The sequence below is a fragment of the Stenotrophomonas maltophilia genome (assembly GCF_039555535.1).
Classification (GTDB): Bacteria; Pseudomonadota; Gammaproteobacteria; order Xanthomonadales; family Xanthomonadaceae; genus Stenotrophomonas; species Stenotrophomonas maltophilia_Q.
On record NZ_CP154630.1, the window covers coordinates 1396412 to 1454082 of the forward strand.

Sequence of the window (57671 nt, forward strand, 5' to 3'; positions counted from 1 at the left end):
TGCTGATGAAGCCGGCGCAGCGGCTGGCCAGGTTGACGAACTTGCCGACCAGGTCGGCGTTGACGCGGGCGATGAAGTCACCCAGGTTCAGGTCGAGATCGTCGACGCCACCGCCGGACTTGGCGGCGTAGTAGTAACGCAGCGCTTCCGGTTCCAGCCCGGCGTCGAGGAAGGTGCGCGCCATCACGAAGGTGCCGCGCGACTTGCTCATCTTGGCGCCGTCCACGGTCAGGTAGCCGTTGACGTGCAGGCGGGTCGGCGCGCGGTGGCCGGTGCCGTGCAGCACCGCCGGCCAGAACAGGCCGTGGAAGTTGACGATGTCCTTGCCGATGAAGTGGTGCAGCTCGGTGCTGGTACCGGCGCGCAGGTGCGCTTCGAAGTCCTCGCCGAGCCTGCCGCACAGGGTCTGGAAGCTGGACAGGTAGCCGATCGGCGCGTCCAGCCAGACATAGAAGTACTTGCCCGGCTGGCCGGGAATCTGGAAGCCGAAGTACGGCGCATCGCGCGAGATGTCCCACGCGCGCAGGCCACCTTCGGCATTGAGCCATTCTCCGAGCTTGGCCTTCACGCCCGGCAGGGCGACGTCGCCGGCCAGCCATTCGCGCAGGAACGCGTCGAAGTGGCCCACCTCGAAGAAGAAGTGCTCCGAATCGCGCATTTCCGGCGTGGCACCGGAGATCACCGAACGCGGCTCCTTCAGGTCGGTCGGCGCATAGGTGGCGCCGCACACTTCGCAGTTGTCGCCGTACTGGTCGGGGCTGCCGCAGTTCGGGCAGATGCCCTTGACGTAGCGGTCGGGCAGGAACATGCCCTTGGCCGGGTCGTAGAACTGCGCCACCGAACGACGGCTGATGTGGCCGGCCGCTTCCAGCTTCAGGTAGAACTGCTCGGTCAGCGCCTTGTTGGCCGCCGAATTGGTCGAGTCGTAATGGTCGAAGGCGACGCCGAACGCGGCGAAGTCACGTTCGTGGCTGGCCTGGATGTTGGCGATGAAGGTTTCCGGGGTGACCCCGGCCTTTTCCGCAGCCAGCATGATCGGCGTGCCGTGGGTGTCGTCGGCGCAGACGAACCAGGCCTTGCCGCCGCTCATTCGCCGCGCACGCACCCAGATGTCGGCCTGGATGTAGCCGACCAGATGGCCCAGGTGCAGCGGGCCGTTGGCGTAGGGCAGGGCGGTGGTGACGAGCGCGGTACGGGTCATGGTCGCGGGGTGAAGCCGAGGGGAACCGCAGAGTATCGCATGCCCGCAACGAGGTGACCCGGCCGGGGCCGGGTCACGGGGATGAAGCGGGGGCCGGGGCGCTTATTCGCGCTGCCAGGTCTGCGCGCGGCAGATGAAGGCGATGCAGCCGGACACGTCAAGCCTGGTGCCGCCGGGCTGCAATTCCATCTTCGACTTGTAGGTCTTGCCATTGGCCGGATCGAGGATGGTGCCGCCGGACCACTTGTTGGCGCCGTCGGCCTTCAAGTTCCAGAGGATGGTCATGCCCTTCACCGGCTTGTTCTTGTTGGCGCCTTCACAGCCGTCACAGACCGGGTTCGGGCCCTTGTCCGAGTGCAGGATGTCGACCACCTTGCCGGTCAGGGTGCCGTTGGCGGCCTGGGTGATCTCGACGATCGACTTCACCTTGCCGGTCTTGTCGTCGATGGTCTTCCAGCGGCCGGCGGCGCCATCGGCGGCCTGCGCCGAGAGCGCGGCCAGGCACAGCGGCAATGCCAGCAGCAGGGTCTTGAAGGTCTTGCGCATGGTCCCCTCCCAGGGTTCATTCCGGCACGATGCCGGTACGGGTCGACTGTATACCCATTCGGCGGGGTATGGGGAAGGGGGGGGCTTTGCAGGGCTGCGCCCTGCACCCGCAGAGGCAACGGCAACAGCCGAAGCAACAGCAAAAGCGGACTTGCTGGGGGATGGCGGGGCACTGTGGGTTTGCGGGGCCGCCGTAAACCCGTCCCTGGGGGCTTGGTCGCCGCATCCATGCGGCTCACACCCCGCAAACCCACAGTGCCCCGCCTTCGACAGGTCTCCGCAATCTGTCGGAATGGCTCGGCCTGCTCTTGGTGGGTGTCGACCTTGGTCGACACGTAGATCCACGCCATGCGTGGATGGCGTTTCCGGTGGCGGCGGCGGGGTCAGATCCCTTTTCCGTCGGAAAAGGGTTCTGACCCCCGGGGGCGTCAATCGACTTCGTACAGCTCCAGCGGCAGACCATCCGGATCGGCGAAGAAGGTGAAGCGGCGGCCGGTGTATTCGTCCACGCGGATCGGTTCGCAGTCCACGCCGTGGCTGGCCAGGCGTTCGATGAACGGCTCCAGCGCGGCGACCCGGAACGCGAGGTGGCGCAGGCCCTGGGCTTCGGGGCGGCTGGGCCGGGGCGGCGGCGCGGGGAAGGAGAACAACTCCAGCTGGCTGCCATCGGGCAGCGCGAGGTCCAGCTTCCAGGAGTCGCGCGCGGCGCGGTGGTTCTCGGCCAGTACGCGCAGGCCGAGGATCCGTACGTAGAAGTCCTTCGAACGCGCGTAGTCGCTGCAGATCAGTGCGGCGTGGTGGATGCCCAGCAGGGCGTCGGAAGCGGCAGTCATTGCAGGGTGTCCAGCCAGCGCTGGGCAATCTTCAGCGCCAGCGGATAGGGTTCGGGGTCGTTGCGGTTGGTCAGCACGATCACGGTCAGGTGCTTTTCCGGGTGGCGCACGATCACGTTGCGGAAGCCGATGCTCTCGCCGCTGTGCCATTGCACCGGGCCGTTCAGGCGCCAGCCGAAGCCGTAATGCGGCACGTCCGGTTCCGATGTGGTCGTGGCCGGGCTGAACATCGCGCGACGCGATGCCTTCGACAGCAGGCGGTCGTCATACAGCGCGGCATCCCAGCGGGCGAGATCGTCCAGCGAGGAATAGATGCCGCCGTCGCCGAGCACGGCGCTGGTGGTGCTCTGGTCGGTGCGCTGCCAGCGGCCGTCGATCCAGCTGTAGCCATAGGCACGTGCGGCCACCGTATCAATACCGTCCTGGTGGGCCACGGTGTGGGCCATGCCCAGCGGCGCGAAGATGCGCCGCTGCAGGAAGGCGGCGAAATCCTGGCCGGAAGCGCGCCCCACGATCAGTGCCAGCAGTGCATATCCGCTGTTGCTGTAGCGGTACTGCGTACCGGGTGCGAAGTTCAGGCGGTTCTCGCGCGACAGCAGGGCCAGCACATCGGCATCGTGTACCTGCCGTGTGTCCGCCGGGTCCATCAGGTCTTCGTAGTCGAGCAGGCCGCTGGTGTGCGACAGCAGCTGGCGCAGGGTAATGGCCGCTGCGGCCTGCGGCAGTTCCGGAAGCCAGCGCCGCGCCGGCTGGTCCAGCCCGAGCCGGCCGTCTTCCACCAGCAGCAGCACCGCCGCAGCGGTGAACTGCTTGCTGACCGAGGCCAGCCGGAAGTTGCTGGCGGCGGTCACGGCAGTACCGTCTTCCACCACCGCCAGGCCATAGCCGCGACGGAACACCGGTTGCCCGTCGTGCAGTACCAGCACTGCGGCGCCGGGTACCTGGCCATCGTAGGCCTGCATCAGGCCGTCGATACCCGCATCCGGTGGGGTCAGCACCGGTGCGGGGGAGGTGGCCAGCGGCAGCAGGCCCAGCACGACGGCGAACAGGACGACGGCAGGGCGCATGGCGGCTCCGGAAGGGTCAGGGTGAAGGGGTGGGTGCAGCGCTGGCCGGCTGCGCCATCCAGCGCTCCATCTTGCGGTCCAGCACGTCCAGCGGCATTGAGCCGTCCTTCAGCAGTTCGGCATGGAACCGGCGCAGATCGAAGGCTGCACCCTGGCGTGCCTTGGCCTTGTCGCGCAGGGCAACGATGGTGGTCAGGCCAGCGACGTTCGACAGTGCCTGGCCGGGCTGGGCCATGATCCGCTCGACTTCAGCGTTGGCATCATCGCTGCTCATGTCCACCGTCTTCTGCAGGTAGGCCACGGCCTGCTGCTTGCTCCAGCCCTGTGCATTGACGCCGGTGTCGGCGACGACGCGCGCGGCGCGCAGCAGGCGTGAGTACAGGTAGCCGATACGGTCGTAGGGATCGGTGTAGACGCCGAGGTCTTCACCCAGCGTCTCGGCGTACAGGCCCCAGCCTTCGACGAACGCAAGATCGCCACCGAGGCGACGGAAGCGTGGCAGCTTGGCCAGTTCCTGCTGCAGGCCCAGTTGCACGTGATGGCCGGGAATCGCTTCATGCAGGTACTGCACCGGCACGCTCCAGCGCTTGCGGCTGGGCAGGTCGCGGGTGTTGATGTACAGCACGCCCGGCTGCCCGGCCGGCGACGGCTGATAGGCTGCCGCGGCGGCGGTGAGCGCACGTTCCGGTTCCACCGCACGCACTTCCAGTGCGGACTTCGGCAGCGTATCGAGCACCTGAGGCAGACGCGCGTTGACCTGCTGCTGCACCTGGCGGTAGCGGCTGATCAGGGCATTGGCATCGCTGTACTGGAACTGGCGATCGTTACGCATGCTGCGCAGCAGCTTGGTCGGCGTGCCGCGCAGCTTCGCGTCCTTCATCACCGTGGCGATCTGTGCCTGCAGTTCCTGTACGCGTTGTTCGCCCAGCGCGTGCAGCTGTGCGGCGGTCTGGTCGCTGGCGGTGGTCTGCACGATCAGGTTGGCATACCAGGCCTGGCCGTCGGGCAGCGCGCCCATGCCGCTGCTGGCGCGCGTGGCCGGCAGGTACTCGGTGGCGATGAAGCCGCGCAGGGCGCGGTAGGCCGGCATGATGCGCAGCTCGATCATGCGCTTGTATTCGGCGCTGATGCGCGCCTTGTCTTCGGCTGCAATCGTGTTCGGCATCGTGCGGATCGGCGACCAGAAGATGCTCTCTTCAGCGGTCGGCGTGATCACCGCATCCAGCTGCGGCAGCACCTTTTCCATCAGGTCGCGCGGCTGCACCACGCCGGCCTTCATGCCCTGGCGCATGTTGTCGATGGCCTGGTCGAACAGTTCGGGAATGCCGAGCGAGCGGCGCGACCAGGTGTCGTAGTCCTGCACGGTGTTGAACGGCTGCGCGCCGGCGCCGGAGCCGAGGATCGCCATGATGCTGCCGATGTTGTAGTACTGGCTGATCGGCATCATCCAGCTTGGGTAACGCTCGGCAGCCAGCGAGGCGCGCGCGTCGCGTACGAAGATCTCGTAGCTGAGCAGGTCCTGGCCCTGCAGGCCGTCGCTGCCGAGTTTTTCGACCTTGCCCAGCCACTGTGTGGTGAAGTCGTGCGACTGCTGGCGCCAGGTGGCGGACAGGATGTTGGGCAGCTGGTCGTTGTAGCGCGGTTCGCCCTGGAACGTGGCCTGCAGCGGGTTCAACCGCATCGAGGCATCCCAGTACTCGTCGTACAGGCGCTCCAGCTGTACCTGCTTGGGCACGGCACGGGCCGGTGCGACCGGACGCGGCGCAGCGCGGCGCGTCGAACTGCCACGGGCCGGTGCGGTGGCACGGGTGGGCCTGGCCTTGGGCTTGGCGGCTTGGCGGGTCTGCGCAGCGGCAGGGCGGCTGGCCTTCTTCTTCGCTGCTTCGGCCGGCGGCACGGCACTGAACAGGAACAACGCAGCAATGGCAGCGGCCAGCACGCGGGGGGAATACGGCATCAAGAAGCTTCCGTGGAACACAGACCGTGGAGCTTGCACGATCCGCGCGCGTACGGCCAGCGTGAAGGCGCAGTCAGCTTGGTGGCGCTGGGGCTTCAGTCAGCCGCGGCGGCGGCCCGCAGCGCGGCCGCCCTGTCTGCGCCCAGATAGCGGGTGATCGCACGCCGCATCAGGTACAGCAGCGGAATCAAGGCAATCGCAAAACCCATCTTGTACACGTAGTTGACGCTGGCGACCGCAAGGAACAGCGAGGTCGGCCAGTGTTGCGGGCCCAGCACGAAGGCGATCCAGATCACCACGAAGCTGTCCACCACCTGCGAGATCGCGGTGGATCCGGTCGCACGCAGCCACACGTGGCGCTCGCCGGTGGCCTGGCGGATGCGGTGGAACACTGCCACGTCGATCAGCTGGCCGAGCAGGAAGGCCACCAGCGAACCGGCAATGGTCCACATGCCCTGGCCGAACACGGCGGCAAACGCGGCCTGGTAGTCCGGAACGCCGTGGCGGTCCATCGAGGTGACCCACCAGCTGGCCGGCGCCAGCGAGATCGCAGCGAAGGCGAACAGGAAGCCATAGGCGATCAGGACCACGGCCAGCCACGAGATGAAGCGCACGCCGCGCTTGCCGAAAAACTCGTTGATGGTGTCGGTCATGATGAACACCACCGGCCACAGCAGGGTGCCGGCGGTGAAGCTGAGCGAGCCGGTCTGGCCGAACAGGTTCCAGTTCAGCGGATCGATGCCGAGGGTATCTTCCAGCGCGAAGATCTTCACGCCGATCAGCTCGGCCAGCACCGCATTGCCGCAGAAGAACGCGGCCAGCACGATGAACAGCAGCACCGCGCGGTCCTGCAGCGGGCGCTCGATCGGCGCTGCGGTCATTCGGCGCGTTCGCCGGCGCGGGTGAACGGCACGCTGGACGGTGCGACGGCGCCGCCGGAAATGATGAAGCTCATCGCCTGGTCAACGGTCCAGTCGGTGGGCGTCAGCAGCTCCACCGGCACGATTTCCAGGTAGCCCGAGGTCGGGTTCGGCGTGGTCGGCACATACACCGCGGCCAGCTCACGGTCGGTGCCGTGTTCCTTGATCACGCGGGTGACCAGACCGACCGACTTCATGTCGCGGTGCGGGAAGTCGATCAGCACCACGCGCTGGGTGCTGCCCGGCTCGGTCTGCAGCATGTCCAGCAGTTTCTTGGCGCTGTCGTAGATGATGCTGGCCAGCGGGATGCGCTTGATCACCGCGCCGACCCAGCGCAGCAGGCGCTGGCCCAGCACGCGGCGGCTGGCCACGCCCACCGCCAGGATCACCAGCAGGGTGGCCAGCAGGGCGATGGTGTCCTGGATCCACTCGGCGCGGACCCAGCCCAGATAGTGCGGGAAACTGGTTGCGATCTGTTCGGACAGCGGCACCACCAGCGGGCTGGAGATGCCCGACAGCAGTACGAACACGAACTTGACCACGACCCAGGTGAGCCAGATCGGCAGCAGGGTCAGCAGGCCGGTCAGGAACAGGCGCTGCAGGGAAGGGCGGGGGACCAGGGCGGGGGCTTCGAGCGACATGTGCGCATTGTAGCGGTCACTGCCGGTCGATTACGCTGGCGGATCGACTGCGGCAACGAGCCATGGAAGGGAAGCTGTGTTGAAGATTCTGCGCGGACTGGGGTGGACCCTGGCGGGCCTGCTGGTGCTGGCCATCGTGGTGTGGTGTGCCTCACGCATGTGGCCGGTGCCGGAATCGCGATTGCAGGCGCAGCAACGGCTGGAGGCGCGGCTGCCGGCGAACGGGCGCAATGGCTATCCGCTGTTGTGGACACTGGCCTTTGACGACCTGGATGCCGGTCAGCGCGAGCAGGCGCTGGCCGAGGATGTGCGGCGCTGGGAGGCCGACCCGCGCGGTGGCAACCTCACCCCGTCTCACCTTGCGGCGAACCACGCCGAACTGCGCGCGCGGGCGTCCGCCAGCTGCGGGCCCAGCGCCCGCGACTGCCTGGCACAGGTGCGGGCCGATCCGCAGCGGTTTGCCGAGGCCCATGCCGGCCATCGCCAGCTGCACGCACGGCTGGACGCGCTGGCCGAAGCGGACCACTTCGTGTCGCCGTTCAGACCGAAGGGCGACGGCATCATGGTGCCGCTGCCGACCTACGGGTTGATGCTCGATGCCACCAGTGCACGCGCACTGGCCTATGTGCAGGGGGACATCGATGGCGCGCTGCGTGGCAGCTGCCGTGGCCTGCAGCTGGGTCGTCGGCTGGTGCCCGGTGGCAGCTATCTGGTCGAGAGCATCATCGGCGCCAGCCTGGTGCAGGCCAATGCGCAGCTGCTGGCCGACATGCTGGTGGAACTGCCTGCCGACCACCCGCTGCCGGCCGAATGCGAACGCGCCATGCAGCCGATGCGGGCCGACGAGCAGAGCCTGTGCCGTGCAATGCAGGGCGAGTACGCGATGAGCCGCGCGGCAATCGCGTCTTCGGCCCAGGAATTTGGCGGGGTCCTGGTGCTGGACCGCAGTAGTACGCTGGCGCGCGTGGCGGGCAATCTGGGCTGGGCCTGTGGGGCGGCAGCGACCGCGGCACTGGAGGCGGACCGCCCGCTGCCGGTAGCGGCGCCGCTGCAGCATGACTTCGGGTGCCTGTCGAACGTGATGGGCTGCGTGCTGACCGACATCGCTGGCCCGGTCTATCCCGCCTATTCGTCGCGCACCCAGGATGCCGCGGCGATGCTGCGCCTGCTGGGCGCGCAACGCTGGCTGCGGCAGCAGGCGGGGGACCCGGTGGAGGCGCTGCAACGGTTGCCGGCGCAGTTTGCCTCGCCGGTGCGGGCGCCACAGCTGTCCGCCAACGGGCGTTCCCTGCAGGTACCGCGTCGCTCGCCCACCCGCGGCAACGACGAAAGCCCGTGGCTGTCGGTGCCGTTGGCGGCCGGCGCCGCCCCAACCGCCGCTGCCCGCGACTGAGCGGCGGGTCAGTCGCCGCCGGCCTGCGGATCGAACACCCAGCCATCACCAACGGTCTGCAGCGTCCAGCGGCGGCTGCCGCGCAGTGGCTGCCAGCGCACGCTTTCCTTGTCGTCCTCGATGCTGCCCTCGGTCCGCTTCACCTTGCGCGTGGAAAAATTCACGCTCACCGAGGTGGCCTGTCCTGAATTGCGCATCACCGAGTTCTGGTCATAGCCGATCAGCGCGAAGGCATCGTCCTGCCAGCGGAAGGTGAAGGCGGTGGTACCCATCGACCAGCTTCCCGCGCTGGAGAAGGAAAACAGCGCCACCCTCAACGTGCCGCGCTGGATGCTGACACCGCCATCTTCAAGCGGGTCGCTCATCACCGGGTTGTCCGGCCGAGGAATCAGATGGTGGTCCTGCACCGCCAGCACATAGCCGGCCGGGCGTGACCACGCCACGGCGAGAATGCGCGGGTTGCTGTCGTAAGGCGATGGGCCGAAGCCATCGTGCTCGATGACATTGCGCGGATCCTGCTGGCGCAGCACCAGCACCAGGTCCGCGCGGCCATCCCGGTCGAGATCGCCTTCGATGCTGGACTCCAGCGTCCAGCCCTCGGGCACGAAGCCGGTGGCAGTGGCCGCCTGGGCCGGCAGCGTCGGGTACTGCACCGGCGGCAGGTCGAGTGCATGGGCCGCGCAGGGCAGGGGGCTCAGCAGTGCTGCAAGGGTGTAGGGACGCATCGGAGCCTCCATGGCAGGGGGCCAGAGGATAGCGCCTGTGCGGAGGATCAGCGCGCGTGCGGCTTCAGGCGCAGGTACACCTGCTTGCGGACCTGTGCGACCACCTCGCCGCTTTCATCCACCACGTCGTTGCTGAACCAGCGCAGCACCTTGTCGCCGCTGGCGGCCTCGGCGCGAAGTTCGTCCAGCAGCGCGTCATCGATGCGGAATGATGTGCGTACGGTGCCACGGCCGGGCTTGAGGAAGTCGATGGCGCCTGCGCGGTCCCACACGTAGTAGTCGCGGCCGAGGATGTGCAGCAGGCCGAGCATCCAGAACGGATCGGTCATCGCGAAAAGGCTGCCGCCGAAGTGGGTACCAACGTAGTTGCGGTTCCATGGCCGAAGGCGCAGCTCGACATCGATCTGCCGGTAGTCGGGGGTGATGCGGGTGACGTGGATGCCGGTGAACAGGAAGGGCGGCCAGAGGTTGATGCCGAAGCGGAACAGGCGGGCGTTCATGCGGATCCGGGGGGCGCTGGGCGAGGTGTCCAGTCTAACCATTCGCATGCGTATGTTGCACCCCGGTGGCGCCGGTCACGCGCTGCCGTCGATCACATACCCGTCGCGCCCATTCGCTTTGGCCTGGTACAGCGCGGTGTCGGCCCCTTCGACGAAATGATGCGGTTGCAGCTCGCCGTCCGGGACACGGGTGAACACGCCGATGGTGAGCGTGACCCGGTCGTCGCTGCCATCACCATGTGCCGGCAACGCACGCACGCAGTCGATCAGGTCCTGGATCACGAGCCGCGCGCCCTCGGCCGGGGTATCGGGCAATACCAGCGCGAATTCATCGCCACCGTAACGCGCGGCCATGTCGCGCGGGCGCCGAGCATGCGCGCCGATCAACCGGGCGACGTCCCGCAGCACGCGGTCGCCGAGCTGGTGACCATGGCGGTCGTTGTGGCGCTTGAAGTGGTCGACGTCGATCAGCGCCAGGCTCAGTGGCTTGCCGTTGCGTCGCGCGGCGTCGCATTCCTGCTGCAACGCCTGTTCGAAGCGCAGGCGATTGCCAAGGCCGGTCAGTGCGTCGCGGTTGGCCTGCCGGTGCCAGGCCGAAATCCGCCAGATCGCCCAGGCCAGCAGTACCAGCAGGATGCCCAGCAGGGCGGTGGCCGGCGCCCACCAGAGGTTGCTGGTGCGCAACAGCAGCCAGCTCAGCAGAGGGGCAAGCGGCAGCGAACACAACGCCGCCAGCCACGGCAGGCGCAGGCCGAGCAGGATCACGCACAGCGCCACCAGCACAGCACTGATGGCGTGCTGCCAGAAGCGGGGCAGCACCTCGATCTGCTTGTGCTGCAGCAGCATCGAGGCGATGTTGGCCTGGTACTCGCTGCCGCTCATCCAGAACTCGCGGGTGGTCGGGGTCAGCAGGCGCGGCGCGATGCCGCTGGCGGTCATGCCGACGATGATGCGGCGGCCATGCAGCATCGCCATGTCCACGTGGCCATCGAGTACGTCTGCGTAGGAAACCTGCGGCAACTGCTCGGGGGGGCCGGCATAGCGCACCCGCACGTAGTCGTTGCGGCGCCATTGATAGGGCGAGCCCACCTCGGGGTCGGGGTCGGGCAGGCCGCGCACCGCGCCGGAGGGCAGGCCGGTCAGGGCCAGCCCGAGCGCCGGCCAATGCGCCTTGCCGATGCCTGCATGCAGGTAGATGCCGCGGGCGACGCCGTCACTGTCCACTTCAACATCGGTGTGGCCGATGGCGGCGGCACTGGCCGCGATCTGCGGAACCGGCAGCATTTCCTCGGCCATGCGATCACCGGCTGCCGGTGCGGCCAGCACCGGTAGCACCACCCGGCCATTGCGACGGATGGCCGCGGCCAGCGCCTCGTCCTGGCGGCTGTCGCGGCGGTCCGGCTCGGACAGCATCAGGTCCAGCGCGACCCGTTCTGCACCGGCATCGGTCAGGCGGTCCAGCAACCGGGCGTGGACCGAGCGCGGCCACGGCCATTGGCCGATGCGTTGCAGGCTGCCTTCGTCGATGGCCACGATCAGAACGCTCGGGTCGGGTCGATAGTCCCAGTTGCCGACCATCGCGTCGTAGGAGGCCTCGTCCTGCCGCCACAGCCATTGGCCCTGGCTGGCGACGATGGTCAGTATCCCGGCCAGCATGGCCAGCAGGATCCGCTTCGACCAAGGCAGCGGCGAGCGCCTCACAACAGCAGCCACAGCAGCAAGGCACCACCGCCGGTGCCATAGCAGAGGCGACACGGCAGGGCGATCTGCTGGGCAGGCGAAAACTCGCCGGCATGGCCGTCATCGTCGATGTACTGCACGCGCACGTGGAGGGTGCCGCGCCACGGACGCTTGAAGCTGACCTGCGGTTCGGCCACGGTTTCGTCGACCAGCGGTGCCTTGAAGTCGCCGCGGCGGTCGACCTGGACGCGATAGCGCTGGCCTTCGCTGCCGGCCTGCCAGCGCAGGGTCAGTTCACCATGCGCGGCCTCGGGCGGTTGCAGCGCAGGATCGACCGGTTCATTGCTGAGTTGCAGCGGCAGCGCCTGGCCATAGCGTCCCTGGTGGCCGTTGGCATCGCGCGAGGCGACCCGCCAGAAGTAGTGGCCCGGCGGCAATGGCTGCGCCAGGCGCAGATCGGTGCCGGTGCTGGTCAGTTCCTGCAGTGGCTGTACGAAGCTGGAATCAGCCGCGATCTGCAGCACGCTGCTGCGCGCACCGGGGGCCTGGCTCCAGCGGAAACGCGGGCGGTCGCTGTTGATTGTCTGTCCATGCAGCGGGGCCAGTGTCAGCGGCGGTGGCGGCTGGTCGCTGAGTTCGAAGTCGGCGCTGGCATCGATGCCTTCCACACCCTGAGCATCGACCGCGCGCAGCAGGATGCGCAGCTGGCCCGGCGGCAGGTCACCGATGGCCAGGCGGGTATCGGTGGTGGTGGCAGCGAACAGCAGGATCTCCGGCGTGGCGGCCTGTACCACTTCAACGCGGTAATGCGCGGCGCCGGTGACCGGAGACCATGCCAGCAGCGTGGGCAACGGGGCCAGGCGCAGTTCATCGTTGCGCAGCTGCGGTGCCGGCAGCAGTGCGGAGACTGCGTCCGGTGCGGCGTCTGCACTGCCGCTGCGGGTGGCCTGTCCCGGTTGGACCATGCGCTGGCCATGGGTATTGCCGACCTGCACCTTGCCCTGCAGGACCTCGGTGGCCGCGACATCACGACCGTCGCCGGCACTGACCCGGAAGACGGTGCCGCGCACGCTGCTGGTGGCGGTGGGCGCATCGATGATGTAGCGCGATGCCGGGCCGCGCGCAGGCGTTACCCGATTGCTGGCGCGGCCCTGCTGCAGGCGCAGGCGAGTGTCCACCATGCCGGTGTGGCCATAGCGGCTGAGCTGGTCCAGGCGCAGGCGCGAGTACTCACGCAGCTGCAGGCGCGAGGCATCGGCAAATTCCAGCGTGACGCTGGATTCGCCCTCGGTCTGCACGGTGTCACCGATGTGCAGCTGCTCGCCGGCCTGGATGGCGCGGCTGGCGCTGCCGTCGCCACCGGACAGTTCGACCTTGCCGCGGACCGAGAGCACCCGCGCCGGCGCCGGTTCGGTGCGCAGCCAGCTGATGGGAAAGCGCAGCAGCTGGCCGGGCGGCAGCCGGTAGGGGTTATCGATGCGGTTGTGCTGCTGGAGCTGTTGCCAGCGCACCGAGGGTTTCAGATACACGCCACCCAGGTCCCACAGGGTGTCGCCGGGACGGACCCGGTAGTTCCAGTCCTGCGCGGCGGCGATGGCCGGCAGCAGGAGGAGGGCACAGAACAGGGCGCCCTTGGAGCGCATGGCAGACGACAGCGAGCGGACGAAGGTCACAGTTTTGCAATCCCGGCAATGCGGGGGTGCAGCTGCAAGACCCCATGGCCCCGACCTCATCCCCCCGAACGGATCGTGGCGGCCGTACGGCCGCCATCGCGCGCATTATTGCCTGCGTCCAGTGCAGGGATTCTGAACGAACCCGGCTCCCGTTCAGAACAGCAGGGAGGCCATCCTGCGGCGGTACTGGCCGACCAGGTCCTCGTCGGAGATCACATTGAAGGCGTCGATCAGCGCCTTGCGCGGCAGGCCTTCCTCGAAACTCCGGTCGATCCGCAGCATTTCCAGGAACTGCGCCAGCGCGGCTTCGTCATGGCCGCCGAGCAGCAGCTGCACGCCGCGCAGGTGGCGGGCCTTGAGGTCCTTGCCATCGGCGGCGATACGCGCGTCCAGCACCTCGGCGGCCGGGGCGTCCTTCAGCGCGGCGGCAAAGGACAGGCGGGCGCGGGCGCGCACGGCGCGGTCGTCGGTGGCCAGGTTGGCGGGCAGGCCGTCGATCAGCGTGCCGGCTTCGTCCACGCCGCCGATCTGCAGCAGGGCCAGGGCCAGGTCAAGCTTCAGCTCGTCCTTGTCCGGCTCGGCGGCGATCTGCGCACGCAGCACGTCAACTTGCGCCTGCGGGTCCAGCGGTGCTTCATCCGCGGTGGCAGTGTCACCAATGTCGGCCGGCACGATGCCGTGCTGGGCCAGGAATTCACGCAGCTGGCCTTCCGGAATGGCACCCGGGAAGCCGTCCACCAGCTGGCCGCCCTTGATCAGGAACACGGTCGGTACCGACCGGATCTGGAAGGCGGCCGCGATCTGCTGTTCCTTGTCGACATCGACCTTGGCCAGCTCGAAGGCGCCGTTGTATTCGGCGGCCAGCTTTTCCAGCATCGGGCCCAGGGTCTTGCAGGGGCCGCACCACGTGGCCCAGAAGTCGACCAGCACCGGCGTCTGCAGCGACTTCTGCAGGACTTCGGCCTCGAAGGTCGCAGTGGTGGCGTCGAATACGTAGGTCGTCTCGGTCATGGGGGAGGCATCGATTGGCATCTGGAGACCGATTCTATGGTGACGATCGCTGCCGGTCTCAACCCGGACTGCGGCAAATGCCCGACAATGCGTCGTTCCCGCCGTCGTTGCTCCCGGAGCCTGCATGACCTCCCCGCCTTCCCTGTTGCGCCTGTCCGGCCTCGCCGCCGCACTGCTGTTCGTGCTGGCGGTGCTGGGCTTCGGCGCCGGCCTGGACGGCTATGCACAGGCCCGCCACCCGGTGGCCCTGCTGGGCGCACACGGCGTGCCGCACGCGTTGGCCTTCAATCTGCTGGGCTTCGTGTTGCCGGGCCTGCTGGCGGGGGTGGTGGCCGAGTGCCTGCGCCGGCGGTTGCCTGCCACGGCCGGCTGGGCGCCGCGGGTCGGCAGCCAGATGCTGCTGCTGGCCGGGCTCGCATTCGCTGCGATGGGCCTGCTGCCGCTGGATGTGGACGACCTGCACGGGCCGGCCAGCCAGCTGCATGCCAGCGCCTGGATGATCTGGGTGCTGGGCTTCGTCGCCGGTACCCTGCTGCTGGGCATATTCAACGTGCGCCAGGTGCACGGGCGTGTCCAGGGGGGATTGTTGGTGGCCTGCGGGGTGCTTGCGGCACTGGCCGCCTTCGCCCTGCAGGGCCTGGTGCCGGCACCCCTGGCACAGCGCGTGGCCTTCGCCTGCTGGGCGCTGTGGCTGGTGGTTGGGCTGCCGCTGTCGCGACCGCGCTGAGACGGATCGTGGGGGCCGGCGGCGGCACTGGCCGGCGGCCGGGATTGGAGCCCCATGCCGCACTGCGGTACGCTGTACCGCTTTGCCGCCGCATCCGCGTGTTCCATGACCAGCGCTGAAACCAACGCCTACGACCCGCAGCAGGTTGAATCCGCCGCCCAGCAGTACTGGGACGCCACCCGTGCCTTCGAAGTGGACGAGACTTCGGACAAGCCGAAGTACTACTGCCTGTCGATGCTTCCGTACCCGTCCGGTGCGCTGCACATGGGCCACGTGCGCAACTACACGATCGGCGACGTGATCAGCCGCTACAAGCGCATGACTGGGCACAACGTGCTGCAGCCGATGGGCTGGGACGCGTTCGGCCTGCCGGCGGAGAACGCGGCAATCAAGAACAAGACCGCACCGGCGGCCTGGACCTACAAGAACATCGAGCACATGCGTGGCCAGTTCAAGGCCATGGGCTATGCGGTGGACTGGTCGCGCGAATTCGCCACCTGCCGCCCGGACTACTACGTCCACGAGCAGCGCATGTTCACCCGCCTGATGCGCAAGGGCCTGGCCTACCGCCGCAATGCGGTGGTGAACTGGGATCCGGTCGACCAGACCGTGCTGGCCAACGAGCAGGTCATCGACGGCCGTGGTTGGCGTTCCGGCGCGCTGGTCGAGAAGCGCGAGATCCCGCAGTGGTTCCTGCGCATCACCGATTACGCCCAGGAACTGCTGGACGGCCTGGATGAACTGGACGGCTGGCCGGACTCGGTCAAGACCATGCAGCGCAACTGGATCGGCCGCTCCGAGGGCCTGGAAATCCAGTTCGACGTGCGTGACGTCGACGGCGGCGTGCTGGATCCGCTGCGCGTGTTCACCACCCGTCCGGATACCGTGATGGGCGTGACCTTCGTGTCGATCGCCGCCGAACATCCGCTGGCGCTGCACGCGGCGAAGAACAACCCGGAACTGGCTGCGCTGCTGTCGGAAATGAAGCAGGGCGGCGTGTCCGAGGCCGAGCTGGAGACCCAGGAAAAGCGCGGCATGGATACCGGCCTGCGTGCCATCCATCCGGTCACCGGCGAGAAGGTGCCGGTGTGGGTCGCCAACTTCGTGCTGATGGGCTACGGCACCGGTGCGGTGATGGCTGTTCCGGGCCATGACCAGCGCGACAACGAAGTGGCCAACAAGTACGGCCTGCCGATCGTGCAGGTCATCGCCCTGAAGGACCCGCGCAACGACGACGAGCGCACCTGGGACGGTGCCCGCTGGCAGGACTGGTACAGCGACAAGACCCGCCAGACCGAACTGGTCAACTCGGCCGAGTTCGATGGGCTGGATTTCCAGGGCGCCTTCGAAGCCCTGGCCGAACGTTTCGAGCGCAAGGCCCAGGGCCAGCGCCGCGTCAACTATCGCCTGCGCGACTGGGGCGTGAGCCGCCAGCGCTACTGGGGCTGCCCGATTCCGGTGATCTACTGCGACAAGTGCGGTGCGGTGCCGGTGCCGGAAGAGCAGTTGCCGGTGGTGCTGCCGGAGGACGTGGCGTTCTCGGGGACCGGTTCGCCGATCAAGACCGATCCTGAATGGCGCAAGACCACCTGCCCGGAATGCGGCGGCACGGCCGAGCGCGAGACCGACACCTTCGACACCTTCATGGAGTCGAGCTGGTACTACGCCCGCTACACCTCGCCGGGCGCCCGTGATGCGGTCGACAAGCGTGGCAACTACTGGCTGCCGGTCGACCAGTACATCGGTGGCATCGAGCACGCGATCCTGCACCTGATGTATTTCCGCTTCTACCACAAGCTGCTGCGCGACGCGCGGATGGTGGACAGCAACGAACCGGCACGCAACCTGCTGTGCCAGGGCATGGTGATCGCCGAGACCTACTACCGCCCGAACCCGGACGGCTCGAAGGACTGGATCAACCCGGCCGACGTGGAAGTGCAGCGCGACGAGCGCGGTCGCATCACCGGCGCCACGCTGATCGCCGATGGCCAGCCGGTGGTGGTCGGTGGCACCGAGAAGATGTCCAAGTCGAAGAACAACGGCGTGGACCCGCAGGCGATGGTCGACAAGTACGGTGCCGACACCGTGCGCCTGTTCTCGATGTTCGCTGCCCCGCCGGAGCAGTCGCTGGAGTGGAACGAGGCCGGTGTGGACGGCATGGCGCGCTTCCTGCGCCGCCTGTGGGCCCAGGTGCAGAAGCATGCCGCTGACGGTGCCGCACCGGCGCTGGACGTGGCCGCGCTGGATGCCAGCCAGAAGGCGCTGCGTCGCAAGACCCACGAGACCATCGGCAAGGTCGGCGACGACTATGGCCGCCGCCACAGTTTCAACACCGCCATCGCGGCGGTGATGGAACTGATGAACGCGCTGGCCAAGTTCGAGGACAGCAGCGAGCAGGGGCGTGCGGTGCGCCAGGAAGCGCTGCAGGCCATCGTGCTGCTGCTGAACCCGATCACCCCGCATGCCAGCCACGCCCTGTGGCAGGTGCTGGGCCATGGCGAAACGCTGCTGGAAGACCAGCCGTTCCCGCAGGCCGACGCCGGTGCGCTGGTGCGCGACGCGCTGACCCTGGCCGTGCAGGTCAACGGCAAGCTGCGTGGCACCATCGAGGTGGCCGCCGATGCTGCACGCGAGCAGGTCGAAGCACTGGCCCTGGCCGAACCGAATGCGGCCAAGTTCATGGAAGGCCTGACGGTGCGCAAGATCATCATCGTGCCGGGCAAGATCGTGAACATCGTCGCTGCCTGATGCATCCTGGGCCGGCCACCCCCGCGGTGGCCGGTACCTTCCCGGTGCGGGGCCATGCACTTGATGGCCCTGCATTCACGCGGCTTCGGGCAGGCTGTGTGTTGCCGTGATCGCCCGGCTCCGCCAGACTGTCTCCATGACCCGAATCCTGCTTGCCCTCGTTCTTGTCCTCGGCCTTGCCGGCTGCGGTTTCCATCTGCGCAACAAGCTGATGCTGCCGACCGATACGGCGCCGGTGAAGGTGGTCTCCACCGCGCCTTACAGTGAACTGGTCAAGCTGCTCAATCGCAGCCTGCTGGCATCCGGTGCCAAGCTGGCCGCCGAGGACAGCAAGGGGCCCAGCACCCAGCTTCAGGTGCTGTCCGAACGCTGGGGTGACCTGCCGATCGCCATCGACTCGCAGGGCCGTGCGCAGGAGTACAGCCTGCGCTATGCGGTGATCTTCATCTTCCGTCGCGAGGATGGCAGCGAGCTGGTGCCGCAGCAGGTGATCGAACTGTCGCGCGACTACGTGTCGCCGCCGACCGACGCCACCGGTACCACCACCGAACGCGAAATCCTGGCCGATGAGCTGCGACGGGAAATGTCCGCGTCGATCATCCGCCGCATCGACAGCGTGGTGCGTGCCGAGATCGAGAAGGGCGGCAGCCTGACGGCGCCGAAGGCCAAGCCGGTTGAAGGCGCGGAGCCGGCCGAGCCGGTTCCCGCAGCCAAGCACTGAGTCGCGACGATGGAACTGCGTCCGGAGCAGCTGGCCAGCCAGGGCGCTGACACCCCGCTGGCGCCGGTCTACCTGATTGCCGGCCCGGAAACCCTGCGCGTGCTCGAGGCAGCCGACGCCATCCGTGCGCGCGCGCGCGCCGCCGGTATCGGCGAGCGCGAGGTGTTCGACGCCGATGGCCGCGATTTCGACTGGAACCAGCTCGACGCCAGTTTCAATGCGCCCAGCCTGTTCAGTGCCCGCCGCCTGGTCGAGGTACGCCTGCCCAGTGGCAAGCCGGGCAAGGATGGCGCCGAGGTGATCAGCCAGTTCTGCGCCAACCCGGCACCGGACGTGGTGCTGATGATTACCGCCAACGAATGGAGCAAGGTCCACCAGGGCAAGTGGGCCGAGGCGGTCAATCGCATCGGTGTGCTGTCGGTGGCCTGGGCGATCAAGCCGCACGAACTGCCGGACTGGATCGAGCGCCGCGTGCGTGGCAAGGGCCTGCGTGCCGACCCTGCCGCGGTGCAGCGGTTGGCCGAGCGGGTGGAAGGCAACCTGCTGGCCGCCGCGCAGGAAATCGACAAGCTGGCGCTGCTGGCCGACGGCCAGCCACTGGACGTGGAACGGATGGAAGCGCTGGTGGCCGACGCCGCGCGCTATGACGTCTTCCGGCTGCTGGAGGCCACGTTCTCCGGCCAGCCGCCGGCGGTGCTGCGCATGCTGGCCGGCCTGCGTGGCGAAGGCGAGGCGGTGGCCGCACTGATGCCGATGGTGATCCGCGAGCTGTTGGCCGGTGCCGGCCTGGCCCGGGTACAGGCGCGCGGCGGCAATCTGGCCGCCGAAATGAAATCGCGCGGCATCTGGGAATCGCGACAAGCGCCCTACAAGCGTGCGCTGCAGCGGCACCCCGAGGGCAAGCGCTGGGAACGTTTCGTGGCCGAGGCCGGACTGGTCGACCGTATCGCCAAGGGGCGCGCCGACGGCGACGCCTGGCTGGCGCTGGAACGCCTGCTGGTAGCCGTGGCCGAACCGCGTGCCGTGCGCCTGCTGGTGCGGGCCTGAGTGATGAGCCTGCGGATCTATTACGGGGGCACCTTCGATCCGGTGCACCTCGGGCACCTCGCCATCGCGCGTGCTGCCCGTGACGAACTGCAGGTCGCTGTACGCATGCTGCCAGCGGCTGATCCGCCGCATCGCGCGGTGCCGGGTGCAACCGCTGACCAGCGCTTCACCATGCTCTCGCTGGCCATCGGCGATGAACCCGGCCTGCTGCTGGATCATCGCGAGCTGGACCGGGCGCTGCGTTTCCCGGGCCGCCCGTCCTACACCGTCGACACCCTGCGCGAGCTGCGCGGTGAACTGGGCCCCAGCCGGCCGCTGGCCTGGCTGGTCGGTGCCGACAGCCTGCTGGGCCTGACCCGCTGGCACGAATGGGAGGCGCTGTTCGGGCTGGCCCATTTCGTGGTGGCCGAGCGCCCGGGCAGTCCCCTGCAGGCCTCGGTGGATGGCGAACTGGGCCGCGCGCTGGAAGGACGCTGGGCCGACAACGAGCAGGCCCTGTTTGCCAGTCCGGCCGGGCGCATCCTGCGCCTGCATCACCCGCTGCGCGAGGAATCGGCCAGTGCCGTGCGTGCGCAGATCGCCGCCGGTGGCCCCTGGCGGGCGTTGCTGCCACCGGCCGTGGCCGACTACGTGGCCGCGCATGGCCTGTACCGCTCCCCTACGCCGTGAATGCCGCCGCCCCGGCTTGCCCGTATAATCGCCCCCACGTTTATCGAGTCGATCCACTTTGAGCAACCAGACCCAGCCCCAGACCATCAAGGTCGATCTGCCCAGCCCGCCGCCTTCCGTGCCGGAACTGCTGGCCAGCGTCCGCCAAGCCACCGAAGACCTGAAGGCCAAGGACCTGGTCGAGATCGACGTGCGCGGCCGGTCCAGCGTTGCCGATTACATGATCGTCGTTTCGGGCACCTCGACCCGCCACGTCAAGTCGATCGCCGATGAAGTCGTGCGCTTCGCCAAGAATCTCGACGTGATGCCGCTGGGTGTTGAAGGCGAGCGCGAAGCCGAGTGGGTGCTGGTCGACCTGGGCGACGTGATCGTGCATGTGATGCTGCCGCGCGTGCGTGAGTTCTACGCACTTGAGCGCCTGTGGACCGTTGGCGACCAGCCGCCGTCCAGCGACGACGAAGTGGCCTGAGCCTCACGTTGATGCATCCCTTCGACGGCGCCGATGGCGCCGTCGACGTTTTGGAGGACCGTTGATGAAAGCCCGCCTGATTGCTACCGGTGAACGCGCACCCAGCTGGGTGGCGCAGGGTTTCGCCGAGTACCAGAAGCGGCTGTCGCACTGGCTGCCGTTCGAGCTGGTGGAAATCGAGCCCGGCCTGCGTGGCAAGGGCCGTGATCCGCGCCGCGCCACTGAAGACGAAGGCAAGCGCGTGATCGCCGCACTGCCGAAGAATGCCTACGTGGTCGCGCTGGATGTGCCGGGCCGCCAGCTCAGTTCCGAGCAGCTGGCAAAGCGCCTGGAGCATTGGCGCGGGCAGGGCAGGGACCTTGCCTTCCTGATCGGCGGCCCGGAAGGGCATTCGCCGGAAGTCTCCGCGCTGGCCGATGAGAAGTGGTCGATCGGACCGTTGACGCTGCCCCACATGCTGGTGCGTCTGGTGGTGGCCGAGCAGTTGTACCGGGCCGCCGCAATGATTGCGAATCACCCCTACCATCGCGCGTGAAGAGTGGTTATACTAGTCGTCTGCCCGAATAGCTCAGCCGGTTAGAGCACTTGACTGTTAATCAGGGGGTCGTTGGTTCGAGTCCAACTTCGGGCGCCACCTTGAAGAGATCTGCATCGCAGGATGCAGGTCTTTTTTTTTGCCGTGTTGTAGAGCCGAGCCCATGCTCGGCTTCGAGAATGTAGCCGAGCATGGGCTCGGCTCTACAATCTGCTGCATCCAACCACGGATGTTGATCGTGCGCGCACTCCTGTCCCTGGGTTCTCTGCTGCTTGCGATGTTGCTGTTCGCTGAAGCGAACGCAGCCCCACCAACCTGGCATCCGCCGCAGGGCACCACCGAGCTGCCGTTGTGGCCGCAGGGCACGGTGAAGGCGCCGCCAAAACTGAAAGGTCCCGAGCAGGTTGGCGAAGCAGTTTCCAAGGCCAGCGGAGAACGCTGGACGATGCTGCAGAACGTGGCCGTGCCGACCCTCACCGTGTTTCCGCCGAAGGGACCGGCCAATGGCGCCGCGGTGATGGTGGTGCCCGGTGGTGGTTACCGGGTGCTGGCGATGGACCTGGAAGGCAGCGAAATCTGCGATTGGTTGAGCGCACAGGGCATCACCTGCGCGCTGCTGAAATACCGCGTGCCGGCGTCCGGCCCGAATTGGGATCCCGACTGCAACTGTCGCGACAACCCGACGGTGCCGATGGCCTTGCAGGACGCGCAACGTGCCATGGGCCTGCTGCGCGCGCAGGCACAGCGCTGGAACATCGACCCGAAGCGGGTGGGGGTGATCGGTTTTTCGGCGGGTGGTCACGTGGTGGCGGGATTGAGCACGCACGCACGTCGCAGCTACACAGCGGTCGACGCGGCCGACTCGCAGTCCAGCCGTCCGGATTTCGCGATGGTGATGTACTCCGGTCATCTGTGGGCCGGGCATGGCAAGGGACTCTCGCTGGTCAGGGACATCGTCGTGGATGACGCGATGCCGCCGACGTTCATTGCGCAGGCCACCGATGATCGCACCGATGATGTGCGCGAATCACTCGCCTACTACCAGGCGCTGATCGATGCAGGCGTGCCCGTCGAAATGCATCTGTTCGCCCGCGGAGGCCACGCGTTCGGGCTGCGCATGAAGGATGCACCGGTCACTGCGTGGCCGCGGCTGGCCGAGCGCTGGATGCAGGATATCGGCATGCTGCCGGAACGCCAGCGGTAGAGCCGAGCCATGCTTGGCTGCCCGTGCCAAGCCGAGCGTGGGCTCGGCTCTACAGTGCCAGCTCACCTCTGGAGAACGCCACCAGCGTAGCGATGGCCACCACCAGAATGGCACCGAACAGCACCCATTCCCAACGCGTAAATACCTGCTCACCGCGTTGGAGCCGGGTCAGTGCGAACACCACCACACCGGGCACATAGAGCAGGACCGACAGCAGCAGGTTGTCGAGGCCGCCGGCATACACCAGCCACAATGCATAGGCACTGGCCAGCAGGGCAACGACGAAATCGCGCCAGCGCACACCCGGTTCACCCGCATAGGCCTGGCCACGCCAAGCCAGCTGCACGCCGAACGCGGTCGACAGGAAGTAGGGCACCAGGCTCATCGACGCAGCCAGCAGCACCAGGCCGGTGTAGCTGCCGGAGTTGACCAGCACCAGCAGCAGGAACAGCTGGATCAGCCCGTTGCTGAGCCAGAGCGCGTTGGCCGGCACGCCGCGCGCATTCTCGCGTCCCAGGAAGGCCGGCATGGTGCCGTCGCCCGCAGCGGCGTACAGCACTTCGGCACACAGCAGCACCCAGGCCAGCAGCGCGCCGAGTACCGAAATGATCGAGCCGACGATGATCACCGTCGCGCCCCACTCGCCAACGATGGCGCGCAGCACGTAAGCCATCGACGGATTGGGCAACCCCGCCAGTTCGGCCTGCGACAGCACGCCCATCGACAGCAGGCTGACCAGCACCAGCAGCAGCCAGACGCCGAGGAAGCCGATCACCGTGGCGCGGCCGACATCGGCGCGACGGGCCGCGCGCCGCGAGTAGATGCTGGCACCTTCGATGCCGATGAATACCCACACGGTCACCAGCATCATGCCGCGCAGCTGCTGGCCGAGGTCGCCAAGTGCGGGGGTGCCCAGGAAATCGGCACGGAACACATCCATGCGGAACGCGCCGGCGGCCAGGATCAGGAACAACGTGATCGGCAGCAGCTTGGCCACCGTCACCAGGCCGTTGACGATGGCGGCGGTGCGCAGGCCGCGCAGCACCAGCAGGTGCACGGTCCAGAGGAGTAGCGACGAAGCGGCCACGGCGGCCGGGGTATTGCCTTCACCGAAGACCGGCATGAAGTGGCCGAGGCCACTGAAGATCAGCACGAAGAAGCTGGCGTTGCCGAGCACCGAGGCAACCCAGTAGCCCCACGCAGCGGAGAAGCCGATGTAGTTGCCGAAGCCTTCGCGCGCGTATGCGTAGATGCCGGTATCGAGGTCCGGCCGGCGGTTTGCCAGGGCCTGGAAGACGAAGGCCAGCATCAGCATGCCGGCGCCACTGACCGCCCAGCCGAGCAGCGCCGCCGCCGGCCCGGCGCTGCGCGCCACGTTCTGCGGCAATGAAAAGATGCCTGCGCCGACCATCGAGCCGACCACCAGTGCGGTCAACGCGGGCAGCCCGAGGCGTTGTGAGGTCGCGGCCATGATGTCCCCTGCGGCGGTGATGCCGCTGCCCCACGGTAGCGGTGTGCGCGTGAACATGAACGCAAGGGGCCGCAACGACGAAGGCCCGGGCAGGTGCCCGGGCCTTCGAAGGTGGTGCGTTGAACGGTATTACTTGAAGGTGTACTTGGCGCCGACGGTGAAGTAACGGCCGATGGCGCCGCTGAAGTGCAGCGGGTTGTAGTTCACGCCACCGTAGGTGGTGGGGTCGAGCGGAGCGATGCGATCAAACACGTTCTGCACCGAGGCATTCAGCTCGAAGGCTTCGGTGATGTTCCAGCGGCCGGACAGGTCGAAGGTGGTGAACGAGGAGATCTTGGTGACGTCGGTACCATCGGCGTACGAGAACTGGTACGAGCCCTCCGGACCACGGAAATCCTTGTTCTCCATCTTGGAGATGTAGTTGGCAACGCCGCTCACGCTCCACGGACCCTGCTTCCAGGTGGTGCCGAAGTTGATGCGGTCCCTCGGCGTGCCGATGCAGTTGGTCACGTCACAGTTGCCGTGGGTGCCGGCGTAGTCGCGGGTGACGTCGGCATCGGTGCGCTCGAACTTGAGCACATGGCTCCACTGCAGGTCCATTTCCAGCTGGCCCGGGCCGATATCGAAGGTCTGGCGGATATCGGTATCGATACCGCGGACGCGAGTCGATGCGGCATTGATGTACGCAGTGTTGACGGCCAGGATGCTGCCGGTGCCCGGGACGCCGTTGAGCAGGTTGTTGTCACGCAGCACATTGCCCGCCGCGATCGCCGCACCCGTATCGCCCTGGGCGATTTCGTTGGTGCGCTTGATCTGCCATGCATCCACGGTCAGCGAGGTGGTGGAGGTCGGCTGCAGCACGATGCCCACCGAGTAGCTCTTCGACTCTTCCGGCTTCAGGTCCTTGTTCGGACGGGTGATGATCGCGACCGGCAGAGCGCCGCAATCGTCGGGGGTCGCGCCTGGTGCAGGGTTGCCGCCCGGGCAGCGCACCGGGTCGGCAGCATTGGAGAAGGCAGCCAGTCCACCATCGCCGTTCTCGGCCGGGTTGGGCGCGCGGAAGCCTTCGGCGTAGCTGGCGCGCAGGGCGATCCAGTCAGCCGGTGTCCACTTGATGCCCAGCTTCGGCGTCGCCTTGCCTTCGCCGCTTTCGTACTTGTCGTAACGCAGTGCGCCGGACAGTTCCAATTGTTCCAGTACCGGTGCCGACAGTTCCACATAGCCGGCGTAGACGTTCTGGGTGCCGTCGTAGGCCGAATAGCCCAGGCCGATGATCTGGCCCTGGTCGGTGAAGGTCTGCGGGGTCAGGCTGTTGCTGGTCTTGCGCCACTCGGTACCGATCGCCAGGCCCAGCGGACCACCCTTCAGGTCCATCAGGCTGCGCGACACGGTGAAGTCGAACATGTCCAGGGTCGACTTGGCACGTGCACTGATCCGCGGCGAGATGAAGTCGTACAGCGCCTGCGAATTGAGGTTGGCGTTGTCGCCGATGCGCCACACACCACCGGCACAGTTCGGATTGGCCAGGGCGCAACGCACGTTGTCGTAGTTGAGGAAGCCGGTGCGCTTGTTGACCAGGTCGGTGCCGGAGTGCAGGTAGGCGGTATCGTAGCTCCAGTCACCCCAGTTGCCCTTGACGCCGACCAGGAAGCGGGTGAACTCGTTGGAGTTGTCGGTCACGCGCGGGCCGACATCCCAGGCCGAGTAGCGCAGGCGCGAGGCCTGGCCCGGGATTGGGTTGTCCGGATGGTTCGGGCCCAGCACTGTGGCGCCATCGCCACTGTTGGCGTTGATCGGGCCACCGGGGTAGCCCCAGCCACCGGAAACACCGGACGGCGTGTTGCTGAAGGTGGTGTCCTTCTTCGAGTAGCCGATCTCGGTGTAGATCTCGCCGCCTTCGCCGAAGGCGAAGCTGGCGCGACCGAACACGTTGACGTACTTCTCTTCCGGGGTCAGGTCACGGTACAGCTGGTTCGGATCCCAGAGGCAGCCCTGTGCCTGGGCGGTCGCGTCGTTCTGGCCGGGAATGGTGGTCAGGCCGGCACAGCCCGGCAGGGCGACCAGGTGGCCGGTGCTGTCGTACACCGAACCATTCGGACCCACGCCGCCGCGGGTACCGCCGCTGAGGAAGGCGCCGCCCAGGAACTGCGCGTTGTTGCCGTAGCCCCACGGGCGGGTGTCGCCGGTGCCGATCCACTTGCGGTTCTTGCGATCGCTGATCTTGATCGCGTCGGTCTTGCCGACGTCGAGGCTGAAGAAGGCATTCCAGCCGTCGGTTGCGAGGTCGCCAGTACCCGCGGTCAGGGTCGCCTTCTTCGCGTCGCCATCGCCGTCGCCGGAGACACCGTAGGAACCGCGAAGGATCGCACCCTGGAAGTCACTGCGCAGGATGATGTTGACCACGCCGGCGATGGCATCGGAGCCATAGATCGCCGAGGCGCCATCCTTCAGCACTTCCACGCGTTCAACGGCGTCAAGCGGAATGGTGCTCAGGTCGGTGAAGACCTTCTGGCCGTCATCGGCCAGGCCGTAGGTGGCCATGCGGCGGCCGTTCAACAGGACCAGGGTCGATCCCGCGCCCAGGCCACGCAGCGAAATGCCGGCACCACCGCCGGCGAAGCCGTTGCCGAAGGTCTTGGGAATGGAGCCGGAACCATCAGCAGTCAGGGTCTGCAGGTATTCGGCAACCGTGGTCTTGCCGGTGCGGTCGATTTCCTGACGGGTCACCACCTGCACCGGGGACGGTGTTTCGGTGTTGGTGCGCGGAATGTTCGAACCGGTAACCGTGATGCGGTCCAGGTTGGTGGCCTTTTCCTGCGCGAACGCTGAGGTGGGAGCCACGGCGCCAACCAGCAGCAGGGTGCCGCCGGTAAGGATGTGGGTGATGGACGATGCCAGGGTGCAGCGGCGGCGGCTGGCGGGCCGTTGGATCAGGTGTTTCACAGCTTCTCTCCTAACTGGAAAACCGTAGCGTTGAGGGCTGTCTCCGGAGTGTCCGGGACGGGCCAATCTAGGTTTCCGACGGGTGACGAAGTCGTGAAATTTTGCTTAATCCGTAACGTTTGAGGTTGAACTTTGCCGAGTTTGGCATTTCAACTCCGGAGGCCGGTCCGACAGGCGGTCGGACCGGCCCCGGATCGTCAGTCCGGCAACGAGAACTGCACCGGCACCAGGCCGATGGCCGGTACCGCTATGCCATCACGCTGGGCCGGTTCAAAGCGCCAGCGCTTGAGCACCTGCTGGCGTGCGGCCTGGTCCAGGTGGCGCGAGCCACTGCTGCGCTCGATGCTGACCGCGACCGGCTGACCGCTGCTGTCAACCTCCACCCGCAGCAGCACCGTGCCCTGCTCATGGTTGCGCAGGGCCGGCACCGGATAGGCCGGAGGCGGTGCACTGCGGTACTGCAGCTGGGCGCCGGCCAACGGCGTGCTGGTGTCGATGCTTGGTGCGAGTGGCGGCGCGGCCTGCTCGGCGGCCGGCAGCGCGATGCCCTGGGTTTCTTCTGCGGTCGCGGTAGGGGCGGGCAGTGGCGGTGTCGCCGGCTGTGCCTGTGGTTTCGGCACGACCCGGGCGACTTCCTTCGGTTCCTGCAGCACCGGCGGGGGCGGCGGGGGCGGGATCTTCTCGATCAGCCGGACCGTGGTCTTGTCACGCGGGACCTGCACGGCCTGGTAGGTCGCCGGAATCAGCAGCAACAGGAACGCGAGCAGGTGCAGGGCGATGGCCGCGCTCCAAGCGGCAACGCGGGCGGGGTCGAAGTGCGGGGATGCAACGGGATACGTACGAACCATGGTCCACCTCCATGCCAGTGACGAAGTCCTCAACGCACCAGGGCCCGTGGCGGGGTTGCCGCACGCGGCTGGCAGTCAATCATTAACGCCAGGGCCCGGCCACTGCCTAGAGGCAGGGGCAGGATCGTTGGGCTGGCCTTCAGCCAGCCGCCCCGGCTCACATGAAAAAGGCGGGCCCCCTGCGGGACCCGCCTCTGTCCAACGGAAGGGATGGGATCAGCGACCCAGTTCGAACACCACGTCCAGGTTGACCGAGACGGTCGATTCACCCGGTGCGACCGGGGTGGCCTTGTCCATCGCCGCGCCGGCCGACATGGTCCGCATCATCGGCATCGGACGGTAGCCGCCGCCGGCGTTCTCGGAAATGCTGACGATGCGGCGCACCTGCAGGCCCAGCGACTTGGCATAGGTCTGGGCACGGGCCTGGGCCTTCTTCAGCGCGGCGAGCCGGGCTTCGTCATAGACCGGTTCCGGCTGGTCGATCTCGAAGCTGGGGCCGTTGATCTGGTTGGCACCCTGCGCGGCCAGCGCGTCCAGCACCTTGCCGAGCTTGGCGATGTCGCGGACCTTCAGGCTGACCGTGTTGCTGGCCTGGTAGCCGGTGATCTTCGGCGCTTCGTTGTCGGCATAGCGGTATTGCGGGTTGAGGCTGACGCCGCTGGTCTGCACGTCGCGTTCGGCGATGCCGGCGGCCTTGATCGCGGCCAGTACCTTGTCCATCTGCTGGGCGTTCTGGCGCATGGCGCTGTTGCCATCGGCGGCCTGGGTGACCACACCGGCCGACAGGGTGGCGACATCCGGCACGCGGGTGGCCTCGGCGTTGGCCGAGATGTTCAGCAGGGTGCCTTCGGCCGCGGCGGCGATCGACGGCGACGACGGGGCGGCATGGGCGGTCATCGAGGTTCCAAGGGCGAGGGACAGGGCGAGCAGCAGCGGGGTGGCGGTCAGGCGCATGGGATCTCCTTGTTGTGCGGTGAGGGTGGTGTCGCAGCGATGAACGCGCTGTGAGCCCGTTCGGGGTTGTACGCGTTCCGTAACGGGTTGCCGACGATTCAGGTGACGGGCTCAGGTTATGCTGTGCCGATGCTCTATCTTGCTTCCCGCTCCCCCCGACGCAACCAGCTGCTGGCCCGACTCGGACGCCCCTTCCAGGCCCTGGACCTGGAGGTCGTCGAGCAGCGTGCCGCGACCGAGAGTGCCGAACAGTATGTGTGCCGGGTCGCCGCCGACAAGGCACGCGCCGGGTTGGTCCGGGTGCTGACCGGAGACCCGCAGGCGCGCGTGCTCGGTTCGGACACCGAGGTGGTGCTGGACGGTGAAGTGTTCGGCAAGCCGGCCAACGCCGCCGACGCGCGCGCGATGCTGGCGCGACTGGCCGGGCGCACCCATCAGGTAATGACCGCCGTGGTGGTGGTCGGTGCGGATGGTCTGGACAGCGAACTGGTCATTTCCGAAGTGACCTTCGCGCCTATCGCCGACGCCGACATCGCCGCCTACGTGGCCACCGGTGAGCCGCTGGACAAGGCCGGCGCCTACGCCATCCAGGGCGGGGCCGAACGCTGGATCGAACATCTTTCCGGCAGCTACTCCGGCGTGATGGGACTGCCGCTGCTGCACACCGATCGTCTGCTGGCGCGCTGCGGCGTGCCGGCCCCAACTGCTGATGCCGCCAGGGAGGCTGCCGATGTCTGAGGAAATCCTGGTCAATGTGACCCCGCGCGAAACCCGGGTCGCGGTGATCGAAAACGGCATGCTGCAGGAACTGCACATCGAGCGCGGCTGGCGCCGTGGCGTGGTCGGCAACATCTACAAGGGCAAGGTGCAGCGGGTCATGCCCGGCATGCAGGCCGCGTTCGTCGAAGTGGGGCTGGAGCGCGCCGCGTTCCTGCACGCCAACGACGTGGTGCGCCCGGCGCCGGTAGCCAGCGCCGACACCGAGAACACCACCCTGCCGCCGCCGGCCAGCGTGCCCATCGTCGAGCTGCTGCGTGACGGCCAGGACATCGTGGTGCAGGTGGTGAAGGACCCGATCGGCACCAAGGGGGCACGCCTGACCACGCAGATCAGCATTCCGTCGCGCTACATGGTGCTGCTGCCGCAATCCAAGGTCGTGGGCGTGTCCGCGCGCATCGAGGATGAGGCCGAGCGCGCCCGCCTGAAGGCCCTGGTGACCGAGCTGTCTGCGCAGCATGGCGGCTACGGCTACATCGTGCGTACCAACGCCGAAGGCCAGCCGGCCGAGGCCATCGCCGAGGACATCGCTTACCTGTCGCGGGTCTGGAACGTGGTCGAGCGCCGCGGCCGCGAAGCGGCCTCGTGCAGCAACATCTATGAGGACCTGAGCCTGCCGCTGCGTTCGGTGCGCGACCTGATCCGCAAGGATGTGGACAAGGTGAAGGTGGATTCGAAGGAGACCTTCGGCCAGCTGCAGGCCTTCGTTGCCAAGTACATGCCGGTGCTGGCCGAGAAGCTGGAGCTGTACGCCGGTGATCGCCCGATCTTCGACATGTTCGGGGTGGAGGACGAGATCGGCCGTGCGCTGGACAAGCAGGTGCCGCTGAAATCCGGTGGCTACCTGGTGATCGACCAGACCGAGGCGATGACCACCATCGACGTCAACACCGGTTCGTTCCTCGGCCAGCGCAACCTGGAAGAGACGGTGTTCCGCACCAACCTGGAAGCGGCACAGGCAGTGGCACGGCAGCTGCGGCTGCGCAACCTGGGCGGCATCATCATCATCGACTTCATCGACATGGATGATGCCGAGCATCGCCGCCAGGTGCTGCGCACGCTGGAAAAGGCGCTGGCCCGCGACCATGCCAAGACCACGGTGTACGACTTCTCGCCGCTGGGCCTGGTGGAAATGACCCGCAAGCGCACGGTCGAAAGCCTGGAGCGCCAGCTGTCGGAAACCTGCCCGCAGTGCAGCGGCCGTGGCAGCATCAAGACCACCGAAACGGTGACCTACGAGATCTTCCGCGAGATCACCCGTGCCGTGCGCCAGTTCGATGCCGCGCGCCTGCTGGTGATCGCCTCGACCAAGGTGGTGGCGCGCATCACCGACGAGGAATCCTCGGCGGTGGCCGAGCTGGAGGAATTCCTCGGCAAGAGCATCCGCTTCCAGGCGGACGAGCAGTACCTGCAGGAGCAATTCGATGTCGTTCTGCTCTGATCCTCGCCGGCCGCAGGCCGGCGGTGGCCGATGAGCGCGCCGCCGCGCCTGCGACTGCGAAGGATCCGCCGTCATTTCATTGCCGCCTGCGCGGTGGGCCTGGTCGGGCTGGCACTGCTGGTGGGCACTCTCAGCCAGCTGCTGCCGCTGGCCGAGCGCCATCCCGACAGGATTGCCGCCTGGTTGAGTGAACGCGCCGGCCAGCCGGTGCATTTCGATCAGCTGCAGACGGCCTGGACCCGGCGTGGTCCGCTGCTGCAGCTGAAGGGCCTGCGCATCGGCGCCGGCCAGGGCCTGGCGATCGGCGAGGCCGAGGTGCTGGTGTCGATGTACAGCGGGCTGCTGCCCGGCCGCTCGTTGACCGAACTGCGCCTGCGTGGCCTGGCACTGGACCTGCAGCAGGGCGAGGACGGCCGCTGGTCGGTGCGTGGCCTGCCGCAGTCCAACACCGGCGGCGATCCGCTGGACGCGTTGCGCCGGCTGGGCGAACTGCAGGTGATCGGTGGCCGCCTGGGCGTGCATGCGCCGGGCCTGGGCATCGACACCACGCTGCCGCGCATCGACCTCCGCCTGCGCGTCAACGGCCAGCGCCTGCGGGTGGGCGTACGGGCATGGGCACAGGCCGACGCGCTGCCTTTGACTGCGGTACTGGACGTGGACCGCGCAGGCGGCAACGGCCAGGCCTGGCTTGGCGCAGACCCCGTTGATTTCCACGCCTGGTCGCCGCTGCTGGCGGCCGGGGGCATCCGCCTGCGCGAGGGCAAGGGCGAACTGAACCTGTGGCTGACCCTGCGCGATTTCGCGCCGGTGGCCCTGACCACTGATTCGGACCTGCGTGACGTCCGCATCGATGGCGCACCGATGCCCGACGTGGCTGCTCCGCAGCTGCAGCTGCAGCGCGTGCAGGCCCGCCTGCGCTGGCAGCGCCAGGCCGATGGCTGGGCGCTGCAGGTGCCGCGCCTTCGTCTGAAGACGGAAGACGGCGAACAACAGCTCGATGGCCTGCACCTGCAGGTCGGCAAGCAGTTGCGGGTTGGTTCCGGCGAGGTACAGGCCGGTACCGCGCTGCGCGCCCTGGCGCTGAGTGATCGCCTCGACCCCGGCCTGCGCCATTGGCTGTTCCTGTCCAAACCGCAGCTGGATGTGCGTGAGCTGCAGCTGGCCGGCGAACGTGATGGCCCGTTGTGGGTCCAGGGTGAGCTGCAGTCGCTGGGCTTCGCCAGCGTGGGTCACTCGCCGGGCCTGCGTGGCCTGGGGGGACGCTTCGAGGGCGATGCCGATGGCTTCAGCCTGCAGCTGCAGCCGCAACGTCAGCTGCAGTTCGATTGGCCGACGGGCTTCGGCGTGCGCCACGACCTGCATCTGGCCGGGCAGGTGGTGGGCTGGCGCGACGAGGCCGGTGGCTGGCGCATCGGCACTGCGGCGATGCGGGTGGAAGGGACCGATTACGCGGCCGATGTGCGTGGCGGCGTCTGGTTCCAGGGTGACGGCACGCGGCCGTGGCTGCAGCTGGCGGCCAAGCTGGACGATGTGCCGATGACCGCGGCCAAGCGGTTCTGGATCCATTCCAAGATGAGCAAAGGTGCTACCGACTGGCTGGACATGGCACTGGCCGGTGGGCAGGTGCGCAACGGTGTCGGCCTGGTCAGTGGTGACCTGGATGACTGGCCGTTCGACAACCATGATGGCCGCTTCGAGGCCACCGGACACATCACCAACGGCGAGATCCGCTTCCAGCACGATTGGCCGCTGATGCGCCAGGTCGATGCCGATATCGCCTTCATCGGCCCCGGCTTCGATATGCGTGGGCGCGGCGATCTGGCCGGCGTGGCGGTACAGGCATTCGAAGCGGGCATTCCGGACTTCGGCCAGCAGCCGCTGTATGTGCGCGCGGATGCGCCCAGCGATGCGGGCAAGCTGCTTGCGATGCTGCGGCAGAGCCCGCTGCACAAGGACTATGGCGATACCCTGGACAACCTGGTCGCCAGCGGCCCGGCGCATGTGACCTTCGACCTGCTGCAGCCGCTGCACCACGATGAAGGCGGCGGTCACCTGCAGGGCACGGTCGACCTCAATGGTGTGAAGCTGGTGGACAAGCGCTTCCAGCTGGCCTTCGACAACATGCATGGGCAGGCGCGCTACAGCAATGGCGGCTTCGGTGCCGAGGAACTGGCGGTGCGCCACCTTGGTCAGGACGGCCGCTTGAGCCTGCGCGCCGGCGGCTACGTGCACGACAGTAGGCTGGCGTTCGAGTCGCAGCTGGCGGCCAACCTCGACGCCGGCGTGCTGATTGACCGCGCCCCGGAAATGGCGTGGCTCAAGCCCTATATCGCCGGTACCTCGCCATGGACCATTGCGGTCAACCTCCCCAAAGTGGCACCGGGAGCGCCCGCACCGCCCAGCGAGCTGCGCCTGAGTTCGGATCTGGTGGGAACCCGCCTGGACCTGCCGGCGCCCTTGGACAAGCCGGCCGCCGAGCCGCTGGCGACCACGGTGGCCGCGCAGCTGCCGATGGGCGCTGGTCGCATCGATGTGGCCTTTGGCCAGCGCCTGGCCCTGGCCGCGCGCAGCCACAACAACCGCACCGGTGTGCAGGTCACCCTGGGCAGCGACCATGCCGATCGCGAGCCGCCGCCGAGCGGACTGTCCGTCAATGGTCGCAGCCCGACCCTGGATGCGCTGGAGTGGATCGGCCTGGCCCGTGGTGGCAATGACGATGACGGCATGCCGCTGCGCGCGGTGGACGTGCAGGTTGGCAAGCTGATGCTGATCGGTGGCGTCTTCGAACAGACCCGCCTGCAGCTGCAGCCGGGCCCGCAGGCACTGGATGTGCGGCTGGACGGACCTTCGCTGGCCGGTCGCCTGACCGTACCCAATGCCGAAGGGGGCACCATCAGCGGCCAACTCGACCGCGTGCACTGGCAGTCGCTGCCGCCGGCACCGGGCGCACCGGCCGCGCCAGTGCGGGTGCAGGCGGGCGCCAATGACATGGATCCGGCCAAGCTGCCGCCGTTCGCGCTGGACATCGCCGACCTGCAGTTCGGCAAAGTCGTGCTCGGCCAGGCGGTGCTGCGCACGCGGCCGCTGGCCAACGGATTGAACGTGGACGAGCTGCGCTTCCGTGCACCGGACCAGGAGATTGACATCAGTGGCCGCTGGCTGGGCCGCACCGGTGGCGCCCGCACCGAGCTGACCGCGCAGGTGCGCAGTGAAGACCTGGGGGGCCTGATGCAGAACCTCGACTACGGTGGCCAGCTGCGGGGCGGTTCCGGCCAGGCACAGCTGCAGGCGTCGTGGAGCGGGGGGCCCTCGGACTTCCAGCTGGCCAACCTGCAAGGGCGCCTGGACCTGCACGCACGCAACGGCCAGCTGCTGGAACTGGAGCCCGGCGCTGGCCGCGTGCTCGGCCTGCTCAGCGTGGCCCAGCTGCCGCGTCGCCTGATGTTCGACTTCCGCGACTTCTTCTCCAAGGGCTTCGCGTTCAACCAGGTGGATGGCAGCGTGCAGTTCGGGCAGGGCATGGCGCGCACCGACAAGGTACTGATCGAGGGTCCGGCGGCGAACATCACCATCCGTGGCCAGGCCGACCTGCGCAACCAGCAGTTCGACCAGACCATCGATGTCAACCCGCGCGCCGGCAACCTGCTGACCGTGGTCGGCGCGGTGGCAGGTGGCCCGGTGGGCGCGGCGCTCGGCGCGGCCACCAATGCGGTATTGTCCAAGCCGCTCGGCGAGATCGGCGCCCGCACCTACAAGGTGACCGGCCCATGGAAGGAGCCGAAGGTGGAAGTGATTGAACGCAGCCGCGACAAGACCCCGCCAGCGCCCGTGCCGAGCCCGGTCCCGGCCGTTCCGCCGACCGTTACCGACCTGCCACGCTCGCGCTGAGCGTGGACCTCCTGTTCACGGGGCTTGCCTGAGCGCCCCCGCACCCCCAGATCGAGACCATGACTGATATCGCCCTGACGCTTGCCCAAGACCGCCTGCTGCGCCCCGGTGGCCTGGATACCGCTGGCCTGGAGCGCACCTTCGGGCAGTTGCTCGGCCCCGGAGTCGACTTCGGCGACCTTTATTTCCAGCATGCTCGCCGCGAGAGCTGGAGCGTGGAGGATGGCATCGTCAAGGACGGTGCCCACTCCATCGAGCAAGGCGTGGGTGTCCGCGCGATTTCCGGCGAGAAGACCGGTTTAGCCTATTCCGATGACATCCATGCCGACGCGCTGCTGGCCGCGGCGCAGTCGGCGCGTGCGATCTCGCGCGAAGGTGGCGCGCAGGCCGGGCGCTCGCTGCTGCGCGGCAATGCACGCGCGCTGTACCCGGCGCTGGATCCCATCGATGGCGTCGGCAACGAGGCCAAGGTCGAGGTGCTCAAGCGCCTGGACGGCTACCTGCGTGCCGCCGACCCGCGCGTGAAGCAGGTGATGGTCAGCCTGTCCGGTGGCGTGGATACGGTGCTGATCGCCCGTAGCGACGGCGTGCTGGGCGCTGACGTGCGCCCGCTGGTGCGCCTGAACGTGCAGGTGATCGTCGAACACAACGGTCGCCGCGAGTCGGGCTATGCCGGCGGCGGTGGCCGCTATGGCTATGAGGAACTGTTCGCGGATGGCCGCCCGGAAGCGTTCGCGCGCGAGGCCCTGCGCCAGGCGCTGGTGAACCTGGACGCCGTGCCGGCACCGGCCGGCGTGATGCCTGTGGTACTGGGCCCGGGCTGGCCCGGCGTGCTGCTGCACGAGGCGGTCGGCCATGGCCTGGAAGGCGATTTCAACCGCAAGGGCACCAGCGTCTACGCTGGCCGCATTGGCGAACGCGTGGCGGCACCAGGCGTGACCATCGTCGACGATGGCACCCTCGACGGGCGTCGCGGTTCGCTCAACATCGACGACGAAGGCCACCCGAGCCAGTGCACCACGCTGATCGAGGACGGCATCCTGGTCGGCTACATGCAGGACAGCCTCAATGCACGCCTGATGGGCATGGCACCGACCGGCAACGGGCGCCGCGAATCGTTCGCGCACCTGACCATGCCGCGCATGACCAATACCTACATGCGTGCCGGTCAGCACGATCCGCAGGAAATGATCCGTTCGGTGAAGAAAGGCCTGTATGCGGTCAACTTCGGCGGCGGCCAGGTCGACATCACCAGCGGCAAGTACGTGTTCTCGGCCACCGAGGCCTACCTGATCGAGGATGGCCGCATCACCGCGCCGGTGAAGGGCGCGACCCTGATCGGCAACGGTCCGGAGACCATGCAGAAGGTACGCATGGTCGGCAACGACCTGGCCCTGGATGAGGGCGTGGGTATCTGTGGCAAGGACGGGCAGAGTGTGCCGGTGGGTGTCGGCCAGCCGTCGCTGTTGATCGAGGGCATCACCGTCGGCGGTACCCAGGCCTGAGCCGGGCGATGGCCAGCGCCACCGCCCGCGCCGGCGCGGACTCAGTCCTCGTCGGCTTCGTCGGTCTCGATGTGGCCGGCGTCTTCGGCGCTGGCCTTCAGGCCGAGCGCCGCCGGCAGCATCAGTGCGCGCAGCACCTGGTAGATCTCGCGGTAGGCACGCGGCGGCTTGTTCTTCGCCTTCTCGGCCTGCGCATTGCGCACCAGCGTGCGCAGCTGCTGGCGGTCGGCCTGCGGGTAGTCGTCCAGCAGGGCGGCCAGCGCCTTGTCACCTTCGGCCAGCAGGCGCTCGCGCCAGTCTTCCACGCGGTGCATCATCGCCACCTCGCGGCGGCCGGTTTCGCTGTTGGCATCCAGCGCATCGCGGATCGCATCCAGCGTGGCGTCTTCTTCGCGGCGCATGTGCTTGGCCAGGAACGCCAGCTGGCGCTTGTGGGCGATGTGGGCGGTGATGCGCTTGCACTCGGCGATGTGCGGCAGCAGGTCTTCCGGGATCGGCAGGCGCGCCAGCTGGGCCGGTGTCAGCGACACCAGTTTTTCGCCCAGGGCCAGGACGTCGAGCGCGTCGCGCCGGTTCTGGCTGCGGCTCTTGTCGTGGAATTCACCGGTTTCTTCGTCGCGTCCGCGCATCGTCCATACCTGATTTCAAAAAAAGTCGCCCGGCGTGATGCCGGGCCCAACCCGTACAGGATAAAGCATTGAACGTGATCGCCCCTGAAGCCGCTGTCGGCGACGACAGCCCGGCCCGGCTGGAACGGCTGGCCGACCTCTCCCAGCAGCTGCTTGACCGCGCCCGCGCGCTGGGCGCCAGCCAGGCCGAAGTCAGCTGCAGCGAAGACCGTGGGCTGGAGGTCAATGTCCGCCTCGGCGAGGTCGAAACCGTGCAGTCCACCCGCGACCGCGGCATCGCCGTCACCGTGTACTTCGGCCAACGCAAGGGCAGCGCCAGCACCGGCGACCTGAACGAGGCCAGCCTGGCGGCCACGGTCGAGCAGGCCTGCGCCATCGCCCGGCATACCGAGGACGACCCGGCCGCCGGCCTGGCCGAGGCGGACCTGATGGCCACCCACTTCCCGGACCTGGATGGCTGGCACCCGTGGGCGCTGCAGGCCGACGAGGCAGTGGACCTGGCCCTGGCCTGCGAAGCCGCAGGCCGTGAGGCCGATGCGCAGATCCGCAATTCCGACGGCGCCTCGGTGTCGAGCATGCAGAGCCTGTCGGTCTATGCCAATTCGCATGGCTTCATCGGCCGTGAGCGCGGCACCCACCATTCGGTCGGTTGTGCGCTGATCGCCGGGCAGGGCGATGGCATGCAGCGTGACGGCTGGTACACCAGTGCGCTGGCTCGCGAGGACCTGGAGGACGTCGGCCTGGTCGGTCGTCGTGCCGCCGAGCGCACTGTCGCCCGCCTGCAGCCGCGATCGCTGGCCACCGGCAGCATGCCGGTGCTGTTCGCCCCGGAAGTGGCGCGCAGCCTGGTCGGGCATCTGCTGTCGGCGGTGTCCGGTGGTGCCCTGTACCGCCAGGCCAGCTTCCTGCTGGACAGCGTTGGCCAGCGCCTGTTCCCGGAATGGATGCAGATCGAGGAGCTGCCGCACCTGCGCCGCGGCCTGCGCTCGGCAGCCTTCGACGGCGATGGCGTCGCCACCCGGGCCTCGGCGCTGGTCCGCGACGGCGTGCTGCAGCGCTATGTGCTGGGCAGCTACTCGGCACGCAAGCTGGGCCTGCAGACCACCGCCAACGCCGGCGGCGTGCACAACCTGCAGCTGGCGGCCAACGCCGGCTCCCTGCAGGACATCGCGCGGCAGATGGGCGACGGCCTGCTGGTGACCGAGCTGATGGGGCAGGGCGTGAACGGCGTGACCGGCGACTATTCGCGTGGCGCGGGTGGCTTCCGGGTCGAAAACGGCGAGATCCAGTACCCGGTGGACGGGATCACCATCGCCGGCAACCTGCGCGAGATGTTCAGCAGCATCGAGGCGGTCGGCAGCGACGTCGATCCCCGCTCGCACATCCGGACCGGTTCGATCCTGTTGGGGCGGATGACCATCGCAGGTAATGATTGATGCCGTCGATGGCGTAAGCTATGCGCGCCTGACGCAATCAGCTGGGTGCTGGTTGGTCAAGACCACCCAATGAAAAGGAGTTTTGTCGTGAGTGAATTCGATAACGTCCCGCCGCCGCCGGCCACCACCGACGTCCCGGCCGACCAGCGCACCATGGCCCTGGCCGCGCACCTGCTGGGCATCTTCACCGGCTTCATCGGCGCGCTGATCATCTGGCTGATCAACAAGGATGACGCGGGCAAGGCCTTCGTGACCGACCAGGCCAAGGAAGCCCTGAACTTCCAGATCACCGTGACCATCGCCATGATCATCAGCATGATCCTGATGATCGTGATCATCGGCGGCATCCTGGCGCCGATCGTCGGCATCATCAGCCTGGTGTTCAGCATCATCGCTGCGGTCAAGGCCAACAACGGCGAAGCCTACCGCTACCCGTTCGCGCTGCGCCTGATCAAGTAAGATCGTCCGCACGCGGAACTGAAAACGCCCGGCATTGCCGGGCGTTTTCGTGTGCGGGAAATGCCGGGCCGCGTGCAGCGATCAGTGATCGCGTTCCACCGCCAGCGTCGCCAGTGCGCGCAGCGCATCGGCCTCGTCGCCATACCCGGCCAGCAGGGCCTGCATGCGTGCCGCCAGTTCCTGCAGCTGCGCCTTCGCACCGTCCATGCCGAGCAGGGCGGGGAAGGTGCTCTTGTCCTGTGCCTGGTCCTTGCCGGCGGTCTTGCCCAGCTGTTCGGAACTGGCTTCGACATCGAGGATGTCATCGCGCACCTGGAAGGCCAGGCCAAGCGCATCGGCGAAGCTGTCCAGCTGGGCCAGCTGCGGTCCGTGGGCCTGGCCGCACAGCGCGCCCATGCGTACCGCCGCCCGGATCAGCGCACCGGTCTTCAGGGCATGCATGCGGGTCAATGCTGCCAGTGTCTGCTGCTGGCCGGTGGCATCGATGTCCAGCGCCTGGCCGCCGCACATGCCGGAGGCACCGGACGCGTGGGCCAGGGTCTGCAGGCAGGCCACGCGCAGCGTGGCGGGCAGTGGCGCATCGGCCAGCAGGCCGAAGGCACGGGTCTGCAGTGCGTCGCCGGCCAAGATCGCGGTGGCTTCGTCGAAGGCGATGTGGGTGGTCGGCTTGCCGCGGCGCAGGGCATCGTCGTCCATTGCCGGCAGGTCGTCATGCACCAGTGAATAGGCGTGGATCAGCTCGACGGACATGGCCGCTGCGTCCAGGCTTTCAGGCTGCGCGCCGAACAGGTGCCCGCTGGCATACACCAGCAGCGGGCGCATGCGCTTGCCACCGCCCAGCACCGAATAGCGCATGGCCTGGTGCAGGCGCTGCGGTGCTTCGGCAGGCGAGGGCAGGGCAGCGTCGAGCTGGCTTTCGATACGGTCGCGCCAGCGCTCGAACAGAACCTCAGCCGTCATGGCTGGGCGGATCGAAAGGCTCGGAGGCTTCCGGCTGCGCCGGATCGCTGAGCAGGCGTACACGCAGTTCGGCCTGCTCCAGTGCCTGCTGGCACTGGCGGTACAGACCGACGCCACGTTCGTAAGCACTGAGCGACGCTTCCAGGCTCAGCTCGCCGGTTTCCATCTGCTCCACCAGCTGCTCCAGCGATTCGAGCGACTGCTCGAACTGGGCGACCGGGGAGGCGTTTTCAGGGGACTTCTTGGCCATGCGGCAAGTGTGGACGGGCCGCGCGCGGGGGTCAATTCACCAGCCGCCGGGACGCCACTGGAGCTGTGCCTCGTTGGCCTGCAACCAGGCCTGCAAGGGCGCGGCGATGACCACGTCGGCGGCGGCCAGCAACTGCGGGCCATCGAAGATCAACGGCAGCTGGGCGCGTCGCCAGGGGGCAAGATGTTCGCGTTGCAGGCAGTCCTTCAGCGCATGCGAATGCTGGCGACCCGGCAGCAGGATGCGCTCACCGCCCACGCGTGCACGGACCTGCAGTGGTTGTTCGAAAGCGCTGGCGCCAAGCAGGCTCAGCTGGCCACCGTCGGGCAATGGCAGCGGTGCTCGGCCATCCCAGGCGGCCTGCCAGTCGAGGGGCAGCGAGGGCAGCCGGGCCGGCAGCAGGTAGGCATGGTCACGCCATTGCTGGATCACGTGATCCTGCCAGCGCACACGCGCCTGGCGGTCGATGTCGGCCGGCAACAGCTCCTCCAGCGCCTGCTGCAACACCGTGGCCGGCAACGGTGCTGCGCCGTGGCCGATCACCCAGGCGCGCAGCACGCGTGCCGCGCGCGCCGGCGACACTTGGCGCAGCAGTTCCAGTGACAGCACGCGCGGTGCCACTTCCAGGTGCGCGATCAGCTCGGCGTCTTCCTCGTCCAGCAGTTCGCGGGTCTGCCGGCAATGCGTCGCGCTGCCGGCCAATGCCGCCGCCGCGTGCGGCCAGCGCTGGCGCAGCAACGGCAACACCTGCAGGCGCAGGAAGTTGCGATCGGCGTGGTCTTCGGCGTTGCTGGGGTCTTCGATCCATTGCAGCGCGTGCTGCTGGGCGTAGTCGAGCAGCGCGGTGCGCGGCGTCGACAGCAGTGGTCGCCACAGGTGATGTTCGCCAAGACGGCTGCGTGCGGACATCGCTGCAAGGCCATCGACGCCCGAACCGCGCAGTGCGCGCAGCAGGAAGGTCTCGGCCTGGTCATCCTGGTGCTGCGCCAGTGCCAGCGTTTCACCTTCGCGCAGCTCAGCCGCGAAGGCGGCACGTCGTGCCTGGCGCGCCGCGCCTTCGAGGCCGAGGCCTGTGGTGTCGTCGACCTGTACGTGATGCACGGCCAGCTCGATACCGAGGGTCGCGCACTGCTGCTGGCAATGCCGTACCCAGTCGTCGGCGGCTGGCTGCAGGCCGTGGTGTACGTGCACCGCACGCAGCGCCGTGCCGGAAGCCTGGGCGCAGCGCCATAGCCAGTGCAGCAGCACGGTGGAGTCGACACCACCGCTGTAGCCCACCAGCAGCGGCGCATCCAGCGGAACGAGGGCGGGGAAGGCAGTCACGGCGGCAAGTATAGGGTGGGGTTTACTTGGCAGGGCTGCGCCCTGCACCCGCTACGAGCCAGAGCAACAGCAACAGCAACAGCAACAGCTGGTCAGCTGAGGGATGGCGGGGTGGGTCCGGTTGCGGGAGACGCCGTAAACCCATCCTTGGGGGCTTGGCCGCGGCATCCATGCCGCGGACACTCCCGCAACCGGACCCACCCCGCCTTCGACAGTTTCCTGCGAACTGTCGGAATTGCTCTTGGGGTCAGATCCGTTTTCCGCAGGAAAACGGATCTGACCCCGGATTCAATTCGATATCTGACAGATGTGATCCACGCAAAGCGTGGATGGTCCAACCGTCACCGGGAACCTGTCGAAGGCGGGGCACTGTGGGTTTGCGGGGTGTGAGCCGCATGGATGCGGCGACCAAGCCCCCATGGATGGGTTTACGGCGTCCCCGCAAACCCACAGTGCCCCGCCATCCCACGGAATGCACGCTGTTGCTGTTGCTTCGGCCGTTGCCGTTGCGTCTGCAGGTGCAGGGCGCAGCCCTGCCGAAAACCCTACTTCACCCGACGGCCCGAGCGGTCGATCCGGAACCGCTCTCCGCCTTCCATCGGCGTGTGGCCATCGCCATCCGGCGTGCCGCGACGGCAGCCGTTGCAGACCTCGGCCACGCCATCGCGGAATGGCCAGGCGAAATCGAAGGTGCCCGGCACTACCTGGCGGAATGTCAGATCGAAGTAGCCCACGCGATTGCCGACGCGCCCGCGCAGCAGGCCTTCCTCCGGTGTCTCCGGGCCGTTGTCCCAGGTCAGCACCGGCAGGCTGCGGCCCTTGCGGTCGATGTAGTGGAAGCCCTGATCGGCATATACCACGGCCAGGCCGTGGTCGTCGTAGTTCAGGTCCTTCAGCGTATCGGCGCTGATCTTCGGCCGGTGATCGACCACCTCGCAGTTGGGCAGCGGCCACAACCCGTGTTCGTCGGTCAGCAGCTTGCAGGCCGGTGCCTGCGCCAGCGCGCTGGAACTGGCCAGCGCGCCGAGCAGGGCCAGCGACCGCGCGAAACGGCCGCGGGCGGGGGCAGGGCGGGCCTGCGGCACGATCACTTGGCCTCGGCCTTGCGTTCGAAGGCCGTCGGTGCCGGCAGCTGCACCGGTACGCCCTTGTCATCGCAGGTGCCGGCCTGGCACAGGCGCTCGCGCAGGGCCGGGGTGGCCTGCACGATCATGTGGTAGATCGCGTTCTGTTCCAGCGTGCCGCGGATCGCCTTGCTGCCCGGGCCACGCGCCCAGATGCCGACGTCTTCACCACCATGCGATTCGGACTTCATCGGCACCAGTGCTTCCTGCATGTAGTCCGGATGCTCGGTGTCGACCTCGCGCAGGTTCGGGCGGCCGTTGGCCGGTTCGAAGCTGCTCGGGTTGTGCGGGTAGCGCTTCGGGCCGGCCGGCTGCTGGTTGCTGCTGCCGGTATGGCCCGGGCCATTGGCGTAGCTCAACGTGGTGTAGGGCTGGCCGGTGCCGTCCAGCGCGTAGTCCAGCTTGCCGGCACCATCTTCGCCGCCCTTGTCCTTCACCTTGCCCAGGATCGGATTGCCGCGTGCCGGGTAGCCGACGAAGTTCAGCGTGTGCGAGTGGTCGGCGGTGACGATGATCAGGGTGTCGTCGGCCGAGGTCAGCTCGTTGGCCACGCGCACCGCGTCGGACAGCGCCACGGTCTCGGTCAGGGCACGGTAGGCGTTGCCGCTGTGGTTGGCGTGGTCGATGCGCGCGCCTTCGATCATCAGCACGTAGCCTTCCTGGTGCTTGGCCAGATTCTTGATGGCTGCCGCCGTCAGTTCGGCCAGGCTCGGCTCACCGCCCGGATCCTGCGGGCGCTCGTACTCGTAGCGCATGTGGTCCGGTTCGAACAGGCCAAGGATGGCCGGCGCATCCGCGGCGGCGGCCAGCTGCTTGCTGTTCCACACGTAGGCGCCCTGCGGGTGCGCCTGCTGCCATTCCTGCACCAGGCTGCGGCCATCCAGGCGCTGGCCGACCTTGTCGTCGTACTCCGGGTCGCGCTCTTCCACCGTGGTGAACTCACCACGGCCGCCGCCGAGGGCGACCAGCGGGCCACGGCCATAGCGCGAGGTCGACAGCAGCTGCTGGGCGATGTCCTTGCAGCCTGCGGCCTTGGCCGCGTCGGTCAGGTCGGTGTCGTTTTCCCAGTTGCGCTCGGGCGAGTGCGCATAGGTGGCGGCCGGGGTGGCATGGGTCAGGCGCGCGGTGGATACCACGCCGGTAGCCAGGCCGGCGCTGTCGGCCAGCTGCAGCCAGGTCAGCAGGCCCTTGGACAGGCTGTCGGCACAGTCGGTGCGGCTGCCGGCACTGACGCCGATCGCACCCATGTGGGTCTTCACGCCGGTGGTGATGGCGGTCATGGTGCCGGCCGAATCGGGGGTCTGCGAATCTGTGTTGTAGGTCTTGCTGAACGCCGTGGCCGGGAAGCGCTCCCAGGACAGCAGGTTCTCTTCGCCGGAGCCGCCCTTCTGCTGGCCTTCGTAGATGCGCGAGGCGGCCACGGTGGTCAGGCTCATGCCGTCACCGAGGAACAGGATGACGTTCCTGGCCTTGCCGGACATCGCGCCGTTGGCGGCGGCCTGGGCGGCGCCGCTGCGGTACCACCACTGCGGTGTCTCGCCGGCCGGGTGGGCGACGGGATCGACGGCGACCTTCAGGCCGGCCGGAGCGGACGCGGGTGCGGTGCTGGCGCAGGCGCCCAGCAGCAGGGTGGTGGCGCAGGCGGCCAACAGGGAGACGGAACGGCGCATGGACGCTGGGATCTCACAAACTGTAACGGGACGTTCATTATGCCCGCCCTCGCAAGGCACGCCGATGACACACTGATTTGCCGGCCGGGCGGTCGTTCCCCAGCCGTTGTTGGGCTATCGTGCCAGCATCCCTTCCTTCCCTCTGGATTGCCTATGAAGCTGGTCTCTGCCTGGCTGCGGATTCCATTCTGGCAGCGCGTGGTCGGTGGCTTCGTGCTCGGCGCGCTGGCCGGCTGGGCGCTCGGCCCGGCCGCGGAAACGTGGTTCGGCCCGCTCGGCGAGCTGTACGTCACCCTGATCAAGATGATCGCGGTGCCGCTGGTGTTCTTCGCGGTCATCAATGCGATCTCGTCGCTGCACGGCCAGAAGTCGATCGCCGCGCTCAGTGGCCGCACCTTCCTGTGGTTCGTGATCACCGCCGCGCTGGCGGTGTGCGTTGGCCTGGCCGTAGGCACGGTGCTGCAGCCCGGCGCGGGTGGCCTGCAGTTGGCGATGGCCAGCAACTATGTGCCGCGCGAAGTGCCCAGCGTGGTACAGGTATTGCTGGACGTGGTGCCGGCCAATGTCTTCTATGCGCTGTCCGGCATCGGCACCAAGGTCAATGCCGCGGGTGAAACCGTGCTGGCCGCCGGCCGTGGCTCGATCCTGCCGGTGATCTTCTTTGCTGGTCTGGTCGGTTTCGCCATCGTCAAGCTGGGCGAGAAGGTGACCGAGGCGCGCAAGCTGGTCGGCCAGATGAGCGACATCATGATCCAGGTGACCCGCTTCGTGCTGGAAGTCACCCCGATCGGTACCTTCGGGCTGATCGCCGGTCTGGTCGGCAGCTACGGGTTCGAGAAGCTGCTGCCGCTGGGTCATTTCGTGCTGGCCCTGTACGTGGCCTGTGCCCTGCACATCGTGGTGGTCTACAGCGCACTGCTGCTGGCGCATGGTCTGAATCCGCTGAAGTTCTTCCGCGGCGCGGCGCCGGGCATGCAGGTGGCCTTCGTCAGCTCGTCCAGCTTCGCCGCGATGCCGGTGGCGCTGCGTTCGATCACCCACAACCTGGGCGTTAACAAGGACTACGGTTCGTTCGCGGTGCCGCTGGGCGCCAGCATCAAGATGGACGGCTGTGGTGCGATCTATCCGGCGCTGTGCGCGGTGTTCATCGCGCAGTACAGCGGTGTGCCGCTGACCCCGGAACAGTACGTGGTGGTGCTGATCGCCTCGGTGCTGGGCAGCTTCGGTACGGCCGGCGTGCCAGGTACCGCGGTGATCATGGCTACGGTGGTGCTGAGCGCGGCCAACCTGCCGCTGGAGACGATCGGCTACCTGTATGCCATCGACCGCATCCTGGACATGATGCGCACGATGACGAACGTGACGGGCCAGATGCTGGTGCCGGTGATCGTGGCCAAGGAGACCGGCCTGCTCGACCAGGCGGTGTATGACAACCCGTCCAGCAACGTGGGCGTGGATGATCCCGACCCGACACCGCCACGCGGCTGAGGTTGCGTGGTGGTGATGGAAGGCCCGCCCTGACCGGCGGGCCTTTTGTTTTGTTCCGGTAGATCCACGCCACGAGGATGGTGGCGGTGCCGACCAAGGTCGGCACCCACCAGGGCAGATGGCGCTGTGCCGACCAAGGTCGGCACCTACCGGGGGCGCAAACAAAAAAGCCGCTGCAGGGCAGCGGCTTCTCGCATCAGGCGGCTCGGTGGCGCCAACCGGTCAGAGGTCGACCCGGCGGGCCTGCATGAACTTGTTGCCCCAGTAGCCACTGAGCAGGGTGTCCACGCGGACGTCCTTGCCGGAGCTCGGTGCGTGCAGGAAGCGGCCATCGCCCACATAGATGCCCACGTGGTCGACGCGGCCCTTGCGGCCGAAGAACACCAGGTCACCAGCGGCCAGCGCGGTGCGGTCGTTGATCAGTTCGGCGTTGTCGTCGTGCGCCATTTCGCGCGAGACGCGCGGCAGCTCGATACCCAGGGCCGAGCGGAACACGTAACCGACCAGGCCACTGCAGTCGAAGCCGCTGTCCGGGTTGCTGCCACCCCAACGGTACGGGGTGCCCAGCAGCGTCATTGCACGGCGCAGCAGCGACTGCACCTTGCCGTTGTCGGCCGCGGTGCCGACAACGCTGCCATTGGCAGCGCTGCTGGTGTCGTAGTTGGCGAGGAGGCGGCTGAGGTCACCGGCCACCACGGCCGAGCGGTCCATCAGCGGAATGGTGTCGTTGGCGGCCAGGTGCGGCAGCAGGGCGGCCAGGGTAGCGCTGGCGGCGGCGTCGACGCGGCTGCGCTGCGGAGCGGCAGCCTCGGCCTTGGCGGCCGGTCGGGCGGTACTCTCGGCCACCGGGGCCGGGGTTGCATCGGAACGGTTCGGAGCAGTCTGCGACCAGGCCGGGAGGCTGGTCAGACACAGTGCCAGGCCAAGCAACAACGGGCGGGCACTGCGTGAAGATACGGAAGTCTGGCCTTCGCTTTTCAGGTCGTCAGTCGTCACGCGTCGGTCACAGGAAAAAAACGATGGGGCATCATGCCCTGTAAAAGCGCGGATAAGTTAAAAATTCCGTTAGTAATCCGTTAGTTTCAAGGTGATGTGCGTCACAGTTTTGAACATATCGCCTGTTCATCTTAGCGAAGGACACGTTTCGCGCCTGTGTAGTGGTCCTTCCAGTAGGGACCGCTGAGCGAGTCCAGCCGCACGGTGCCACCGGTACTCGGCGCGTGCACGAAACGCCCTTCACCTACATAAATGCCAACGTGGGTGACGCTGCCGCGGCTGCCGAAGAACACCAGATCGCCGGTGGCCAGGCGCTGCGGATCGATCTTCGGGCCCTGTACCGCCGCGAGATCGCGCGAAGTACGTGGCAGCTTCAGGTCCAGCATCTCGCGGTAGACATAGGCGACCAGGCCGCTGCAGTCGAAGCCCGAATCGGGGGTGTTGCCGCCATAGCGGTAGGGGGTGCCGACCAGGCTGATGGCGCGCATCAGCACCGAGTTGGCCGCCTCCGGGTTGTCCGGCACGGTCTTCGGCCAGTTCGCCGTAGGCGGGGGAGGTGCAGGTCGGGTGGCCTTGCCACCGCCGCAGGCGGTCATCAGCAGGGGCAGGGCCAGCAGCAGGGCCGGGGCGAGAAGCCGGCGGAGGCCGGACGAAACTGGCGTGATGTGCATGATCTCCGGATAATGCGCCACCTTGGATTGGCCGTCATGATGGCGGCGTCCCCGCCGGGCGACAACCCGCCCCAACCCGCCTGCCTCCGGCAGATCCAGACAGAGTTGCGCATGAAGATCGAAAAAGACCGCGTTGTCCGCTTCCACTACACCGTTTCCGAAGTCGGCCAGGAGCCGATCGAATCGTCCAAGGACCGCGGCGAGCCGCTGGCGATCCTGATCGGCCACGGCAACATCATCCCGGGCCTGGAAAACGCCATGATGGACAAGGAAGCCGGCGCGACCTTCAGCGTCGATGTCAATGCTGCCGACGCCTACGGCGAGCGCCGTGAGGGCCTGTCCCAGCGCGTGCCGAAGAAGCACTTCGGCAACACCAGGCTGGCTCCGGGCCAGCAGGTCGTGCTGCAGACCAACTTCGGCCCGCGTGCGGTGACCGTGCAGAAGGTCGGCATGAGCGTCGTCGACGTTGACCTGAACCACCCGATGGCTGGCAAGGACCTGCACTTCGACGTGGAAATCGTCGATGTGCGCGAAGCCGGCCAGGAAGAGATCGATCACGGCCACGTCCACGGCGACGGTGGTCACCACCACTGATCGCAGCGCGATCGTGATGTCAGCAACGGCCCGCTTCGGCGGGCCGTTGCGTTTCTGGAACACGGCGCGCCCATCCACGGCGTGCGGGCCGACGGCATAATGACGGACCTGCCCGACGGATGCCCCGTGAACGCCGCTTCTCCTTCCCTGCAGCCGATGGCCTCCGGCGAACGCATCGCCGTGCTGGACGTGCTGCGCGGTGCCGCGCTGCTGGGCATCCTGCTGATGAACATCGAGGCCTTCAGCGGGCCGCTGGACCTGGCGTTCACCGGCATCGACGTGCACTGGCATGGCATTGACTACTGGGCCGATGCCTTTGTCTATGTGTTCGTGCAGGGCAAGTTCTTCACGCTGTTCTCGCTGTTGTTCGGCGCCGGCTTTGCGGTGATGGCGCAACGCGCCGAGCTGGCTGCGCGTGATTTCACCCCGTTCTACCTGCGTCGCAGTGCCGGTCTGCTGCTGATCGGCCTGTGCCATGCAGTGCTGGTCTGGTCGGGCGACATCCTGGTGCTGTACGCGCTGATCTCGCTGCCGCTGCTGGCCTGCCGGGAGGCGCCGCGCAGCTGGCTGCCGTGGATGGGCGCGACGGTCTACCTCGGCGGCGTGGCGATGATGCTGCTGGTCGGCGCGATGGTGTCGATGGCCTCTGCGGACGAGGTGCGGGAAATGCTCACCGAGGCGCAGCAGGGCATCGATCTGCAGCGCCAGGTGTACGGGCACGGCAGCTGGATGCAGGCCACCGTCCAGCGGGTGAATGAGTTCGGCGCGTCGATGGGGGCGCTGCTGATCACCGGTCCGGAGGTGCTTGGCATGTTCCTGATCGGCAGCTGGTTTGCCGGCAGCGGCGCGTTGGCCACACCGGAGCGCTTCCCGCGGTTGTACGCGGTGTTGCGTTGGGTGGCGCTGCCCCTCGGCCTGCTGGTCACGCTGCTGGGTGTTGCCTGGAAACCGTATCTGGCGCCGGGCGCCTACGATCTGCCGGTGACGGCGGCGATGGCGCTGGTGACGATCGGCGGCCTGCCGATGTGCCTGGGCTACCTGGCCTGGATCGTGCACTGGCGCGCGCGGCTGGGCTGGCTGGCGCCGGTCGGGCGCATGGCGTTGACCCATTACCTCGGCCAGTCCCTGCTGTGCACCTGGTTGTTCTATCACTACGGCCTGGGCGCGTTCGAAATGATGCCACGCAGCGTGCAGCTGCTGTTCGCGCTGCTGCTGTTCACCGTGCAGCTGGGCATCTCGCACGCTTGGCTGCGCCACTTCCGCTTTGGGCCGATGGAATGGCTGTGGCGCGCGATGACCTACCGGCAGTGGCCGCCGATGCGGCGCGGAGCCGGGCAGGGCTGATCGATGCTGGGCGCGCGCGAGGATGTGATCGTGGTGGGCGCCGGTGCCATCGGTCTGGCCGCCGCGCTCGCACTGCGTGCGCAGGGGCGGCAGGTGCGTGTGATCGATCGTGGCCGCATTGGTGCGGCAACCTCGCACGGCAACTGCGGCACCGTTACTCCCAGCCATGCACCTCCACTGGCTGCGCCTGGCGTGCCACTGCGCGCATTGCGCTGGATGCTCGATCCGCGTGCGCCGCTGTATGTGCGCACCCGCCTGGATCCGGTGCTGTGGCGCTGGTTGCTGCAGTTCGGTGCACGCTGCAACACGCGTGACTGGCTGCAATCCACGCGGGCACGGGGTGCATTGCTGAACGACTCGCGGCTGCGCCTGGCCGATTGGGTGCAGGCGCATGCACTGGAGTGCGAGTTCGATACGCGCGGGCTGGACTATGTGTTCGGCGATGCGCGCAACTTCGACCACTACGCGGCCGAGTGCGAAGCACTGAACAGGCAGGGTATCGCCACGGCCTGCATCGACGGGGCCGGCTACGCACGTGCCAATCCGGCCTTCCACGACCGCCTGGCCGGCGCGATCCACTTTCCCGGTGATGCGCAGCTGCGGCCGGACCGCTACACCGCGGAGCTGGCACGTGTACTGCGCGCGCAGGGCGTGGTGATCGACGAGCAGAAGGACGTGCAGGGCTTCAGCGACGATGCACACGGGGTACGCGTGCAGGTCGGTGGGCAGGCCCTGCGGGCACGTGAGCTGGTGCTGGCCACCGGCCCGTGGTCGCGCGACTGGGCACGGCAACTGGATCTGCGCGTGCCGATCCAGCCCGGCAAAGGCTACTCGCTGACCTGGTCGCGACCGGCGCAGGTGCCACAGCGTCCGGTGGTGCTGAAAGACCATTCCGTGTTCGTGATCGCCTGGCGCGAAGCGCTGCGGCTGGGCGGCACCATGGAATTCGCCGGTGCCGATCCGCAGCTGCGCACGGCCCGCCTGCAGGCTTTGCAGCAGGCCGCCGACCACTACCTGCGCGCGCCACGCGGTGCGCAGCTGCAGGAGCAGTGGTGCGGGTGGCGCCCCATGAGCGTGGACGACGTGCCGTTGATCGGCCGCGCACCCGCGCATCCTCACGTCTGGCTTGCGGCGGGGCATGGCATGCTCGGCATCAGCATGAGCGCCGGCACCGGCCAGCTGATTGCCGATCTCGTCTGCGGCCGCACACCAGCGATCGATCCTGCCCCTTACCGACCCGAGCGATTCCGATGAGCACTGCACCCTATGATTACGACCTGATCGTCCTTGGCGGTGGCTCCGCCGGCCTGGCCGGTGCGATCCGCGCGGCGCAGCATGGCAAGCGCGTGGCGATGCTGGAGCCCGGCGAGCTGGGCGGTACCTGTGTCAACGTTGGCTGCGTGCCGAAGAAGGCGATGTGGCTGGCGGCCGACCTGCACGAGCGCATCGGCCTGGCCAATGCGATGGGCTTCGATGTCGAGGCACGCCCGTCGTTGTCGTGGAAGGAGCTGGTGATCCATCGCCAGGCCTACATCAGCAACATCCACACCAGCTACCACAAGCGCCTGGATGAAACCGGCGTGGTGCGCATTCCGGCGCGCGGCCATCTGCTCGATGCGCATACCGTCGCCTGCAGCGATGGCGTGCGTTACAGCGCCGAACACATCCTGATCGCCACCGGCGCGCACCCGCTGCGCCCGGATGTTCCCGGTGCCGAACTGGGCCTGGTTTCCGATGACTTCTTCGATCTGCGCGCGGCACCGGCCGAGGTCGCGATCATCGGCGGTGGCTACATTGCAGTGGAACTGGCCGGCCTGCTGCAGGCGCTGGGCAGCAGGGTGAGCCTGCTGGTGCGCGGAAAGCGCTTGCTGGAACGCTTCGATTACGAGCTGACCGACCAGCTGGCCGAGAACCTGAAACAGCAGGGCGTGCGCATCCATTTCGACTACCGCCTGCGCGAACTGCAGCGCGAGGGCGAACGCGTGCGTGCGTTCGGCCATGACGGCCCGCTCGACACCGTGTTTGATGCAGTGTTCTTCGCCACCGGCCGGCGCGGCAACAGTCGTGACCTGGGCCTGGAAGCGCTGGGCATCGGCATCGGCGAGCACCAGCAGGTGGAGGTGGACGAATGGCAGACCACCAGCGTGCCGAGCGTGCATGCGGTCGGCGACATCGCCGGCAAAGTCGGCCTGACCCCGGTGGCGGTGGCCGCATCGCGGCGCCTGATGGACCGCCTGTTCGGCGGCCGCCCGCAGTCGAAGATGGATTATGAGAACGTGGCCAGCGTGGTGTTCTCGCACCCGCCACTGGGCGCGGTGGGCATGAGCGAGGAAGAAGCACGCGCCCGTTTCGACCAGGTGAGCGTGTACCACAGCCGCTTCCGCCCGATGCTGCAGGCGCTTGCCAACGGTACCCAGCGCAGCCTGTTCAAGATGGTCTGCGTGGGCCCGGAAGAGCGGGTGGTAGGCATCCATCTGCTGGGTGAAGCGGCCGACGAGATCCTGCAGGGCTTCGCGGTGGCGGTGAAGATGGGCGCGACCAAGGCCCAGTTCGACGATACCGTGGCGATCCACCCGACCTCGGCCGAGGAAGTGGTGCTGATGCGCTGAGCCCGCAGTTGTAGAGCCGAGCCTATGCTCGGCTGCATTCCGTGCAGGCATGGTGCAGCCGAGCGCAGGCTCGGCTCTACAGGGCACCGGGCGCCTCCATGCGACAATGACGGCCCCCACGCCTTTCCGGGCCGCCCTATGCGGCCCGCCGTCGTCCTGATGTCCAGCCCCACTTCCCGTATCGCAACCGCTTCCCCCCGCATCGCGCTGAGTGGAATCGGCCTGGCCGCGATCGGTGCCATCACCGCCTCCGGCAAGGCGATCATCGTCAAGCTCGGCCTGCGTCATGGCGTCGATGCCACCACGCTGCTCGCGCTGCGCATGCTGATGGCGCTGCCGCTGTTCGTACTGATGGCACTGTGGGCCGCGCGCCGGGCCACGCCGCTGTCCTGGGCCGACCGCGCCCGCGTGCTGTGGCTGGGCTTCACCGGCTACTACCTGTCCAGCCTTCTCGATTTCCAGGGCTTGCAGTACATCAGCGTGACCCTTGAACGGCTGATCCTTTACTTGAATCCTACCCTGGTGCTGCTGATCAATGTGCTGCTGGCGCGCCAGCGGCCCGGACGCTGGCAGATCGGTGCGTTGGTGCTGAGCTATCTGGGCGTGCTGCTGGCCTTCGGGCATGACCTGCAGCGCGAGGGCGGGCAGATCATCGTCGGCAGCCTGCTGGTGCTGGGCAGTGCGCTCAGCTACGCGCTGTACCTGTTCGGCAGTGGGCAGGTGGTCGCGCGCATCGGTGCGGTACGCCTGACCGCCTACGCCAGCTGCGTGGCCAGCGTGCTGGTGCTGCTGCACTTCGCGGTGACCCATCCACTGCCGCTGCTGTGGCAGGCGCCGGCGCCAGTGCAGTGGCTGTCGCTGGTCAATGCCACCGTGTGCACGGTGCTGCCGGTACTGGCGATCATGCTGGCGGTGCAGCGCGTGGGTTCGTCGCTGGCCGCGCAGGTCGGTATGCTGGGCCCTGTTTCCACCATCGTGATGAGCCTATGGCTGCTCGACGAACCGATGGGGCCGGCGCAGATCGCCGGCACCGTGCTGGTGCTGATCGGCGTACTGCTGGTGACCCGCCTGCGGCGCTGACGCCGGAGCAGGCGCGTGCGCGCATCCTGGCGGTGATCCGCGCGATCCCGGCGGGGCAGGTGATGGGCTATGGCCAGGTGGCGATGCGTGCCGGCCTGCCGGGGCGTGCGCGCTTGACCGCACGCATCCTCGGCCAGAACGACGATCCCGACCTGCCCTGGCATCGCGTGCTGCGTTCGGATGGGCGAATTGCCATGGAAGAAGGGTCGGCCGGCTGGCGCGAGCAGTCACAGCGGCTGCGCGCCGAGGGCGTGGTGGTGGAGAACGGCCGGGTGCGGATGCCGGCCACCGATCCAGCCGCGGCGCTGGATGCTGCCGTGTGGGGCCCGGGCTGAGCACCGCTGGCGACTGAACAGGCCACGCCTGCGGGTCGCCAACAAGACACGGTGCTGCGGCTATGATGGAGGCCGTTCCATGCCGGTGCTCCCATGTTCCCGCGACTGCCTACCGTCACCAAGGCCCTGCTGATCGCCAACGCGATCCTGTTCCTGCTGCAGCAGCCGTTCCTGCTCGGCATGCAGACCTTCGAGCCGTTCATGCTGCAACCGCTGCAGCAGGGCTTCGATGCGTTCTCGCCGGGCGGCAACTTCCAGCCGTGGCAGCTGCTGACCTATGGCTTCCTGCATGGCAGCTTCGGCCACCTGTTCTTCAACATGCTGGCAGTCTTCATGTTCGGCGCGCCGCTGGAGCAGACCTGGGGCGAGAAACGCTTCCTGCTGTACTACCTGGTCTGCGTGGCCGGTGCCGGTGTCTGCCAGTTGCTGGTGGGTACGTTGCTGGAGAATCCGGCCACGGTGCTGGGCGCTTCCGGCGGAGTGTTCGGCCTGTTGCTGGCCTACGGCATGCTGTTCCCGAACCAGCGGGTGATGCTGCTGTTCCCACCGATCCCGATGAAGGCGCGAACCTTCGTGATCCTGTTCGGCGTGGGTGAGCTGGTGCTGGGCATGACCGGCTGGCAGCCGGGCGTGGCCCACTTCGCGCATCTGGGCGGCATGCTGTTCGGCTGGCTGCTGATCCGCTACTGGCGAGGGCAATCGCCGTTCAACAAGCGCCGACCGCCCGGCCCGCCGAAGCGCCCGAACCATCTGCGCAGCGTCAAATGATCCGAAGGATCATTTGACGCGGTAGGTGCCAACCTTGGTTGGCACGCCTTGTCCCACGCGGGTAGGTGCCAACCTTGGTTGGCAATCATCCCTGTTGTTTCGTACCAACCAAGGTTGGTACCCACCAACGGCAGGTCATGCATGCGGCGGGTACGCGCGCATCCACGCACGGCGTGGATCTACAGATCCTGTAACACCACCTGCGCGGCATTGTGCCCGGGCGCACCCGTGACGCCACCACCGGGGTGGGTACCCGAACCACACAGGTACAACCCGGGCAGGGCACCGCGATAGCCGGCCTGGCCAACCATCGGCCGTGCCGAGAACAACTGGTGGGCACTGAGCGCGCCGTGGAAGATGTCGCCACCGACCAGGCCGAAGGTGCGCTCCAGATCAAGCGGCGACAACACCTGCCGACCGAGGATGCTGACAGCGAAACCCGGCGCATACCGTTCAACGGTAGCGATCATCAGATCGGCGACTGCTTCACGATGATCATCCCAGTGACGCCCGTCGGGCAGCACCGGCGCCACGTGCTGGCAGAACAGGCTGGCCACATGCTGTCCGGGCGGCGCCAGCGAATCGTCCAGCGTGCTGGGAATCAGCATTTCCACGATCGGCTCGCGTGACCAGCCATCGCGGCGCGCATCCAGCCAGGCGCGGTCCATGTAGTCCAGGCTGGGCGCCATGATGATGCCGGCGCTGAGGTGATCGCCGGGGCCGGGCAGGGCGCGGAAGTCCGGCAGCCGCGACAGCGCGAGGCTCATCCGGAACGTCCCGGAGCCGCAGCGCCAGTGTGCCATCCGCTCGCGCGTCGCCGCCGGTACCTGCGCCGGTTCCAGCAACTGCTCGTACAGCAGCTTGGGGTTGACGTTGGCGACTACGGCGCGTGCGCGCAGGATTTCGCCGTTGGCCAGTTCCACTCCCACGACGCGGCCCTGTTCGGTCAGTACCCGTTGCACGCCGGCATCCACGCGCAGTTCGGCTCCGGCCTCGCGCGCCGCGCTGGCAATCGCCTGGCTGATCGCGCCCATGCCGCCGATTGCATGGCCCCAGGCACCCTTCACGCCATTGCACTGGCCGAACACGTGGTGCAGCAGCACGTAGGCGCTTCCGGGCGTGTAGGGGCTGGCATAGTTGCCGACGATGCCATCGAAGCCGAACAGCGCCTTGATCGGCGCGCTCTCGAACCAGCGGTCCAGGTACTCAGCCGCTGAAAGCGTGAACAGGTCCAGCAGTTCCTGGCGCAGCGAAGCATCCAGCGTTGCCAGTTCGCGGCCGAGACGGCCCATCTGCCACAGCGCGGGCAGGGCACGCCAGCCGCCGGCCACGCCGACGTCCGGGGGGGCGCGCAGGGCCCACGCACGCAGCACGTCGGCGAAGATCTCCAGGCGTGCTTCATACGCTGGCAGCGCCTGCGCATCGCGTTCGGAGAATTTCGCGACCTCGGCCTGGGTGCGGCCGGGCGCCGACAACAGGTAGCGGCCGTCCGGCAATGGCAGGAAGTTGTTGACCGGGCGCGCGACAATGCGCAGCCCATGCGCCTGCAACTGCAGGTCGTCGATCACCTTCGGCTGCAGCAACGACACCGTGTACGACGCCACCGAGTTGCGGAAGCCGGGATGGAATTCCTCGGTGACCGCGGCGCCGCCGAGCACGCCACGCCGTTCGAGCACCAGCACCTGTTTGCCGGCGCGTGCCAGATAGGCTGCACAGACCAACCCGTTGTGGCCGCCGCCGACGATGAGTGCATCCCAGGTCATCAGCACCTCTGAAGAAAGCGGGCGGAGGGGATTGCGTTGCAATCAGCATCTGATCACAGACCCGTGCGGGAAGCGATTTAATTCCCTCCGCCCCCTTTTTGGATCGCGGCTTCGATGGTGGCGATGTCGATCTTCTTCATCGGCATCATCGCGTTGAAGGCGCGCTTGGCCAGTGCCTTGTCCTTGCTGGTCACTGCTTCGATCAGCATGCGCGGGCTGATCTGCCAGGAGATGCCCCAACGGTCCTTGCACCAGCCGCATTGGCTCTCCTGGCCCCCGTTGCCGACGATCGCGTTCCACAGGCGGTCGGTCTCGGCCTGATCCTCGGTCTGGATCTGGAAGGAGAACGCTTCGCTGTGCTTGAACGCGCTGCCGCCGTTGAGGCCGACGCAGGGAACGCCGCAGACAGTGAATTCGACGGTCAGAACGTTGCCTTCCTTGCCGTCGGGGTAGTCGCCCGGCGCGTGATGCACGGCGGTGACCGCGCTGTCGGGCAGGAGGCTGGCATAGAAGGTGGCGGCCTCGAGCGCGCCATTGTCGTACCAGACACAGATCGTGTTCTTGTGTGCCATGTCGGGGCTCTACGTTGGACGAAGCCACAGCGATAGCACGGCCGCTGTTAACCCGGGATCTGTATCACGGCCAACGGAGACAGGGTGGGGGAGCCGGCCGAAAGCGGCTGCAAGTCTCTGATTGTTAAATAAAACATGAATGAGCTTCATGTTTGTGTCGAAATTTTTCCTTTAATTTCAATTGGTTGTTTTTGTTCAGCTGCCATTGCAAATTAAGAATTGATGAAATTAATATTTGGTTCAGCTGCAAGGAACTGTCGCTTCCATGCAGCAATTCTGCAATCGCAGCCTGATCTTCATCGAATCAAGGAAACTCCATGACCAGCAGCAAGCACGTCGCAAGGCTGAAGCGCACCGCCTTGGCGGTCGTCCTGACTTCTTTCATTGGCGCCGCCGCCGCTCAGAGCACGACCGGTTCGTTGTACGGCAGCGCGCCCGCCGGTACGACCATCGTGGTTCAGAGCGACACGGGCCTGAAGCGCTCGGCGACCGTCGACAGCAATGGCCGCTACAACCTCGGCTCGCTGCCGGTGGGCAAGTACACCATCATCCAGCAGCGTGACGGCCAGACTGTCGAGCAGCGCGAGAATGTGCTGTTGAAGGTTGGCGTTGGCACCGAGGTGTCGTTTGCCGGTGGCGCCAGCGCCGCCACCACACTGGAGGCAGTGAACGTCGTTGCAGCGAATGTGCCGAAGATCGATGTCACCAACACAGTATCCAAGTCGGTCATCACATCCGAGCAGCTGGACGTGTTGCCTTTGGGGCGCAGTGCCGAAGCCATCGCACTGCTGGCGCCAGGTGTTGTCTCGGGCAGTGGCGCGTTCAGCAATGGCTCGCGTTCGGTGCTGTCCTTCGGCGGCTCCAGTGTCACTGAGAATGCCTACTATCTGAACGGCTTTCTGGCCAACAATCCGCTCAGCAATCTGGGTGGTATCAGCCTGCCATACGGGTCGATCGACCAGCAGGAAACGTTCATGGGCGGTTACGGAGCGGGATACGGGCGCTCCACCGGCGGCGTGATCAACCAGCTCGGCAAGCGCGGCACCAATGAATGGCATTTCGGCGTGCAGGCTACCTGGGCGCCGGATTCGCTGTCGGCTTCTGCGGCCACTGTCATCTATCCCAATCGCCAGCTGCCCAATGGATACAGCTACACCGATGACTCGTTGCCTGGCTCGCTCTATCGCTACCGCAAGGATGATGTCGCCACGCGTACCACCTACAGTGGCTACGCCAGTGGCCCGCTGATCGAGGATCGCCTGTTCATCCACCTGGCTGCGGAAAAGGACCGCACCGAAGGTGTGTCCACGAACAGCTCTGCAGCAACGCAGCAGGTGCGCAACCACTACACCATCGATGCGCCGAAGTTCTATGGAAAGATCGACTGGAACATCAACGATAGCAACACGCTGGAATACACCCGTGTGCAGAACACCGATCGCAACGGTGGCTACTACCGATCGTTCGATTACGAGGACCTGGCCGAAGGTGATCGCACCGGCACGT

50 protein-coding genes and 1 tRNA gene (2 of these 51 running past the window's edge) are annotated in these 57671 nt (G+C 67.3%); 25 read left to right on the top strand and 26 right to left on the bottom strand.

The features are described from left to right. The 7 genes from metG to AASM09_RS06515 form a co-directional block, all read right to left on the bottom strand. A protein-coding gene (gene metG, locus AASM09_RS06485; RefSeq protein ID WP_049426798.1) for a methionine--tRNA ligase crosses the window boundary here: on the bottom strand, positions 1-1201 show its 5' portion. Its footprint begins 881 nt before the window's first position; only the first 1201 of its 2082 coding nucleotides appear in the window; the start codon lies at positions 1199-1201; its stop codon lies beyond the left edge, outside the window. A gap of 102 nt (positions 1202-1303) precedes the next feature. Further along, on the bottom strand, positions 1304-1747 hold the full coding sequence (locus AASM09_RS06490) for a DUF2147 domain-containing protein (RefSeq protein ID WP_049426799.1): 444 nt from the start codon (positions 1745-1747) through the stop codon (positions 1304-1306). Positions 1748-2175: 428 nt separating this feature from the next. Next, on the bottom strand, positions 2176-2580 hold the full coding sequence (gene gloA2, locus AASM09_RS06495) for an SMU1112c/YaeR family gloxylase I-like metalloprotein (protein ID WP_049427711.1): 405 nt from the start codon (positions 2578-2580) through the stop codon (positions 2176-2178). Beyond that, positions 2577-3647: a serine hydrolase domain-containing protein gene (locus AASM09_RS06500; RefSeq protein WP_049427713.1), complete on the bottom strand. Its 1071-nt coding sequence runs from the start codon at positions 3645-3647 to the stop codon at positions 2577-2579. Before AASM09_RS06500 ends, gloA2 begins: the two co-directional genes overlap by 4 nt. Positions 3648-3663: 16 nt before the next feature. Beyond that, entirely contained in the window at positions 3664-5604 is a 1941-nt protein-coding gene (locus AASM09_RS06505; RefSeq protein ID WP_049427716.1) for a DUF885 domain-containing protein, read from the bottom strand. 95 nt (positions 5605-5699) lie between these two features. Continuing rightward, positions 5700-6485 carry a queuosine precursor transporter gene (locus AASM09_RS06510; protein WP_049427718.1) on the bottom strand — a complete coding sequence of 262 codons (786 nt, stop codon included), beginning with the start codon at positions 6483-6485 and terminating at the stop codon, positions 5700-5702. Continuing rightward, on the bottom strand, positions 6482-7165 hold the full coding sequence (locus AASM09_RS06515; RefSeq protein WP_049427719.1) for a DUF502 domain-containing protein: 684 nt from the start codon (positions 7163-7165) through the stop codon (positions 6482-6484). Before AASM09_RS06515 ends, AASM09_RS06510 begins: the two co-directional genes overlap by 4 nt. Positions 7166-7241: 76 nt before the next feature. Between AASM09_RS06515 and AASM09_RS06520 the strand changes: the two genes are divergently transcribed. Next, positions 7242-8558 (top strand): hypothetical protein, encoded by a 1317-nt coding sequence (locus AASM09_RS06520; RefSeq protein ID WP_049427721.1) that lies wholly within the window; start codon positions 7242-7244, stop codon positions 8556-8558. Positions 8559-8566: 8 nt separating this feature from the next. On the opposite strand, the gene AASM09_RS06525 is transcribed toward AASM09_RS06520, so the two are convergent. From AASM09_RS06525 to trxA, 5 genes are all read right to left on the bottom strand, one after another. Further along, positions 8567-9283 (bottom strand): hypothetical protein, encoded by a 717-nt coding sequence (locus AASM09_RS06525; protein WP_049427723.1) that lies wholly within the window; start codon positions 9281-9283, stop codon positions 8567-8569. 47 nt (positions 9284-9330) lie between these two features. Continuing rightward, positions 9331-9783 carry a DUF4442 domain-containing protein gene (locus AASM09_RS06530; RefSeq protein WP_049427725.1) on the bottom strand — a complete coding sequence of 151 codons (453 nt, stop codon included), beginning with the start codon at positions 9781-9783 and terminating at the stop codon, positions 9331-9333. Between the two features lie 75 nt (positions 9784-9858). Next, positions 9859-11484: a CHASE2 domain-containing protein gene (locus AASM09_RS06535; RefSeq protein WP_049427727.1), complete on the bottom strand. Its 1626-nt coding sequence runs from the start codon at positions 11482-11484 to the stop codon at positions 9859-9861. Next, a complete protein-coding gene (locus AASM09_RS06540) occupies positions 11481-13136 on the bottom strand; it encodes a FecR family protein (protein WP_049427729.1) in 1656 nt (551 codons plus the stop codon). The genes AASM09_RS06535 and AASM09_RS06540 overlap by 4 nt, the downstream gene beginning before the upstream one ends. A 153-nt stretch (positions 13137-13289) precedes the next feature. Further along, on the bottom strand, positions 13290-14147 hold the full coding sequence (gene trxA / locus AASM09_RS06545; protein WP_049427732.1) for a thioredoxin: 858 nt from the start codon (positions 14145-14147) through the stop codon (positions 13290-13292). A 124-nt stretch (positions 14148-14271) separates the two neighbouring features. Between trxA and AASM09_RS06550 the strand changes: the two genes are divergently transcribed. The 9 genes from AASM09_RS06550 to AASM09_RS06590 all read left to right on the top strand — a co-directional run bounded on the left by AASM09_RS06550 (position 14272) and on the right by AASM09_RS06590 (position 22267). After that, positions 14272-14874 carry a DUF998 domain-containing protein gene (locus AASM09_RS06550; protein WP_049427734.1) on the top strand — a complete coding sequence of 201 codons (603 nt, stop codon included), beginning with the start codon at positions 14272-14274 and terminating at the stop codon, positions 14872-14874. A gap of 105 nt (positions 14875-14979) precedes the next feature. Continuing rightward, positions 14980-17622, top strand: coding sequence for a leucine--tRNA ligase (gene leuS, locus AASM09_RS06555; protein WP_049427747.1), 2643 nt, complete (start codon positions 14980-14982; stop codon positions 17620-17622). Positions 17623-17758: 136 nt separating this feature from the next. Next, positions 17759-18343, top strand: a complete 585-nt coding sequence (gene lptE, locus AASM09_RS06560) for an LPS assembly lipoprotein LptE (RefSeq protein ID WP_049427736.1) — start codon at positions 17759-17761, stop codon at positions 18341-18343. Positions 18344-18352: 9 nt separating this feature from the next. Continuing rightward, the gene (gene holA, locus AASM09_RS06565) at positions 18353-19390 is read left to right on the top strand and encodes a DNA polymerase III subunit delta (protein ID WP_049427739.1); all 1038 of its coding nucleotides are present in this window, start codon (positions 18353-18355) and stop codon (positions 19388-19390) included. Continuing rightward, positions 19391-20059: a nicotinate-nucleotide adenylyltransferase gene (gene nadD, locus AASM09_RS06570; protein WP_180848985.1), complete on the top strand. Its 669-nt coding sequence runs from the start codon at positions 19391-19393 to the stop codon at positions 20057-20059. A 58-nt stretch (positions 20060-20117) separates the two neighbouring features. Then, a complete protein-coding gene (gene rsfS / locus AASM09_RS06575; RefSeq protein ID WP_005410536.1) occupies positions 20118-20528 on the top strand; it encodes a ribosome silencing factor in 411 nt (136 codons plus the stop codon). 64 nt (positions 20529-20592) lie between these two features. Beyond that, the gene (rlmH, locus tag AASM09_RS06580) at positions 20593-21063 is read left to right on the top strand and encodes a 23S rRNA (pseudouridine(1915)-N(3))-methyltransferase RlmH (protein WP_049427744.1); all 471 of its coding nucleotides are present in this window, start codon (positions 20593-20595) and stop codon (positions 21061-21063) included. A gap of 22 nt (positions 21064-21085) precedes the next feature. Then, positions 21086-21162: transfer RNA gene (locus tag AASM09_RS06585), tRNA-Asn, on the top strand. A 169-nt stretch (positions 21163-21331) separates the two neighbouring features. After that, positions 21332-22267 carry an alpha/beta hydrolase gene (locus tag AASM09_RS06590; protein ID WP_370672011.1) on the top strand — a complete coding sequence of 312 codons (936 nt, stop codon included), beginning with the start codon at positions 21332-21334 and terminating at the stop codon, positions 22265-22267. A gap of 49 nt (positions 22268-22316) precedes the next feature. Here the strand turns inward: AASM09_RS06590 and AASM09_RS06595 are convergent, their stop codons facing one another. From AASM09_RS06595 to AASM09_RS06610, 4 genes are all read right to left on the bottom strand, one after another. After that, positions 22317-23738, bottom strand: a complete 1422-nt coding sequence (locus AASM09_RS06595; protein ID WP_049428959.1) for a basic amino acid/polyamine antiporter — start codon at positions 23736-23738, stop codon at positions 22317-22319. 129 nt (positions 23739-23867) lie between these two features. Continuing rightward, the gene (locus AASM09_RS06600; protein ID WP_049428954.1) at positions 23868-26681 is read right to left on the bottom strand and encodes a TonB-dependent receptor; all 2814 of its coding nucleotides are present in this window, start codon (positions 26679-26681) and stop codon (positions 23868-23870) included. Between the two features lie 197 nt (positions 26682-26878). Beyond that, the gene (locus AASM09_RS06605; RefSeq protein WP_049428955.1) at positions 26879-27529 is read right to left on the bottom strand and encodes an energy transducer TonB; all 651 of its coding nucleotides are present in this window, start codon (positions 27527-27529) and stop codon (positions 26879-26881) included. A 216-nt stretch (positions 27530-27745) separates the two neighbouring features. After that, a complete protein-coding gene (locus tag AASM09_RS06610; protein WP_049428956.1) occupies positions 27746-28483 on the bottom strand; it encodes an SIMPL domain-containing protein in 738 nt (245 codons plus the stop codon). A 129-nt stretch (positions 28484-28612) separates the two neighbouring features. On the opposite strand from AASM09_RS06610, the gene AASM09_RS06615 reads away from it, so the two are divergent. The 4 genes from AASM09_RS06615 to tldD are packed head-to-tail and all read left to right on the top strand — an operon-like array spanning position 28613 to position 36094. After that, positions 28613-29221: a Maf family nucleotide pyrophosphatase gene (locus AASM09_RS06615; RefSeq protein WP_049428957.1), complete on the top strand. Its 609-nt coding sequence runs from the start codon at positions 28613-28615 to the stop codon at positions 29219-29221. Continuing rightward, entirely contained in the window at positions 29214-30701 is a 1488-nt protein-coding gene (gene rng / locus AASM09_RS06620) for a ribonuclease G (protein WP_049428958.1), read from the top strand. Before AASM09_RS06615 ends, rng begins: the two co-directional genes overlap by 8 nt. A gap of 30 nt (positions 30702-30731) precedes the next feature. Next, positions 30732-34589: a YhdP family protein gene (locus AASM09_RS06625; protein ID WP_343368889.1), complete on the top strand. Its 3858-nt coding sequence runs from the start codon at positions 30732-30734 to the stop codon at positions 34587-34589. A gap of 59 nt (positions 34590-34648) precedes the next feature. Further along, positions 34649-36094: a metalloprotease TldD gene (gene tldD, locus AASM09_RS06630; RefSeq protein WP_049428311.1), complete on the top strand. Its 1446-nt coding sequence runs from the start codon at positions 34649-34651 to the stop codon at positions 36092-36094. Positions 36095-36135: 41 nt separating this feature from the next. Here the strand turns inward: tldD and yjgA are convergent, their stop codons facing one another. Then, positions 36136-36723, bottom strand: coding sequence for a ribosome biogenesis factor YjgA (gene yjgA / locus AASM09_RS06635; protein ID WP_049428313.1), 588 nt, complete (start codon positions 36721-36723; stop codon positions 36136-36138). A gap of 68 nt (positions 36724-36791) precedes the next feature. Between yjgA and pmbA the strand changes: the two genes are divergently transcribed. Beyond that, on the top strand, positions 36792-38159 hold the full coding sequence (gene pmbA / locus AASM09_RS06640) for a metalloprotease PmbA (RefSeq protein ID WP_049428314.1): 1368 nt from the start codon (positions 36792-36794) through the stop codon (positions 38157-38159). Positions 38160-38246: 87 nt separating this feature from the next. Then, the gene (locus tag AASM09_RS06645; RefSeq protein WP_049428316.1) at positions 38247-38618 is read left to right on the top strand and encodes a DUF4870 domain-containing protein; all 372 of its coding nucleotides are present in this window, start codon (positions 38247-38249) and stop codon (positions 38616-38618) included. Positions 38619-38699: 81 nt separating this feature from the next. Here AASM09_RS06645 and AASM09_RS06650 read toward each other — a convergent pair whose 3' ends face one another. From AASM09_RS06650 to AASM09_RS06670, 5 genes are all read right to left on the bottom strand, one after another. Next, positions 38700-39578, bottom strand: a complete 879-nt coding sequence (locus AASM09_RS06650) for a polyprenyl synthetase family protein (RefSeq protein ID WP_049428319.1) — start codon at positions 39576-39578, stop codon at positions 38700-38702. Then, positions 39568-39828 carry an exodeoxyribonuclease VII small subunit gene (locus AASM09_RS06655; protein WP_005410522.1) on the bottom strand — a complete coding sequence of 87 codons (261 nt, stop codon included), beginning with the start codon at positions 39826-39828 and terminating at the stop codon, positions 39568-39570. The genes AASM09_RS06650 and AASM09_RS06655 overlap by 11 nt, the downstream gene beginning before the upstream one ends. 36 nt (positions 39829-39864) lie before the next feature. Further along, entirely contained in the window at positions 39865-41151 is a 1287-nt protein-coding gene (gene tilS / locus AASM09_RS06660) for a tRNA lysidine(34) synthetase TilS (RefSeq protein WP_180848983.1), read from the bottom strand. 545 nt (positions 41152-41696) lie between these two features. Next, positions 41697-42242, bottom strand: coding sequence for a WG repeat-containing protein (locus tag AASM09_RS06665; protein WP_049430108.1), 546 nt, complete (start codon positions 42240-42242; stop codon positions 41697-41699). Continuing rightward, the gene (locus AASM09_RS06670; RefSeq protein ID WP_049430109.1) at positions 42239-43945 is read right to left on the bottom strand and encodes an alkaline phosphatase; all 1707 of its coding nucleotides are present in this window, start codon (positions 43943-43945) and stop codon (positions 42239-42241) included. Before AASM09_RS06670 ends, AASM09_RS06665 begins: the two co-directional genes overlap by 4 nt. Before the next feature lie 153 nt (positions 43946-44098). On the opposite strand from AASM09_RS06670, the gene AASM09_RS06675 reads away from it, so the two are divergent. Next, positions 44099-45433, top strand: coding sequence for a dicarboxylate/amino acid:cation symporter (locus AASM09_RS06675; RefSeq protein WP_049430111.1), 1335 nt, complete (start codon positions 44099-44101; stop codon positions 45431-45433). A 222-nt stretch (positions 45434-45655) separates the two neighbouring features. On the opposite strand, the gene AASM09_RS06680 is transcribed toward AASM09_RS06675, so the two are convergent. Then, positions 45656-46429: a C40 family peptidase gene (locus tag AASM09_RS06680; protein ID WP_053091939.1), complete on the bottom strand. Its 774-nt coding sequence runs from the start codon at positions 46427-46429 to the stop codon at positions 45656-45658. Positions 46430-46560: 131 nt separating this feature from the next. Next, positions 46561-47100: a C40 family peptidase gene (locus AASM09_RS06685; RefSeq protein ID WP_049430125.1), complete on the bottom strand. Its 540-nt coding sequence runs from the start codon at positions 47098-47100 to the stop codon at positions 46561-46563. Between the two features lie 111 nt (positions 47101-47211). On the opposite strand from AASM09_RS06685, the gene AASM09_RS06690 reads away from it, so the two are divergent. The 7 genes from AASM09_RS06690 to AASM09_RS06720 all read left to right on the top strand — a co-directional run bounded on the left by AASM09_RS06690 (position 47212) and on the right by AASM09_RS06720 (position 53830). Further along, positions 47212-47694 (top strand): FKBP-type peptidyl-prolyl cis-trans isomerase, encoded by a 483-nt coding sequence (locus AASM09_RS06690; protein ID WP_049430126.1) that lies wholly within the window; start codon positions 47212-47214, stop codon positions 47692-47694. 99 nt (positions 47695-47793) lie between these two features. Next, positions 47794-49038: a DUF418 domain-containing protein gene (locus AASM09_RS06695; protein WP_049430113.1), complete on the top strand. Its 1245-nt coding sequence runs from the start codon at positions 47794-47796 to the stop codon at positions 49036-49038. 3 nt (positions 49039-49041) lie between these two features. Beyond that, entirely contained in the window at positions 49042-50292 is a 1251-nt protein-coding gene (locus AASM09_RS06700) for an FAD-dependent oxidoreductase (RefSeq protein ID WP_049430115.1), read from the top strand. After that, a complete protein-coding gene (gorA, locus tag AASM09_RS06705; protein WP_049430117.1) occupies positions 50289-51647 on the top strand; it encodes a glutathione-disulfide reductase in 1359 nt (452 codons plus the stop codon). The genes AASM09_RS06700 and gorA overlap by 4 nt, the downstream gene beginning before the upstream one ends. Before the next feature lie 159 nt (positions 51648-51806). After that, complete coding sequence (locus tag AASM09_RS06710; RefSeq protein ID WP_049430127.1) at positions 51807-52727, top strand: DMT family transporter; 921 nt, start codon at positions 51807-51809, stop codon at positions 52725-52727. Next, positions 52724-53062, top strand: a complete 339-nt coding sequence (locus AASM09_RS06715) for an MGMT family protein (protein WP_224329410.1) — start codon at positions 52724-52726, stop codon at positions 53060-53062. Before AASM09_RS06710 ends, AASM09_RS06715 begins: the two co-directional genes overlap by 4 nt. Before the next feature lie 93 nt (positions 53063-53155). Next, positions 53156-53830, top strand: a complete 675-nt coding sequence (locus tag AASM09_RS06720) for a rhomboid family intramembrane serine protease (protein WP_032128229.1) — start codon at positions 53156-53158, stop codon at positions 53828-53830. A 179-nt stretch (positions 53831-54009) separates the two neighbouring features. On the opposite strand, the gene AASM09_RS06725 is transcribed toward AASM09_RS06720, so the two are convergent. Both AASM09_RS06725 and AASM09_RS06730 read right to left on the bottom strand, forming a co-directional pair. Beyond that, entirely contained in the window at positions 54010-55593 is a 1584-nt protein-coding gene (locus tag AASM09_RS06725; protein ID WP_049430118.1) for a phytoene desaturase family protein, read from the bottom strand. 77 nt (positions 55594-55670) lie between these two features. After that, entirely contained in the window at positions 55671-56165 is a 495-nt protein-coding gene (locus AASM09_RS06730) for a VOC family protein (protein WP_049430120.1), read from the bottom strand. A gap of 317 nt (positions 56166-56482) precedes the next feature. Here AASM09_RS06730 and AASM09_RS06735 point away from each other — a divergent pair, with 317 nt between their 5' ends. After that, positions 56483-57671, top strand: partial view of a TonB-dependent receptor gene (locus AASM09_RS06735; protein ID WP_049430121.1) — the beginning only. 1835 nt of this gene lie beyond the right edge of the window; the window shows 1189 of its 3024 coding nt (coding positions 1-1189); the start codon lies at positions 56483-56485; the stop codon falls past the right edge of the window.

Excerpts from the sequence above, each read along its gene's own strand:
- AASM09_RS06675 (WP_049430111.1), top strand. The coding sequence starts at position 44,099 with ATGAAGCTGGTCTCTGCCTGGCTGCGGATTCCATTCTGGCAGCGCGTG.
- AASM09_RS06490 (WP_049426799.1), bottom strand. The coding sequence starts at position 1,747 with ATGCGCAAGACCTTCAAGACCCTGCTGCTGGCATTGCCGCTGTGCCTG.
- tldD (WP_049428311.1), top strand. The coding sequence starts at position 34,649 with ATGACTGATATCGCCCTGACGCTTGCCCAAGACCGCCTGCTGCGCCCC.
- AASM09_RS06710 (WP_049430127.1), top strand. The coding sequence starts at position 51,807 with ATGTCCAGCCCCACTTCCCGTATCGCAACCGCTTCCCCCCGCATCGCG.
- AASM09_RS06720 (WP_032128229.1), top strand. The coding sequence starts at position 53,156 with ATGTTCCCGCGACTGCCTACCGTCACCAAGGCCCTGCTGATCGCCAAC.
- rng (WP_049428958.1), top strand. The coding sequence starts at position 29,214 with ATGTCTGAGGAAATCCTGGTCAATGTGACCCCGCGCGAAACCCGGGTC.
- AASM09_RS06690 (WP_049430126.1), top strand. The coding sequence starts at position 47,212 with ATGAAGATCGAAAAAGACCGCGTTGTCCGCTTCCACTACACCGTTTCC.
- AASM09_RS06595 (WP_049428959.1), bottom strand. The coding sequence starts at position 23,738 with ATGGCCGCGACCTCACAACGCCTCGGGCTGCCCGCGTTGACCGCACTG.
- rlmH (WP_049427744.1), top strand. The coding sequence starts at position 20,593 with ATGAAAGCCCGCCTGATTGCTACCGGTGAACGCGCACCCAGCTGGGTG.
- gorA (WP_049430117.1), top strand. The coding sequence starts at position 50,289 with ATGAGCACTGCACCCTATGATTACGACCTGATCGTCCTTGGCGGTGGC.
- holA (WP_049427739.1), top strand. The coding sequence starts at position 18,353 with ATGGAACTGCGTCCGGAGCAGCTGGCCAGCCAGGGCGCTGACACCCCG.
- AASM09_RS06730 (WP_049430120.1), bottom strand. The coding sequence starts at position 56,165 with ATGGCACACAAGAACACGATCTGTGTCTGGTACGACAATGGCGCGCTC.
- AASM09_RS06695 (WP_049430113.1), top strand. The coding sequence starts at position 47,794 with ATGACGGACCTGCCCGACGGATGCCCCGTGAACGCCGCTTCTCCTTCC.
- AASM09_RS06700 (WP_049430115.1), top strand. The coding sequence starts at position 49,042 with ATGCTGGGCGCGCGCGAGGATGTGATCGTGGTGGGCGCCGGTGCCATC.
- leuS (WP_049427747.1), top strand. The coding sequence starts at position 14,980 with ATGACCAGCGCTGAAACCAACGCCTACGACCCGCAGCAGGTTGAATCC.
- AASM09_RS06550 (WP_049427734.1), top strand. The coding sequence starts at position 14,272 with ATGACCTCCCCGCCTTCCCTGTTGCGCCTGTCCGGCCTCGCCGCCGCA.
- AASM09_RS06655 (WP_005410522.1), bottom strand. The coding sequence starts at position 39,828 with ATGGCCAAGAAGTCCCCTGAAAACGCCTCCCCGGTCGCCCAGTTCGAG.
- AASM09_RS06650 (WP_049428319.1), bottom strand. The coding sequence starts at position 39,578 with ATGACGGCTGAGGTTCTGTTCGAGCGCTGGCGCGACCGTATCGAAAGC.
- AASM09_RS06625 (WP_343368889.1), top strand. The coding sequence starts at position 30,732 with ATGAGCGCGCCGCCGCGCCTGCGACTGCGAAGGATCCGCCGTCATTTC.
- AASM09_RS06605 (WP_049428955.1), bottom strand. The coding sequence starts at position 27,529 with ATGGTTCGTACGTATCCCGTTGCATCCCCGCACTTCGACCCCGCCCGC.
- AASM09_RS06500 (WP_049427713.1), bottom strand. The coding sequence starts at position 3,647 with ATGCGCCCTGCCGTCGTCCTGTTCGCCGTCGTGCTGGGCCTGCTGCCG.
- AASM09_RS06525 (WP_049427723.1), bottom strand. The coding sequence starts at position 9,283 with ATGCGTCCCTACACCCTTGCAGCACTGCTGAGCCCCCTGCCCTGCGCG.
- yjgA (WP_049428313.1), bottom strand. The coding sequence starts at position 36,723 with ATGCGCGGACGCGACGAAGAAACCGGTGAATTCCACGACAAGAGCCGC.
- AASM09_RS06725 (WP_049430118.1), bottom strand. The coding sequence starts at position 55,593 with ATGACCTGGGATGCACTCATCGTCGGCGGCGGCCACAACGGGTTGGTC.
- AASM09_RS06615 (WP_049428957.1), top strand. The coding sequence starts at position 28,613 with ATGCTCTATCTTGCTTCCCGCTCCCCCCGACGCAACCAGCTGCTGGCC.
- AASM09_RS06685 (WP_049430125.1), bottom strand. The coding sequence starts at position 47,100 with ATGCACATCACGCCAGTTTCGTCCGGCCTCCGCCGGCTTCTCGCCCCG.
- AASM09_RS06510 (WP_049427718.1), bottom strand. The coding sequence starts at position 6,485 with ATGACCGCAGCGCCGATCGAGCGCCCGCTGCAGGACCGCGCGGTGCTG.
- AASM09_RS06530 (WP_049427725.1), bottom strand. The coding sequence starts at position 9,783 with ATGAACGCCCGCCTGTTCCGCTTCGGCATCAACCTCTGGCCGCCCTTC.
- lptE (WP_049427736.1), top strand. The coding sequence starts at position 17,759 with ATGACCCGAATCCTGCTTGCCCTCGTTCTTGTCCTCGGCCTTGCCGGC.
- gloA2 (WP_049427711.1), bottom strand. The coding sequence starts at position 2,580 with ATGACTGCCGCTTCCGACGCCCTGCTGGGCATCCACCACGCCGCACTG.
- AASM09_RS06670 (WP_049430109.1), bottom strand. The coding sequence starts at position 43,945 with ATGCGCCGTTCCGTCTCCCTGTTGGCCGCCTGCGCCACCACCCTGCTG.
- AASM09_RS06505 (WP_049427716.1), bottom strand. The coding sequence starts at position 5,604 with ATGCCGTATTCCCCCCGCGTGCTGGCCGCTGCCATTGCTGCGTTGTTC.
- AASM09_RS06515 (WP_049427719.1), bottom strand. The coding sequence starts at position 7,165 with ATGTCGCTCGAAGCCCCCGCCCTGGTCCCCCGCCCTTCCCTGCAGCGC.
- AASM09_RS06610 (WP_049428956.1), bottom strand. The coding sequence starts at position 28,483 with ATGCGCCTGACCGCCACCCCGCTGCTGCTCGCCCTGTCCCTCGCCCTT.
- trxA (WP_049427732.1), bottom strand. The coding sequence starts at position 14,147 with ATGACCGAGACGACCTACGTATTCGACGCCACCACTGCGACCTTCGAG.